This is a genomic window from Arthrobacter nitrophenolicus (assembly GCF_000332815.1).
In the GTDB taxonomy this organism is placed as follows: Bacteria; Actinomycetota; Actinomycetes; order Actinomycetales; family Micrococcaceae; genus Arthrobacter; species Arthrobacter nitrophenolicus.
This window is the reverse complement of sequence record NZ_AOFD01000037.1, coordinates 1-43,044: the sequence shown is the minus strand read 5'-3', so window position 1 is coordinate 43,044 and position 43,044 is coordinate 1. Positions and strand designations below refer to the sequence as shown.

31 protein-coding genes, 1 tRNA gene, 1 other RNA gene and 8 pseudogenes are annotated in these 43,044 nt (G+C 67.2%); 24 read left to right on the top strand and 17 right to left on the bottom strand.

Going from position 1 to position 43,044, the window contains the following annotated elements:
• Nucleotides 1-50: 50 nt before the first annotated feature.
• The gene (locus tag G205_RS13655; protein WP_009358486.1) at nt 51-782 is read right to left on the bottom strand and encodes a queuosine precursor transporter; all 732 of its coding nucleotides are present in this window, start codon (nt 780-782) and stop codon (nt 51-53) included.
• Between the two features lie 194 nt (nt 783-976).
• On the opposite strand from G205_RS13655, the gene G205_RS13650 reads away from it, so the two are divergent.
• A complete protein-coding gene (locus G205_RS13650) occupies nt 977-1,834 on the top strand; it encodes a hydroxymethylpyrimidine/phosphomethylpyrimidine kinase (protein ID WP_009358485.1) in 858 nt (285 codons plus the stop codon).
• A 31-nt stretch (nt 1,835-1,865) separates the two neighbouring features.
• Here G205_RS13650 and G205_RS13645 read toward each other — a convergent pair whose 3' ends face one another.
• The gene (locus G205_RS13645) at nt 1,866-3,137 is read right to left on the bottom strand and encodes a serpin family protein (protein WP_009358484.1); all 1,272 of its coding nucleotides are present in this window, start codon (nt 3,135-3,137) and stop codon (nt 1,866-1,868) included.
• Nucleotides 3,138-3,347: 210 nt separating this feature from the next.
• Nucleotides 3,348-4,768, bottom strand: a pseudogene (locus G205_RS13640) (MFS transporter).
• Nucleotides 4,769-4,974: 206 nt separating this feature from the next.
• Between G205_RS13640 and G205_RS13635 the strand changes: the two are divergent.
• The 4 genes from G205_RS13635 to G205_RS13620 all read left to right on the top strand — a co-directional run bounded on the left by G205_RS13635 (nt 4,975) and on the right by G205_RS13620 (nt 8,882).
• Complete coding sequence (locus G205_RS13635) at nt 4,975-5,643, top strand: response regulator transcription factor (protein WP_035753092.1); 669 nt, start codon at nt 4,975-4,977, stop codon at nt 5,641-5,643.
• Nucleotides 5,640-7,094, top strand: a complete 1,455-nt coding sequence (locus tag G205_RS13630) for a sensor histidine kinase (protein WP_009358482.1) — start codon at nt 5,640-5,642, stop codon at nt 7,092-7,094. Before G205_RS13635 ends, G205_RS13630 begins: the two co-directional genes overlap by 4 nt.
• On the top strand, nt 7,087-8,091 hold the full coding sequence (locus G205_RS13625) for a TAXI family TRAP transporter solute-binding subunit (RefSeq protein WP_009358481.1): 1,005 nt from the start codon (nt 7,087-7,089) through the stop codon (nt 8,089-8,091). Before G205_RS13630 ends, G205_RS13625 begins: the two co-directional genes overlap by 8 nt.
• A 425-nt stretch (nt 8,092-8,516) precedes the next feature.
• Nucleotides 8,517-8,882 (top strand): hypothetical protein, encoded by a 366-nt coding sequence (locus G205_RS13620; RefSeq protein ID WP_009358480.1) that lies wholly within the window; start codon nt 8,517-8,519, stop codon nt 8,880-8,882.
• Between the two features lies 1 nt (nt 8,883).
• Here the strand turns inward: G205_RS13620 and G205_RS13615 are convergent.
• Nucleotides 8,884-10,394, bottom strand: a pseudogene (locus tag G205_RS13615) (helix-turn-helix domain-containing protein).
• A 147-nt stretch (nt 10,395-10,541) separates the two neighbouring features.
• Here G205_RS13615 and aceA point away from each other — a divergent pair.
• On the top strand, nt 10,542-11,858 hold the full coding sequence (aceA, locus tag G205_RS13610; protein ID WP_009358479.1) for an isocitrate lyase: 1,317 nt from the start codon (nt 10,542-10,544) through the stop codon (nt 11,856-11,858).
• A gap of 234 nt (nt 11,859-12,092) precedes the next feature.
• A pseudogene (gene aceB, locus G205_RS13605) lies at nt 12,093-13,741 on the top strand (malate synthase A).
• Between the two features lie 93 nt (nt 13,742-13,834).
• Here aceB and G205_RS13600 read toward each other — a convergent pair.
• Nucleotides 13,835-15,027 (bottom strand): annotated as a pseudogene (locus G205_RS13600) (MFS transporter).
• Nucleotides 15,028-15,168: 141 nt separating this feature from the next.
• On the opposite strand from G205_RS13600, the gene G205_RS13595 reads away from it, so the two are divergent.
• A complete protein-coding gene (locus G205_RS13595; protein WP_009358477.1) occupies nt 15,169-16,128 on the top strand; it encodes a D-2-hydroxyacid dehydrogenase family protein in 960 nt (319 codons plus the stop codon).
• 79 nt (nt 16,129-16,207) lie between these two features.
• Here the strand turns inward: G205_RS13595 and G205_RS13590 are convergent, their stop codons facing one another.
• The 3 genes from G205_RS13590 to G205_RS22950 are packed head-to-tail and all read right to left on the bottom strand — an operon-like array spanning nt 16,208 to nt 20,013.
• A complete protein-coding gene (locus G205_RS13590) occupies nt 16,208-18,706 on the bottom strand; it encodes a beta-glucosidase (RefSeq protein WP_009358476.1) in 2,499 nt (832 codons plus the stop codon).
• Complete coding sequence (locus G205_RS13585) at nt 18,707-19,861, bottom strand: MFS transporter (RefSeq protein ID WP_235046918.1); 1,155 nt, start codon at nt 19,859-19,861, stop codon at nt 18,707-18,709.
• The gene (locus G205_RS22950; RefSeq protein WP_235046917.1) at nt 19,747-20,013 is read right to left on the bottom strand and encodes a hypothetical protein; all 267 of its coding nucleotides are present in this window, start codon (nt 20,011-20,013) and stop codon (nt 19,747-19,749) included. Before G205_RS22950 ends, G205_RS13585 begins: the two co-directional genes overlap by 115 nt.
• Before the next feature lie 109 nt (nt 20,014-20,122).
• Between G205_RS22950 and G205_RS13580 the strand changes: the two genes are divergently transcribed.
• Complete coding sequence (locus G205_RS13580) at nt 20,123-20,701, top strand: TetR/AcrR family transcriptional regulator (protein WP_035753089.1); 579 nt, start codon at nt 20,123-20,125, stop codon at nt 20,699-20,701.
• A 6-nt stretch (nt 20,702-20,707) separates the two neighbouring features.
• On the opposite strand, the gene G205_RS13575 is transcribed toward G205_RS13580, so the two are convergent.
• Nucleotides 20,708-21,928 carry an ROK family transcriptional regulator gene (locus tag G205_RS13575; RefSeq protein WP_009358474.1) on the bottom strand — a complete coding sequence of 407 codons (1,221 nt, stop codon included), beginning with the start codon at nt 21,926-21,928 and terminating at the stop codon, nt 20,708-20,710.
• A gap of 138 nt (nt 21,929-22,066) precedes the next feature.
• Here G205_RS13575 and G205_RS13570 point away from each other — a divergent pair, with 138 nt between their 5' ends.
• The 6 genes from G205_RS13570 to G205_RS13545 are packed head-to-tail and all read left to right on the top strand — an operon-like array spanning nt 22,067 to nt 27,745.
• Nucleotides 22,067-22,813, top strand: coding sequence for a sugar phosphate isomerase/epimerase family protein (locus tag G205_RS13570; protein WP_009358473.1), 747 nt, complete (start codon nt 22,067-22,069; stop codon nt 22,811-22,813).
• Nucleotides 22,810-23,946 carry a Gfo/Idh/MocA family protein gene (locus G205_RS13565; RefSeq protein WP_009358472.1) on the top strand — a complete coding sequence of 379 codons (1,137 nt, stop codon included), beginning with the start codon at nt 22,810-22,812 and terminating at the stop codon, nt 23,944-23,946. The genes G205_RS13570 and G205_RS13565 overlap by 4 nt, the downstream gene beginning before the upstream one ends.
• A 17-nt stretch (nt 23,947-23,963) precedes the next feature.
• Nucleotides 23,964-25,157, top strand: a complete 1,194-nt coding sequence (locus tag G205_RS13560) for a Gfo/Idh/MocA family protein (RefSeq protein ID WP_009358471.1) — start codon at nt 23,964-23,966, stop codon at nt 25,155-25,157.
• Between the two features lies 1 nt (nt 25,158).
• Nucleotides 25,159-26,160 carry a sugar phosphate isomerase/epimerase family protein gene (locus tag G205_RS13555; protein ID WP_009358470.1) on the top strand — a complete coding sequence of 334 codons (1,002 nt, stop codon included), beginning with the start codon at nt 25,159-25,161 and terminating at the stop codon, nt 26,158-26,160.
• A gap of 3 nt (nt 26,161-26,163) precedes the next feature.
• The gene (locus G205_RS13550; RefSeq protein WP_009358469.1) at nt 26,164-27,180 is read left to right on the top strand and encodes a Gfo/Idh/MocA family protein; all 1,017 of its coding nucleotides are present in this window, start codon (nt 26,164-26,166) and stop codon (nt 27,178-27,180) included.
• A gap of 31 nt (nt 27,181-27,211) precedes the next feature.
• Nucleotides 27,212-27,745 carry a GNAT family N-acetyltransferase gene (locus G205_RS13545; protein ID WP_035753084.1) on the top strand — a complete coding sequence of 178 codons (534 nt, stop codon included), beginning with the start codon at nt 27,212-27,214 and terminating at the stop codon, nt 27,743-27,745.
• 4 nt (nt 27,746-27,749) lie between these two features.
• Here G205_RS13545 and G205_RS13540 read toward each other — a convergent pair.
• Nucleotides 27,750-29,886: pseudogene (locus tag G205_RS13540) on the bottom strand (amylo-alpha-1,6-glucosidase).
• 57 nt (nt 29,887-29,943) lie between these two features.
• A pseudogene (locus G205_RS13535) lies at nt 29,944-31,004 on the bottom strand (glycosyltransferase family 4 protein).
• A gap of 219 nt (nt 31,005-31,223) precedes the next feature.
• Between G205_RS13535 and G205_RS13530 the strand changes: the two are divergent.
• Both G205_RS13530 and G205_RS13525 read left to right on the top strand, forming a co-directional pair.
• A complete protein-coding gene (locus tag G205_RS13530) occupies nt 31,224-31,922 on the top strand; it encodes a DsbA family oxidoreductase (protein ID WP_009358467.1) in 699 nt (232 codons plus the stop codon).
• Nucleotides 31,923-31,975: 53 nt separating this feature from the next.
• Nucleotides 31,976-32,626, top strand: a complete 651-nt coding sequence (locus G205_RS13525; protein WP_009358466.1) for a TetR/AcrR family transcriptional regulator — start codon at nt 31,976-31,978, stop codon at nt 32,624-32,626.
• Between the two features lie 33 nt (nt 32,627-32,659).
• Here G205_RS13525 and G205_RS13520 read toward each other — a convergent pair whose 3' ends face one another.
• Nucleotides 32,660-33,340: a LytR C-terminal domain-containing protein gene (locus G205_RS13520; protein ID WP_035753067.1), complete on the bottom strand. Its 681-nt coding sequence runs from the start codon at nt 33,338-33,340 to the stop codon at nt 32,660-32,662.
• Nucleotides 33,333-33,632 carry a type II toxin-antitoxin system VapB family antitoxin gene (locus G205_RS13515; protein ID WP_009358464.1) on the bottom strand — a complete coding sequence of 100 codons (300 nt, stop codon included), beginning with the start codon at nt 33,630-33,632 and terminating at the stop codon, nt 33,333-33,335. Before G205_RS13515 ends, G205_RS13520 begins: the two co-directional genes overlap by 8 nt.
• A 147-nt stretch (nt 33,633-33,779) precedes the next feature.
• Between G205_RS13515 and G205_RS13510 the strand changes: the two genes are divergently transcribed.
• Nucleotides 33,780-34,709 (top strand): Cof-type HAD-IIB family hydrolase, encoded by a 930-nt coding sequence (locus G205_RS13510; protein WP_009358463.1) that lies wholly within the window; start codon nt 33,780-33,782, stop codon nt 34,707-34,709.
• A 26-nt stretch (nt 34,710-34,735) separates the two neighbouring features.
• Entirely contained in the window at nt 34,736-36,397 is a 1,662-nt protein-coding gene (locus G205_RS13505) for a stealth family protein (RefSeq protein WP_009358462.1), read from the top strand.
• A 90-nt stretch (nt 36,398-36,487) separates the two neighbouring features.
• On the opposite strand, the gene G205_RS13500 is transcribed toward G205_RS13505, so the two are convergent.
• Both G205_RS13500 and G205_RS13495 read right to left on the bottom strand, forming a co-directional pair.
• Nucleotides 36,488-37,417, bottom strand: coding sequence for a phosphodiesterase (locus tag G205_RS13500; protein WP_009358461.1), 930 nt, complete (start codon nt 37,415-37,417; stop codon nt 36,488-36,490).
• 159 nt (nt 37,418-37,576) lie between these two features.
• Nucleotides 37,577-38,079, bottom strand: a pseudogene (locus tag G205_RS13495) (glutathione peroxidase).
• A 140-nt stretch (nt 38,080-38,219) separates the two neighbouring features.
• On the opposite strand from G205_RS13495, the gene G205_RS22110 reads away from it, so the two are divergent.
• A complete protein-coding gene (locus tag G205_RS22110; RefSeq protein ID WP_052014129.1) occupies nt 38,220-38,840 on the top strand; it encodes a hypothetical protein in 621 nt (206 codons plus the stop codon).
• A 74-nt stretch (nt 38,841-38,914) separates the two neighbouring features.
• On the opposite strand, the pseudogene G205_RS22945 reads toward G205_RS22110, so the two are convergent.
• Nucleotides 38,915-39,268 (bottom strand): annotated as a pseudogene (locus G205_RS22945) (M23 family metallopeptidase); the annotation flags it as partial.
• Nucleotides 39,269-39,857: 589 nt separating this feature from the next.
• Here G205_RS22945 and G205_RS13485 point away from each other — a divergent pair.
• Nucleotides 39,858-40,778: an oxygenase MpaB family protein gene (locus tag G205_RS13485; protein WP_009358459.1), complete on the top strand. Its 921-nt coding sequence runs from the start codon at nt 39,858-39,860 to the stop codon at nt 40,776-40,778.
• A gap of 74 nt (nt 40,779-40,852) precedes the next feature.
• Here G205_RS13485 and G205_RS13480 read toward each other — a convergent pair.
• Nucleotides 40,853-40,940, bottom strand: a tRNA-Ser gene (locus tag G205_RS13480).
• Between the two features lie 329 nt (nt 40,941-41,269).
• On the opposite strand from G205_RS13480, the gene G205_RS13475 reads away from it, so the two are divergent.
• The 3 genes from G205_RS13475 to G205_RS13470 form a co-directional block, all read left to right on the top strand.
• Nucleotides 41,270-41,620, top strand: coding sequence for a YqfO family protein (locus G205_RS13475; RefSeq protein WP_035753075.1), 351 nt, complete (start codon nt 41,270-41,272; stop codon nt 41,618-41,620).
• Nucleotides 41,621-41,635: 15 nt separating this feature from the next.
• Nucleotides 41,636-41,732, top strand: an RNA gene (gene ffs, locus G205_RS21195) — signal recognition particle sRNA small type.
• Between the two features lie 21 nt (nt 41,733-41,753).
• Nucleotides 41,754-43,044 (top strand): DNA polymerase III subunit gamma and tau (locus G205_RS13470; protein ID WP_152419588.1); only part of this gene is annotated, 1,291 nt, incomplete at its 3' end.

Genomic DNA, 43,044 nt, shown 5'->3' with positions numbered 1-43,044 from the left:
GCGAACGTCGAGTGTGCTGGGAACCGTCGAATGGGGAAGCCCCCGCCGAATCAGGCGGCCAGCGTGCCAGCCCCGTAGCTGGGTTCGCGCTTCTTGATCCAGCCGATCACCAGCGATGTGACCGGGACCAGGATGAACTCCACCAGGGTCTTGTACACGAAGCCCGCCACCACGTAGTTCACGAACATCCCGAAGTCGGTGATCCCGATGACGGACGCTGCGATGCTGCAGAAGATCAGGGTGTCCACGAACTCGCCCGCCACCGAGGAGCCCATGATCCGGGCCCACAGGGACTTCTCCCCCGTACGGGCCTTCATCCGCACCAGGATCCAGGAGTTGATGGTCTGGCCGGCAAGGAACGCCAGCAGCGAGGCCAACACGATCTGCGGCACCGGGCCCAGGGCACCCTCAAGGGCGGCCTGCTTGGAGGCGCCGAACTCGTCGTCGAATCCGGGAAGGGCGATGATCACCCAGTAGCAGAGCGAGGCGAACACCGAGAGCGCAAATGTGGTGAGGATGGCTTTCCGTGCCACCCGGAAGCCGTAGACCTCGCTGATGACATCGCCCAGGATGTACGCCAGCGGGAAGAGGAAGAAGCCGCCGTCGGTGATGATCGGCCCCAGGACCACCCCTTTGGAGGCGCCGATGTTGGAAAGGATCAGCACCACCGCCATGACGGCCAGCATGATGCCGAAGTACGGGGACCCGATGGAGGCGAAGCGTGCGGCGCCTGAAGCGGCGGAGGTTTCGGGCAGGGCATTCTGGCCGGAAGCAGATGGCATGGGGAAGTCCGTTTCATAGTGGTTCGCTCGGGTCCGGAACTGCAGGGGACACCGGCTGTATTAGCACTGTCGCCCCATTCTCCCACCTCGGCCTGCCACAGCGTGCACGCCTTGTGGCCCTGAACACCCCCTGTCAGCCTCCGCTGTACTTCCACACAAGGAAAATGCCCGACGCCGGATGGCAGGATGGGTGCATGACTTCCGTTTCCGCTGATGCAATGCCGCACGTCACCAGCCCGGCCGTGGTGCTCACCATCGCCGGCTCCGAAGCAACCGGCGGTGCCGGGGCCCAGGCCGACCTGAAGACCTTCCAGGAGCTGGGCGTCTTCGGCATCGCCAACCTGACCTGCATCGTCTCGTTCAACCCGAACGACAGCTGGAACCACCGCTTCGTGCCGGTGGAGCAGCAGGTGATCGCCGACCAGCTGGAGGCAACCACCGCAGCCTACGGACCGGCCTCGGGCGCGCCGTCCGTCCTGGACACGGTGAAGATCGGGATGCTCGGCAGCCCCGCCACCATCTCCACCGTTGCCGGTGCCCTGCAGGACAACAACTTCGGGAATGTGGTCCTGGACCCGGTCCTGATCTGCAAGGGCCAGGAGCCAGGCCACGCCCTGGACACGGACCAGGCCCTGAAGGCGCAGATCCTGCCGCTCGCCACGTTCGTGACGCCGAACCACTTCGAGGCGGAGTCGCTGTCCGGGCTGGAGATCACCGACGTCGAATCCCTCAAGGCAGCCGCCGTCCGCATCCACGAGCTCAGCGGCGCGGCAGTGCTGGCCAAGGGCGGGGTGCGGCTGGACGGTCCTGACGCCGTCGACGTCTTCTATGACGGCCACACGCTGGAGGTTTTGAGCGCACCGAAGGTAGGCGATGTGGCCGTATCCGGTGCCGGCTGCTCGCTTGCCGCCGCTGTCACCGCAGAACTGGCCAAGGGCTCAACCCCGCTGGAAGCCGCCCGCGCCGCGAAGGAATTTGTGACCGCCGGAATCCGGAACCGCGTGGCGTCCGGGGCGCCGTTTGACGCCCTCTGGCAGGGCGGCCCGCGCTAACCACCGCACACCGGGCCCGGGGCACGCCCGGTCACGAACGCGGGTCCGCCACCTTGCCCATAAAGAGCGGCAGCCCCGTCCCGCTGTGGACGATCTGGTAGTGGAACGGCCGGTCGAAGGCGATGGAGATGGCGGGCTCGGGCGGCGCACTGACCGCACGTCCGTTCAGCTGCGTGACGGCCGCCGCCACGGTCCCCTTCTCTGCCACCGTGATGTTTGCGGCCTGGGCGGCCTGCGTCAGCTTCAGCCCCGGCTGGATCGCGTCGAAGTCCGTTTCCGTGGTGAGCGTGCGGGACAGACCCATGGCTTCCATGACCTTCCGCAGGTCGAAGCTGCTCTTGTGGTCCCAGCGGGGCAGCGTGATGCGGACAGGCTGGACCGGGGCGGATTCCAGCGCCGCGCCGATCCGGGCCAGCTGATCCGCGGACAGTGCGGCAGGGGCGCCGGGCGCCGGCAGTGCAAGGCGCATCACGGCTCCTTCCGCATAGGGAAGGTCCACCGCCCGCCACCCCTCCCCCTCGGCGTACTTCGCTCCCCCTGCCTGGCTCATGGTCGGGACACTCGCCACATCGCCCTTTCCGGTGGTGAACGGCCGGTCCGTGGTGTCGGCAGGGTCGAAGGGCGTGTTCCAGGCGGCGGCGAAATAGAGGGCGTTGAGGAGGCTGAAGGTGTTCCTGATATCGAACTTGGGCGGGGCTTTCGTGATGCGCCCGCCCGTGTTCCGGTCCACCCACGCGTCGATGGCGGGTTCTGCCGCGGCCCGGTCACGGAAATCCACCAGGTGGACGCCTGTGCCGTAGTGCCGTGCCAGGCCGGCCAGGTAGCCCTCGCCCACCGGGGTGTTCCTGTCCAGGAAGAGTCCGTTGGCCAGGTGAATCACGGGCTTCCGTGGCGGGTTGTCCTCGTCGACGGCGCCGGGGTCGCCGTCGTACTTTTCGACGGCGGCGAGCAGTGCGTTCGCCGCCTCATCGCGGGCGGTTACAGGAAGGGCGAGGACGCGGTCAAGTTCCGCGGCCGCCCCGCCGCCCGCTCCGGACCGCAGCATCAGCAGCGCTGTCAGCAGGCTTCCGGGTGATGCGACGACGTTGCCGGCGGCGCCGTCCCCGCCGTCGGCGAGGAGGGCCGCACCCAGCGTGTATGCGGAGCTGCGCAGGGCATCGATTTCAGCCGGATAGGCGTCCGCATCCAGCGAGACCCGCTCCACCCCCGGCGCCGTCACCAGCTCCGGGGGCGCGGCCGCACAAGCGGGAAGCACTGCCACAAGGCCGAGCATTGCCAGCACCGCGCGCCGTGGAACGTTCATCTCTTCCCCTGTGATTCCCCGGCAGGCAAGGCCGCCGCCGTACCGCCATCCAAGGACCGGATGGTTCCAGTGAAGCAGCGGGCCGGCCGCCGGGCGATGCCGGAAGGATTACGGTTTGCGGTCGTTTCGGTCACACCGCCGACGGCGGCACGCGGCGCCGGCGTCGAACCCCACCGGCGCCGCCGCCCTGCCCGGCGCTTGGCACCTGGCCTAGCGGTTGGCACCTGCCAGGGTGCCGGCGTCGTCCGTCCTGGTGGCTCCCCAGGCGTCGCCCTGTTCCCTGTCCAGGTGCGTGGCCTTCTTGTTCTTGAGCGCGAAGATGTAGACGACCAGCGAAATGGCGATGGCGGCGGTGACATAGGTGAAGAAGAGCTCCACCTGGCCCGCCTTCTGCAACGCCGCGCCAATCAGCGGGACCGTGCCGCCAAAGAGCGAGTTGGCGATCGCGTAGCCCAGGCCCACGCCCAACGCACGGATGGAGGCCGGGAACAGCTCCGCCTTCACCAGGGCGTTGATGGAGGTGTAGCCTCCCACGATCAGCAGTCCACCCATCATCAGCAGGAACGCCGTGAAGGGCTCCTTGGTGCCGGACAGTGTGGAGAGCAGCGGCCAGGTGAACAGGACGCCGGTGACGCCGAACCAGACGAGCAGCGGCTTGCGTCCGATCTTGTCCGAGATCAGGCCGTAGACGGGCTGCAGCAGCATGAAGATGAACAGTGCCCAGAAGTTGATCACCGAGGTGTCGGTCTTGGCGATGCCGGACGTATCGTTCATGAACTTCAGGATGAAGTTGGTGTACGTGTAGAACGCCACGGTGCCGCCCAGGGTGACCCCGATGCAGACCAGCAGCGGCCGCCAGTGGCTGGTGAACAGCAGCTTCAGGGTTCCCGGCTGGGCTTCGCCGGCGGCCTGGACGTGGGCCGCACGGATCTGGTCCGCGGAGACGGTTTCCTCCATGGACCGGCGGAGCCAGAGAACCACCAGGGCCGCCACGCCGCCGAGTGCGAACGGGATGCGCCAGGCCCACTCGTTGAGCGCGTCGCCGCCCAGGGTGTTTTGCAGGATCACCAGGACCAGCAGGGCCAGCATCTGGCCGCCCACCAGGGTCACGTACTGGAAGCTGGAGAAGAAGCCACGGCGGCGCGACGTGGCGGCCTCGGACATGTAGGTGGCGCTGGTGCCGTACTCGCCGCCGACGGAGAAGCCCTGCAGCAGGCGGACCAGCACCAGCAGCACCATGGCCCAGATGCCGATCACGTCCTGGGTGGGCAGCACGGCGATGGCGAATGAGCCGCGGACATCAGTGTCACGCTGAGGGTCAGGGCTGCCTTGCGGCCGTTGCGGTCGGCGTACCGGCCGAAGAACCAGGCGCCGATGGGCCGCATGAGGAAAGACGTCGAGAAGACAGCCATTGCCTCCAGTCCGGCCTGCAGATCGTCCTTGGAGTTGAAGAAGTGGGCCTGGAAGTAGGCTGCGAAGACGGTGTAGACGTAGAGGTCGTACCACTCCACCAGGTTGCCGGCGGAGCCTTTGAGGATGTTTCCAACGGCCCGGCGGGTCTGGGCTGCTTCGGTGAGGGGTGCCCCGGGGTGGGCCGCACTGGCCGGCGGCGCTGCTTGTTCGGTGCTCATCAGTGAACCTTCCTTGCGTGAACAGTCATCCGAAAGCGCGGAGGACCCCCACCAAACTATGGGTGACGCACGGCACAACCAACGCGGCGGGCGCTTTCCTAACACTTCCTTAGGATTCAGGCCCGCCGGGGAAAAAATGTCCGCCAGAAGGTAGTCTCCAAAGGCGGGGGACGGCTCAACCCCGGCAAAGGAAAAGGAAGATGGCAATGGACGTGCTGATCGTCGAGGACGACGACGCCATGGCCGGCGCCCTCACGGCCGGTGTGGCGACGGCGGGCCTGAAGGCGACCAGGGTGTCGCGTGGCGCGGACGCCCTGCTGGCCCACCGGGACTTCCACGTGATCCTCCTGGACCTGGGCCTTCCGGACATGGACGGGCTGGAGGTGCTGCGGAAGCTCCGCCAGGTCACCGACTGCCCCATCCTGATCCTGACAGCGCGCGACGACGAACGCAGCGTGGTGCTGGGCCTTCGCTCAGGCGCTGACGACTACCTGGTCAAACCGGTCAAACTCGTGGAACTGCTGGCACGGATCGAAGCGGTGACCAGGCGCATGCGGCGCGGCAGCGGAAGCACCCCGCACACCATCGTCCTGGATGACCTGGAGATCGACCTGGACCGGCGGACCGCGGCCAGGGACGGGTCCCTGCTGCCGCTGACGGCCACCGAATTCGGCCTGCTGGCCCTCCTCGCCCGAAATGCTGGATCGGTGGTCACCCGGGAGCAGATCCTGGATGCCCTGTGGGGTGACGCGTTCCTGGCTTCCTCGCGGTCTCTCGATGTCCACCTCACCGGGCTCCGCGCCAAGCTGCAGAAACCCGGATTCATCATCAACGTCCGCGGCGTCGGTTACCGGGTGGAAGCGGAGGGCCGGTGAGGCTGCGGGTCCTCGGCGTCCTCAGCGTGCTGTGCCTGCTGGTGGTCTTCCTGGTCTCCGGCACCATCCTGGGATCCGCCGCCCGCGAACTCACGCAGGAAGTCCAGATCAACAGGGCCGCATCCCTGAACCGGCTGGCCCAGGTGGCTTTCGATGCTGCAGCCGACGGGGACACGGTGCGGCTGCAGCGCGAGATGGACACCTACTCCGGCCTTTACGGGGAGGGGGTTGTGGTGCGGCTGCAGCAGGGAATCCTGGCGTCGGGCGGCCTGGAGGGCGACCGGCCCGATGTGCGGGACGCGCTGTCCCGGGCCGGACTCAACGTCACGGACACTGCCCTTGCCCCGCTGCAGCCCTTCGGGTCCGGCTCTGAACTGATCTTCCGGCCGTTCGGCAGCGCCAGCCAGGTCCTCGGCGGGGTGGTCCTGGACGTCCACCTGGAGACGGCGCGCCAGAAGCTTCGCGAGCGCTGGCTCCTCGTGGGGGCTGCCGCCGTCGCGCTGGCTGCGGTCCTCCTGCTGGCCGCCGCCCGGGTCACCTCCTGGGTGCTGCGGCCTGTCCTCCGGTTGAACTCGGCCGTGACCGAGCTGGCACGGACGGGACGTGCGGGCCGCCTGCCGGAGGATGGTCCGCCCGAACTGCGGGAACTGAGCCGGTCCTTCGGCGCCATGGCGCGCACGGTGGGCGCCAGCATCGAGTCGCAGCGCCAGCTGATTGCGGACACTTCGCATCAGTTGCGGAATCCCATCGGGGCGCTGCGGCTGCGGCTGGATGTGCTGCAGCTCGAGCTCCAGACCACCCGCGAGCGCGAAGCCGCGGAGAATGTGATGGCGGAGCTGGAGCGGGTGGAGGACATCCTCGACGGGGTGCTGAAGCTGGCGGCCGCGGAACACCGGGCTTCCGAGGATTCGGCGCGGCCCTTCAGCGGTGGTTCCCGGTCTGCCGCGCAGCCGGCCGACCCGTTCCCGGTCCTGCAGGGGGAAGTGGAGCGTGCCGCTCCTGCGGCAGGGCGTGCCGGCTGCCGGCTGGTCCTGGCCGAGGCGCCCGTGCCGCCGGCGGAGGTTGCCTGCCACCCGGCGGAACTGGGCCAGATGGTGGGGGAACTCCTTGCCAACGCCATCAAGTACGCCGCCGGGGCCACTGTTACCGCAGCTGTCCGCCGGCATCAGGACAGGGTCCTGGTCGAAATTTCCGACGACGGGCCGGGCCTTTCGGAGCAGGAACGAACCAATGCCGCGACGAGGTTCTGGCGCGCGCCACGCCATGCCCCGGTGCCCGGGACGGGATTGGGGATGACCATTGTGGGCGAACTCGCCGCAGCCAACGGCGGCCGGCTGGTGCTGGCCGATGCTGCGCCCCACGGCCTGTCCGCCCGGCTGGAATTCCCTGCTGCCCCTTCGGCTGCTGACCGCCCGGCTTCCGGCACGGAAGGAGGGCTGGCCGATGGATGACCGCTCTCACGCGCTGGTTCCTAGCCGGCGGGCGCTTTTTAGGACCGTCCTGGCAGCGGCGGCGGCCGCCGGACTGCCGGCAGCCCTGACCGCCTGCACCGGGCAGCGTCCCGGGCTGCTGACTGTAGCCGGCGGCGAGCCGGGCGGGTTCTACCTTGAGTTCTCCACCCTCCTGGCGGCGTCCCTGGAGCGCCACGGGGTGGCGGACAGGGCCGAGGCGGTGTCCACCGGTGGCAGCCTGGACAACCTGGCCGAGCTCCGTGGCGGCAGGGCTACGTTCGCGGTCGCCCTTGCCGATGCGGCAGCCGCAGCCCCGGAACCCGGCACGGAGGCGGTACCGCTGGCGGCCCTGGGCAAGGTCTACGAGAACTACGTCCACTGCGTGGTGCGCCGGGACAGCGGAATCGTGGATCTGTCCCAGTTGGCCGGCCGGACCGTGGCTGTCGGCCAGCCGGGATCCGGAACGTCCCTGACCACCCCGCGGATCCTTGCGGCAGCAGGCCTGAATGCCCGGACCGCGGGTGGCGCAACCGCTGACGGGACGGTCGCCGTCGTAAGCCTTGGCCTGAACGACGGCCTGGCCGCCCTGAAGGCGGGCACAGTGGATGCGTTGTTCTGGTCGGGCGGTGTGCCCACCGCCGCCGTTGCCGCCGCCCAGCAGGAGGTGCCGCTGGCACTGCTGGACCTGTCGGCGCTGCTGCCGGAGCTGCGCAAGCGGCACGGAGCGCAGTATGACCGCGTCCTCATTCCAGAGGGCAGCTATCCCGGCGTGCCCGCGGTCTGGACGGTCGGCGCCGCGAACCTGCTGCTGTGCCGGGCGGACCTGGACGCCGGCACGGTGGAACGGACCGTCCAGCTGCTGGTGCACCACGCCGGTGAACTGATTCCGCAATCCAGCATGGGCGTCCAGTTCCTCAGCCCGGAAACCCTGATCAACACGGCCGGCATCCCGCTCCATCCGGCCGCGGCCGACGCCTACCGGAAGCTGCACGGCTGAACCAAACGCCCCATCACCTATGGCTGGTCTCCCTCAAACGCCCGCTCACGTATGCTCGCTCTGGCCCGAACGCCCGCTCACCTACGGCGGCTCCGGCGCGGACGCCCGCTCACTTTCTTCAGGATAGCGAGCGGGCGTTCCCGGGCTTCCCGCCAGATGTGCGCAGGAGTTCGGCTCAGAGTCAGGGGTCTTATCCACATACGTGCTTCCTGCCTCGCAGGCCGGGACGCTTTCTCCCTACTGTTTGGTTATCCCGAACAGCGAGCAAAGCGAGGAGCAAGGTGGGAAGGAACCAACGCCGACGGGCGGCACGAACGAAGTCCATGCGGAACCGGCATGGAGGCTCTTCCATAGCCGCCATCCCAAGAGTGGCTATCCCCTCATCCGCAAACGTTCGCGAGTTGGAGGCGCTAACTCCGGCCTTCATGAGCTGGTATGTCCAGCACCCATTCAGCACCGATGCGGACGAGGTGCTGGCGGGCCTGAAGCTCTTCTTCCGCTTCTACCCGGAGATTGGTGAAAACCGTTCCATTGCTGCCCTCGACCCGGCCGAGGTGGCAGCAAGACTGGCGTCCCTCATCATCCATACCGTCCACGAAGGCGTCATGGCCACCTACTCGCTTATGCAATTTATGCGCTTCCTTGAGGATTCCGGCCTGTGGTCCGGCAACCCGGAGTCGTACCGGGCAGTGACCGGCGTCCTAACCGACATCATCTGCCTGGACATGCGCGCGCGAGTCAGCGGCGGCACAGAGACGGCTGCCATGGTCACGGCTGCCCCTGCCAACTAGGTCAGTTGCCCGAGTGGGCCTGCAGGAAGCTGTACACCTCTGTCTCGTCCACGCCGGGGAAGGCTCCGGGAGGCATGGCGGCCAGGAGGTGCGAGTGGGCGCGGGCCGAGGGCCAGGCGTTCCCGGCCCATTCGGCGGTGAGGGCCTCCGGCGGACGCTTGCAGCAGGTGGGGTCGGGGCAGTTAGAGGTGGCGCGGGCGGTGGTCTCGCGCCCGCGGAACCACTTCACGTGCTGGTAGGGCACCCCAATGCTCAGCGAGAACTCACCGGAGGCTGAGCGCTCGGTGCGGGCCGTGCACCAGTAGGTCCCGGATGGAGTGTCGGTGTACTGGCTGTAGGCGCTGAACTTGTCCGGCACGTCGAACACGGCGCGTGAGGTCCAGGCCTTGCAGGACGGCTGGCCCTCGATGGCGCCCGTGTGGTCCTGCGGGAAGTTCACGCCGTCGTTCTCGTAGGCCTTGTAGATGATGCCGCTCTGGTGCGTCTTCTGGAAATGCGTGGTGATGCCCAGGTGTTTGGTGGCGAGATTGGTGAAACGGTGGGCAGCGGTCTCATAGGAAACGGCGAAGGCGTCGCGGATGTCCTCCACGGCGATTTCCTTGGCGGCTTTGGCTTTTTGCAAAATTCCACCGTTGCCTGCTCGGGCAGGAGCAGGGCGGCGGCGAAATAGTTGGTTGCCACCCGCTGGGCCAGGAAATCGCCGTAGTTGCGGGGCGTTTCATGGCCCAGAACGTAGTGGCCCAGTGCCTGGAGCAGGACCGAGCGCGGATCGTGGTCCTGCCGCTGGCTCTGCGTCAGGTAAATTTTGCGGTTCTTCAAATCGGTCACCGAGCGCGTGGAATGGGGCAGGTCGCTGACGTGGTGCAGGGTGAAACCAAGGTGCGCGGCGATGTCGGCAATGACGTGCTGGCTCAGCGGACCGGTGGTGTAGCCCACCTCCTTGAGGACCTTCTGCGCTTCGGCTTCATACTCCGGAAAGTAGTTGCCGCGCTCCCGCATCATCGCCCGCAGTTCCCCGTTCGCGCGGCGCGCTTCCTCCGGGGTTGCCACCTGCTCATTCATCTTGCGCTCGAGCTCCTGCAACAGGCCCACCTGGGCTTCCAGAACATCCAGCGGCAGCCGCGAACTGATGCGGATTTTGGGCAGGTTCAGGGATTCATAAAGGGGACCGCGCTGGTACCGTTCCAGCTCGATTTCCAACGCCGCGCGGCGGCTCGGGGGCTCCGCTCCGAGCAGCTGGTCGATGCTCACGCCAAGGGCGCCGGCAAGGTGCTGGAGCAGGCTGAGTTTGGGTTCGCGCTTGCCGTTCTCGATCAGGCTCAGCTGGCTGGGCGCGGTCCCGACGGCGGCGCTCAGGTCATCGAGCGTCAGCCCGGCCTGTTTGCGCAGATGGCGGACGCGGCGGCCCAGCGAGATGACGTCAAGGTCAGTCGTGGCGGCGGAGGATGGCTGGGAAACGTCCCTGTTCCAGCTTGAAGGCGACATTTCTGCAGAATACGCGAAGAACTGCATTTCTTTCCAGTCTTTTTCTCTAGAAAGGGGGTTGAAAGTGCTGAAAAGTAGTTCACACGGAAAGAACACCGCACCGGAAAGCCGGTGGGAACCTCAACGACGCGGTTCCCACCCACCACTTCCGGAGCTCAATCAAGGAGATCAACGATGACTGCAGCATTTGAGCCCACCTCGCAGACGCCCGAACAGCAGGCCGCCGCACTGGAGCTCGAGTGGGCCGCCAACCCGCGCTGGGAAGGTGTGACCCGTGACTACTCAGGTTCCGACGTCGTCCGCCTCCGCGGCCGTGTCTCCGAAGAGCACACCCTGGCCCGCCGCGGCGCCGAGAAGCTGTGGAAGCAGCTCACCGAAGAGCACAAGACCGGCGGCTACACCAACGCCCTGGGCGCCCTGACCGGCAACCAGGCAGTGCAGCAGGTCAAGGCCGGCCTGCGGGCCATCTACCTTTCCGGCTGGCAGGTCGCCGCGGACGCCAACAACTCGGGCCACACCTACCCGGACCAGTCCCTCTACCCGGCCAACTCGGTCCCCACCGTGGTCCGCCGCATCAACAACGCCCTGCTCCGCGCCGACCAGATCGAATTCGCCGAAGGCGTCCAGAGCGTCCAGGACTGGCTGGTCCCGATCGTCGCCGACGCCGAGGCCGGCTTCGGCGGGCCGCTGAACGCCTACGAGCTCATGAAGTCCATGATCCAGGCCGGCGCCTCCGGTGTTCACTGGGAGGACCAGCTCGCTTCGGAGAAGAAGTGCGGCCACCTCGGCGGCAAGGTCCTGATCCCCACCCAGCAGCACGTCCGCACCCTGAACGCAGCCCGACTGGCCGCTGACGTCGCCGGCACCCCCACCGTCGTCATCGCCCGCACCGACGCCGAGGCAGCCACCCTCATCACCTCCGACGTCGACGAGCGCGACCGCGAGTTCATCACCGGTGAGCGCACCGCGGAGGGCTTCTACAAGGTCCGCAACGGCATCGAACCCTGCATCGCCCGCGCCAAGGCCTACGCCCCCTACTCGGACCTGATCTGGATGGAGACCGGCACCCCGGACCTGGAACTGGCCCGCAAGTTCGCCGAAGCCGTGAAGGCAGAGTTCCCGGACCAGATGCTCTCCTACAACTGCTCACCCTCGTTCAACTGGCGCAAGCACCTGGACGACGCCACGATCGCGAAGTTCCAGCGCGAACTCGGCGCCATGGGCTTCACGTTCCAGTTCATCACCCTGGCCGGCTTCCACGCCCTGAACTACTCGATGTTCGACCTCGCCCACGGCTATGCCCGCGAAGGCATGAGCGCCTACGTCGAACTCCAGGAAAAGGAATTCGCCTCCGAATCCCGCGGCTACACCGCAACCAAGCACCAGCGCGAAGTCGGCACCGGCTACTTCGACACCATCTCCACCGCGCTCAACCCGAACGCGTCCACCCTCGCCCTCGTGGGATCCACCGAAGAGGGCCAGTTCCACTAACTTCCAACCCTCGACGGCGGCGGTGGTTGAGCTTGTCGAAACCCCGGACTTCGGACCGGCATCGCTCTGCCTGCTATTCCCCACGTCCGGCCTTGCTCGTAGAACTCGCCGAGGCCGGACGCAGGGCCCCTTTTACGCAGGCTGCCGCGACACCGGCTCCTCGGCCTCGTGCCTCAGTCGCCACCCTGCCGCCAACCGCCGTCGAACTTCCCTTTCGTCTTTAAGGAGACTGAAATGAACAGCTTTACTGACAGCTTTACGATCAACGGAATCACACTCACTGCGCAGCCGATTTGCCGGCAAAGCGAGGTTCTCACTCCCGACGCTTTGGAGTTCATCGGCAAGTGCATCGGGCTACTGCTGAGCGGCGCAAGGAACTGCTGCAGGCCCGGCGGGCCCGCCGGGCCGAGATCGCTGCCGGCGCGGATCCTCGCTTCCTGCGGGAGACCGAGCACATCCGCAACGACCCGTCCTGGCGGGTCGCTCCCCCGGCCCCCGGCCTGGAGGACCGCCGGGTGGAAATCACCGGTCCGGTGGACAAGAAGATGACCATCAACGCCCTGAACTCCGGCGCCAAGGTCTGGCTCGCGGACATGGAGGACTCCTCCACCCCCACCTGGCGCAACGTCATCAAGGGCCAGCTGAACCTCACCGACGCCTGGAACGCCGGATCGACTTCACCACCGAGGAAGGCAAGGAATACAAGCTCCGCCCCGCCGGCGACCTGCCCACCATTGTGGTCCGCCCCCGCGGCTGGCACCTGCCCGAAAAGCACATGCTCATCGACGGCGAACCCGTCGCCGGCGGCATCGTTGACTTCGGCCTGTTCTTCTTCCACAACGCCCGCCGCCTCCTGGCCCAGGGCAAGCCCGTACTTCTACCTGCCGAAAATCGAAAACCACCTCGAGGCCCGGCTCTGGAACGACATCTTCATCCTCGCCCAGGACCTGCTCGGCATCAACCAGGGCACCATCCGCGCCACGGTGCTGATCGAGACCATCACCGCCGCGTTCGAAATGGAGGAAATCCTCTACGAACTGCGTGACCACGCCGCAGGCCTGAACGCCGGCCGCTGGGACTACATCTTCTCCATCATCAAGAACTTCCGCACCCGCGGCCCCCGGTTTGTCCTCCCGGACCGCGGCCAGGTGACCATGACCGCCCCCTTCATGCGCGCCTACACCGAACAGCTCGTCCGGGCCTGCCACAAGCGCGGCGCCATGGCCATCGGCGGCATGGCCGCAGCCGTGCCCAACCGCAAGGATCCGGAAGCGAACGCCAACGCCTTCGGCAAGGTCCGCGCGGACAAGACGCGCGAAGCCAACGACGGCTTCGACGGCTCCTGGGTGGCCCACCCCGACCTTGTGCCCGTCGCCCGAGAGGTGTTCGACAGCATCCTCGGCGAGAAGCCCAACCAGCTCGGCAAGCTCCGCGAGGATGTCACCCCGGACGACCGTGCCCTGATCAACATCGCCTCACTGCACGGCACCATCACCGAACAGGGCATCCGGAACAACATCGAAGTCGGGATCCGCTACATCGAATCCTGGCTCCGCGGCAACGGCGCAGTGGCCATCCACAACCTCATGGAAGACGCCGCCACCGCCGAAATCTCCCGTTCCCAGCTCTGGCAGTGGATCTACGCCCGGGCCATCACCGACCATGGCGAGATCATCACCCACCACTGGGTCGAAGAGCTCCTGGACGAGGAGTTCGCCCGGCTGGAGCGCTTCGACGGCGACCGCTTCGAAGACGCCCGCGACATCTTCGAGGAAGTCACCCTCGCCCAGGACTTCCCGTCTTTCCTCACCCTGCCCGCCTATGCGCGGTACCTGACCGAGGCCCGCGAGAAAGCCACGGTCGAGGAACTCGCCGCCGCCTGACAAGTTTCCGTCCGCCGGGCCGGCACGCTCTATCGCAACAGGCACCTCCGAAATCCGGAGGGCCGGCCCGGCGGCGGGACATGCCTTGGCACGTCAGCGTCCCTTGGGCACCTTCCGCACTGAGAGGGTAGTACCGGCGAAGAACGTCAGCACGGAGGCCAGGATGACCAGCAGCGCGGGCGTCCAGGAACCCGAGGCATCGTGGACGAAGCCCACCAGGGGCGGCGCCACGGCGGCGAGGGCGTAGCCCAGGCCCTGGACCGTGGCGGACATCTTGCCCGCGGAAGCCTGGTCGCGTGCCAGCCGGATGATGGCGATGAAGATGACCGTGATGCCGCCGCCCTGGGCGACGCCGCCGAAGACGGACCAGAGCCACCAGAGCTGCGGCGCCAGCAGCAGCCCCACCGGAACGGTCAGCCACAGCGCACCCACGGTGACCGCAACCGCCGTCGGGCCCCAGTACTTGGCGGCAAACGGGACACCCAGCCCGCCCACGATGGCGAGGATCTGGAAGATGGAGGAAGCTGCGCCGGCCTCGGCCACGGACATGCCGAGCTCGTCGTGCAGGTAGCTGGGCAACCATGCGGTGACGCCGTAGTAGGAGAAGGCCTGGCCGCCAAACCCGGCCGTCAGTCCGGCAGTTATCCAGCCCAGACCGGTGACGGGGGGCCGCTTGGTGTCAGCGCCGTCCCCGCCGGAAACCAGGAAGGCGTTGCGGGGCCCCACCGCCAGGTCCAGACGACGATCGCCGCCACGGCCAGGACGGCCACCGAGCCCAGGGCGAACCGCCACCCGGCCAGGTCCGCGAGCGGCGCCGTCACCACGGACGTCAGGAACGAGCCGATGTTCAGCGCCGCGGTGTAGATCCCCATCGCCGTTCCCTGCCGGGCCGGGGCAAAGTCCCGCCGGATGATGAGGGGTGCCGCGATGTTGCCCATGGTGATGGCGGCGCCGATCAGCACTGTTCCCACCACCACCAGCGCCGGGCCGCCGGACGAGCGGACCAGGACGCCTGCCAGGACCCCGAGGATGGTCAGGGTCACCGCGAATTCGGCGCCGAACTTCCTCGCCGCGAGGGAGGCCAGCGGCGCGGCCAGCGAAAAGCAGAGGACGGGGATGCTGGTCAGGAGCCCAAGCATCACCGGTGAAAACGAAAGCTCCGCCTGCATCAGCCCGACCACCGGGGCGACCGCCACGAACGGGCCCCGCAGATTCAGGGCCAGCAGGCCGATACAGGCGAGCAGGATCCAGCTGGCGGGGAGGCGGGCGAGGGACCGGCCGCTCATGCGGCGGCGTGCTGGTTAACCGGGGGTTTCATCACTCCCATTGCTATCACGCCCCACCCGCGCGCCGTTTCCGCCGTTCCGGAGGGCGCCCTGCCATACGATGAACATCACGCCAGGAACTCCGGGATTAAGGACACCTCCATGCAGCACCGCCTTGCCATTCTTGACGACTACCAGGACGTGGCGCACGGCTTCGCGGACTGGGCAGCGCTCGAAGCCGAGGGAGTCAAGGTCACCACGTTCCGGGAACCCTTTGCGTCGCGGGACGCCCTGGTCTCGGCGCTGGCCGACGTCAGCATCGTGATCGCCATGCGTGAGCGGACGGCCTTCCCGCGCGAGGTGTTCGAGAAGCTCCCGGCACTGCAGCTCCTGGTGACCACGGGGATGGCCAACGCGTCCATTGACGTTGCCGCCGCCACGGACCACGGGGTAACGGTCTGCGGCACGCCCGGCTCGCCCACGGCCGCCCCCGAACTGACCTGGGCCCTGCTGCTCGCCGCCGCGCGGCACCTGCCGGCGGAGGAGAACTCGCTGCGCGCCGGAACCTGGCAGTCAACGGTGGGATTTGAGCTGGCCGGCAAGACCTTGGGCATTGTGGGCCTGGGGAAGATCGGGCGCCGGGTGGCCGGGTACGGGCGGGCGTTCGGAATGGACATCGTGGCGTGGAGCCAGAACCTCACTGCCGGGGCGGCGGAAGAGGCCGGGGCGCGGCTGGTGTCCAAGGAAGAGCTGTTCCGGGCCTCCGACGTGGTGACGCTCCACCTGCGGTTGTCCCCGCGCTCCGAGAACACGGTGGGGGAGGCGGAACTGCGGCTGCTGGGCCCGGAGGGGATCCTGGTGAACACCGCCCGGGGTCCGCTGGTGAACCAGGATGCATTGATCCGGGCGCTCAGCCAGGGGTGGATCCGCGGCGCCGCGCTGGATGTGTTCGACGAGGAACCGCTGCCCGCCGGGCATCCGCTCCTGGCCGCCCCCAATACCGTCCTCTCGCCGCACCTTGGCTACGTGACGCAGGAGAGCTACCGGGAGTTTTACGGCGGGGCGTTCGAGGACGTGACGGCGTGGCTGGCCGGTTCCCCCATCCGCACCATCAGCGGCTGACGCCGAAGTACCGCGGACGACGGCGGCCGGGCGGCTTCCCGGAAAGGGAACCGGCCCGGCCGCCGTCGTCTAGAGCGCCTTAGCGCAACTCGATCTCCAGTGCCTGGAAGTCGTCGGCCGCGTGCCGGCCCACCAGGATCCGGAACGTTCCGGGCTCAAACTGCCAGCCGCCGTCGTAATGCGCGAAGGAGCGGGCGGGGATCCGCACCTCGACGCTGTCGGTGCCGCCGGGGGCCAGGTGGGCTCCGGCGTATCCTGCCAGCCAGCGGACGGGCCGCTCGACGGCGGACTCCGCACGCTCCAGGTACACCTGGACCACTTCGCGGCCGGAGCGGCTGCCGGTGTTGCGGACGGGAACGTGGACCACCACGTCGTTGCCGGCGGTGACGGACTGCGGGGCATGCGGGGCGGACAGCTCGAACGTGGTGTAGCCCAGGCCGTAGCCGAACGGCAGGGCCGGAGCCGCGCCGCCTTCAGCCTGCTGCTTCAGCCAGGCCCGGTAGCCCACGTGGATGCCCTCGGAGTACACCACCTTGCCGTCCACGGGCGCGGTATTGAGCACCGGAACGTCCCCGAGCGCGGCCGGCCAGGTGGTGGGCAGGCGTCCGCCCGGCTCCTCCTGACCCAGCAGGATGTCCGCGATGGCCCGGCCGAACTCCTGGCCGCCGAACCAGCCGAGCAGGACCGCTCCCACCTTGTCGAGCCAGGGCATCAGCACGGGCGAACCGGAGTTCACCACCACGACGGTGCGGGGGTTGACGGCGGCCACGGCCTCCACCAGCTGGTCCTGGTAGCCGGGCAGGTCCAGGTCCTTGCGGTCGAAGCCTTCGGACTCGATGGCGGCGCTGGTGCCTACCACCACCACGGCCACGTCCGCAGCCTTCGCGGCTTCCACCGCTGCCTCGATCTCGGCCTGCGGGTCCTCAACCACGGTTTCCTCGCCCAGCAGGATGGCGGTGAAGGGGATGACCTGCTGCTTGGGCAGCTCGTAGACGGCCTCGATCCGGACCCGCTCGCCTGCTGCGGTTTCGACGGCGTGGACCGTCTTGGGCGGGTCGAAGAGGGCGGCGCCGAGGACGTCGGTGTCGTCCTCGATCTCGCCGTTGAACACTTCGTCTCCCTTGAGCGAGAGCCGGATCCGTCCCACGGTGCCGACGCCGAGGTGGTGGATGCCCGCCGTCGGGGCCGTCCAGTCCGCTTCCATTCGGATGGCCGCAGACCCTTCCGGGATCCCGACGCCGAACCAGATCAGGTGCGATGCCAGCCGGTCCTCACCCGAAATGTCCGCGCCGTCCGCGTCCAGGAAGGTCACCCGCATGCCGGGGACATTGGAGACCGGGTTGTGCAGCGAGGTGCGCGGGAAGGCCTGCAGGCCCTCGGCCACCTTGGCGCCGCGGGTGTAACTGACGCTGACGCCGGACGGCAGCGCGTCTCGGAGTCCGTCCAGCGGCGAGACGGTGTACTTGGGCATGACGGTGGCGCTGCCGCCACCCTGGGTCCGGGCCTCCTCGGCGTTGTGGCCGCTGACCGCGATGCTCGTCAATGCCGACGGGTCGAGGGGCAGCAGGCCGTCCTTGTTGCGGACCAGCACGGCGCCGCGGACTGCCACTTCACGTGCGACGGCGGCGGCATTGAGTTGTTCCGGAAGCTCGGTCACCGCCGGGGCGACGGAGTCCAGCGAACCGACGCGGGCGGCCAGGCGGAGGATGCGGATGACCTTTTCGAGGATGGCGGCCCGGCTGACCCGGCCGTCCTCAACGGCTGCCAGCAGCTTGGGGCCCCAGTGGCCTACGGGCCCGGGCATCTCCAGGTCCTGGTGGGCGTTGGCCGACTCCACCGAGCGGACACCGGTCCAGTCTGAAACAACCACGCCGTCGAAGCCCCATTCGGTGGACAGGGGGGTCTTGAGCAGCTCGTTTTCGCTGGCCGTGGTGCCGTTGATGGAGTTGTAGGAGCTCATCACCAGCCAGGCACGCGCCTCGGTGATGGCGTCCTCGAAGGCGGCCAGGTACAGCTCGCGGAGGGGGCGCTCATCCACCACGGAGTCGGACGTGAAACGCTCGGTTTCGGACTCGTTGGCGAGGTAGTGCTTGGGGGTCGCACCGACGCCCATCGACTGGACGCCGGCCACGTAGCCCGCCGCCAGCGTGGCGGTGAGGCGCGGGTCCTCGCTCATGCATTCGAAGTGCCGGCCGCCCAGCGGGGAGCGGTGCAGGTTGATGGTGGGGCCGAGGACCGCATGGACGCCCTTGCGGCGGGCCTCCTGGCCGAGGACCTGGCCGTAGCGGTGCGCCGTTTCCACGCTCCAGGTTGCGGACAGGGCGGACGACGACGGCAGCGAGACCGAGTCATGGCGTTCATCGAAGTCCTCGCCGCGGACGCCCGACGGACCATCCGAGAGGACAACCCGGGAGAGCCCGATCGAGGGCAGCGCGTGGGTGGCCCACACGTCCGCGCCCGTGAGGAGCTGGATCTGCTGTTCCAGGGAAAGGCCTTCGGCCAGCTCCCGGATACGGGCTTCTGCGTCCGGGGACCCGGCGGCGGGTGCCGTCACGGCCTGGGAAAGGGTGGGATTCATTTACTTGACTCCTTTGATGCGGGTAACGAGGACGGCGCCGATGATGCCGACGACGGCCCCGCCAATGAAGAGGGCGGGGTAGCCGCCGAGGGTGATAACCGGGAATGCCAGTGCGGGGACAAGCGACTGGGGCAGAGCCTGGGCAATGTTGAAAACACCGAACGTCTTGGCGTTTTCGGTCTGGCTGCCGGGCAGCAGGTCGGTAATGAGGGCGACGTCAACAGCGCCGAAGCAGCCCAGGCCCAGGCCGGCGATGGCCTGTCCCACCAGGACCTGGTCCGTGGTGGTGCTGGTGGCGATGACCACCAGGCCGGCCATCATGATGATGGCGGAGGCGATGACCATGCCTTTGCGCTTGCCGATCTTGTCGCTGATCCAGCCGCCGGCGAGGCTGGTGACGACCGTTCCCAGGGAGCTGACGAGGGTGGCCTGGAAGACCAGCGACGCCACTTCGGTTTCGGCAACGCGGAGGTGGTCGGCGAAGAAGTACGGCAGGTAGAGCAGCCCGGCGCAGTAGCCGATGTAGACCAGGAACTTGGTGAACCAGGCCCAGCCCAGGCCGGGATAGGTGCGCGGGTTGAAGTAGAAGGATCCCGCGATCTCCTTGAGATTCAGCGGTGCCGGCTTTTCGGTGAGGACACGGTCCTTGAAGGTAAAGGCGAAGGCAAGGGCAATGACTGTTCCCACAGCTCCCGGGACCACCGCCATCTGGAAGGCGTTGTCGAAGAGCTGGGCGAAGTACGCAGCTGCCACCAGGCCGATGGGCAGGGTCATCCCAATGAGGCCGGACAGGCGACCGCGCTCGGCCGGCGCCGCCTGGTCCGGAAGGGTGGCCACCAGCGCGGCCAGCGCAGCGTTGAAGCTCAGCTGGGCGAGGACCCAGGCCACCAGCACGCCGGCGACGTCGGTGGCGGACCCGAGCAGGACCAGCGACCCCATGCCCACGATGGAGCCGCTGACAATCCACGGCTTGCGCATGCCAAAGCGGGAGGTGGTCCGGTCGCTCAGCCGTCCGAAGAAGGGGTTGGCCAGCAGCGCGATCAGGCGCCGACGCCGGCAACGAGGCTGAGGGCCCCGGCCCGGGTTTCCGGCGTGGTGATTTCCGAAACCTTGATGGCCAGCACCACCAGGGCCGGGGCCAGGACGGCCATCCACAGGCCTGCGCTGGCGATGGGCATGCCAATGACGTAGGCGCGGGGTGTTTTGACGGGGCTTCCCGGAGCGGGAACGGATGAAGTTGTAGTGCTGGACGGGGTTGCGGGCACTGTCAGCCCTGCGGAATCCCCGGTGTTGGTCGTGACGGCCACGGTGCCTCCTGACAGAAATTGACCCTCCGTTGGGTCCTGCAGAAAATGGTACCCACAAAAACCGAGTCTGACTAGGCTTTCGCGCCGAAGCGTGAAATACACTGTCCTGGTGCCTTCATCAAAGCCGCGCGGACAGTACGCCAAGGGAGCCGAACGCCGCGAGCAGATCATCCAGACAGCAACCGACGTTTTTGCAACAGAAGGCTTCGAAGGCACGGCCCTGAAGCGCGTGGCTGAACTGGTGGGCGTGAAGGAAGCCACGCTCTTCCACTACTTCCGTGGCAAGCAGGAGCTCCTGACCGCCGTCCTGGCCGAGCGCGACAGGCGGAGCATGGCGGCCATGGATACAGACGCCGGGCTGCCGCTGATGGTGCGCTCCGCAGAGCGCAACCGGGCGGAACCGGGCCTGACAACGCTGTACGCGGTTGCCTCCGCCACCGCGAACGACCCCGGGCATGACTCCCATGGCTACTTCAAGGACCGGTTCGCGGAAGTGGTGGACGTCCTGACAGTGGACATTGAGCGGCGCCAGTCCGACGGCCAGGCCCGCACGGACCTGCCGGCAAGGGACCTTGCCCGGCTGGTCGTCGCCATCTCGGACGGCCTGCAGCTGCAGTGGCTCTACGACAAGGAAGTGGACGTGGCAGACGGCCTGTCACAGTTCATCGACGTGCTGATGGCGCCCTAGCAGCGCTCACCCTGCCGCGGCTGTTCCCGCCAGTGTTGCCTCGATGACCGCCGGCGAGAGAACGTACTGGGTGACCATGCGGCTGGCACCCAGTATTGCCGCCTGGTCCCCGGCGATGGAGACGGCGATCCGCAAATGCGAGGTGGCCAGTGGCTGCGACCGCCGGTACACCACTTCCCGGATGCCGGCCACCAGGTGTTCGCCGGACACACCGATGCTGCCGCCCACCACAATCACGGACGGATTGAGGAGGTTCACCACGGTGGCCAGCACCTCGCCGATATCCCGGCCTGCCTGGCGCAGGGCCTGGATGGCCTGGAGGTTTCCGTCCGAGGCGAGCCGAAGGACATCAGAGCCCTTTGCCGCGTCCAGCCCCTGTTCCCGCAAAGCGCGGGCGATGGCGGGACCTGACGCCAGGGCTTCGAGGCAGCCGTAATTCCCGCACGCGCACTGCACGTCCGCGCCCCTCGCCAGCTGGACATGCCCCAGGTCTCCGGCTGTGCCGTTGGCGCCGCGCTGCAGTTCGCCGCTGCTGATGATGCCGGAACCGATGCCGGTGGCCACCTTCACGAAAAAGAAGTTGCCGTGCTCCGGCCAATGGGCGGTCCGCTCCCCCAGGGCCATGATGTTCACATCATTGTCCACCAGCACGGGGACGCGGAGGGACTGCTGCACGTAGCCAACCACGTCGAAGCCGTCCCAGCCGGGCATGATGGGAGGCTTCACCGGCTTTCCGGAGTCGTGCTCCACCGGGCCGGGCAGGCCGATGCCCACGCCTGCCAGCTCGCCGGCCTTCCGCCCCGCCGTGGCGAGCAGTTTCCTGCCCTGTGCCACCACCTGGTCCAGTACCGCTTCCGGGCCGTCCGACACCTGCCGGGCCAGCCGTTGTTCGGCCAGGATCTTCCCGCCCAGGTCGGTGACGGCCACGATCACGTGGCTTGCCCCGACGTCGACGGCCAGGACCACCCGCGACGAGGGGTTGAAGGCAAAGCGCGACGGCGGCCTGCCGCCACTGGAGGTGGCCTCACCGGCGGGCCCCACCAGGCCGGACAGCATCAGCGCTTCGATCCGCGAGGCCACGGTGGAACGCGCGAGGCCGGTGCTTCCGGCCAGCTCGGCCCTAGTGCGCGCCTTCCCGTCCCGCAAAAGCTGGAAAAGGTCTCCGGCCCGCCCCTGGGACGCCGGGTACTCGAGGAGGGAAGCTCCTTCTCCGTGGCTTTTGGTCATCAACCATAGATAACACGGGGACTTCTTCCTGTCACTTCAACAACTTTTGCTTGACGTCCGTCAAAAGTCCTTCTAGCTTTGCACTAGACCGCCAGGCCACTTTTTATGCCGATGCCCGCCACCGAAGCCAGGAGCACCATGTCCTACGCACTTCAGCTGTACACCGTCCGCGACGCAATCTCGAGGGACCTGCCGGGCACCATCAGGAGGGTTGCCGAGATCGGTTTCTCCCAGGTGGAGCCCTACAACTTCGTTGCCACCGCCAAGGAACTGGGCGCCGCGCTGAGGGAAAACGGGCTCACCGCGCCTTCCGGCCACGCCCCGTTGCTCAGCCAGGACCAGGACGGGATCTTCGCCGCGGCCAGGGAACTGGGCATCCGGACGGTCATCGAACCCTACATTCCGGCGGAGCGGTGGCAGGATGCCGAAGCCATCAAGGCCACGGCCGCCGCGCTCAACGCCGCGGCCCGGAAAGGCGCGGAATATGGTGTCCGGGTGGGCTACCACAACCACGCCTGGGAGCTGGAGTCCATCATCGACGGCAGGACCGCACTGGAATACTTCACGGAACTGCTCGATCCGGAACTCGTCCTGGAGGTGGACACCTACTGGGTGGCGGTCGGCGGCCAGGACCCGGTGGACATCCTTGCCAGGCTCGGCGACCGGGTGAAGTTCATCCACATCAAGGACGGCCCCCTCACCGCCGACACCAAGGCCCAGCAGCCCGCCGGGCAGGGGAAAGTCCCGGTCATGGACGTGATCGCCGCGGCACAGTCCCTGGAGGTGGGCGTGGTGGAGTTCGACGACTACGCCGGCGATATCTTCGAGGGCATCACCGAAAGCCTGTCCTTCCTGACCGCTTCCGGCGAAGGGATCAAGGCATGAGCAGCCCCGCAGCCTCTTCCCGCCGGGGTCCGGTGGGTGTCGGCGTCATCGGCGCCGGCAACATCAGCAAGCAGTACCTGGACAACCTCACGGTTTTCCCCGACCTGAAAGTCCACGTCATCGCGGACCTGTTCGAGGAGGCCGCGGAAGCCCGGGCCGCCGAATACGGGATCCCCGAGTGGGGCGGCGTGGAGAAGGCGCTGAACCACCCCGACGTCGAAATCATCGTCAACCTCACCATCCCGGCGGCCCACGTCGAGGTGGCAACGGCAGCCGTGAACGCGGGCAAGCACGTCTGGACCGAAAAGCCCATCAGCCTGGACCGGGAATCCGGGCTGGGCCTGCTCAAGGCCGCCGACGCTGCCGGGATCCGGCTCGGCTGCGCACCGGACACATTCCTGGGCGCCGGCCTGCAGACCGCCCTCCGGCTCATCCAGCACGGCGACATCGGCACGCCGCTGACCGCGATGACCACGTTCCAGACCCCGGGCCCGGAATCATGGCACCCCAACCCGGCCTTCCTCTTCCAGTCCGGGGCAGGCCCGCTGTTCGATATGGGCCCCTACTACCTCACCACGCTGGTCCAGGCCTTCGGCTCCATCCGCAAGGTTGCCGCCGTCGGCTCCAAGGCCAAGGAGGTCCGCGTCATCGGCTCCGGCCCCAAAGCCGGCGAGGAGTTCACCGTGGAAGTGCCTACCCACGTCTCGGCCATAGCCCAGTTCGAATCCGGCGCCTCCTCGCACAGCGTCTTCTCCTTCGAGTCCCCCCGGGTCCGGATGGGCTTCGTTGAAATCACCGGCACAGAGGCCACCATCTCCCTGCCGGACCCCAACAACTTCGACGGCGACATCAGGCTCTGGCGCGCCGGAGACGAGGACTGGACCACCATCCCGGCCACCGGCCCGGCCAACGGCCGCGGCATGGGGGTCCTGGACTTGGCCCGCTCCCTCCGCGCCGGTGTCCCCCACCGCGCCACCGGCCAGCTGGCCTACCACGTGCTGGACAGCATGGTCTCCATCTCCGAGTCCATCGAATCCGGGACCTTCGTCGACGTCGAAAGCTCCGCCCCGGCCTCCGCTCCCCTGCCCGAAGACTGGGCACCGGAGACCTTGACCCTTGGCGGCACCGCATGAGCCGGGCATCAGGGACCATGAATCCGGGCGCCAAGGGAACAGGCACCAACGGTCCGGGCGCCAGGGGTCCGCTGGGCGTCGCCGCCATCGGTTATGCGTTCATGGGGAAGGCCCACTCGAACGCATGGCGGAACGTTGCCAGCTTCTTCGACGTCCCGGCGATCGAGCAGAAGGTCCTGGTAGGCCGGGATGCAGGGCAGGTTGCCGACGCCGCAGCGAAGTACGGCTGGGCAGAATCCGCCACGGACTGGCGCGAGGTGATTGCCCGGGACGACATCCACATCGTTGACATCTGCGCCCCGGGCTGGATGCACGCAGAGATCGCCATCGCCGCGCTCGAGGCGGGCAAGCACGTCCTGGTGGAAAAGCCCCTGGCCAACACCCTCGCCGAAGCCGAGGCCATGAACGCCGCCGCGGCAGCCGCCCGCACCCGGGGTGTCCAGTCGATGGTCGGCTTCAACTACCGCCGCGTGCCCGCCCTGGCCCTGGCCAGGGAACTCATCGCCGAAGGCCGGGTGGGAACGGTCCGGCACGTCCGCGCGGCCTACCTGCAGGACTGGCTTGCCGACGAGCAGGCACCCATGACCTGGCGGCTCCGCAAAGAGACCGCAGGGTCCGGGGCCCTCGGGGACATCGCCTCCCACGCGGTGGACCAGGTCCTGTTCCTCCTCGGCGGCCAGGTCACCGAGGTCACCGGCCGGCTTCAGACCTTCGTAAACCGCCGCCCCGGCCCGGACGGCCCCGAGGACGTGACGGTCGACGACGCCGCCTGGGCCACACTGACCCTCGCCTCCGGAGCCATCGCCTCGGTCGAGACCTCCCGGGTGGCCACGGGACAGAAGAACAGCCTGAGACTCGAGATCTACGGGGACAAGGGCAGCATCCACTTCGACCTGGAAAACCTGAACGAACTCGGCTTCCAGGACGCCACCGCCCCGGCCCGCGAACAAGGCCTCCGGCGGATCCTGGTCACCGAACCGGACCATCCCTACCTGGACGCGTGGTGGCCGCAGGGCCACATCATCGGCTGGGAACACACCTTCACCCACCAGATCCGCGATTTCCTCACCGCCATCCAGGCTGGAAGCCAGCCCTCGCCGTCGTTCGAGGAGGGACTGAACGTCCAGTACATCCTCAACGCCGTGGAGGAATCCGCCGCCACGAAGAGTGCACTCGTCCATGTTGCCGACAGAACCTCCAAAGGAGCCTGACATGCCCCGCCCGTTCACCCTGTTCACCGGCCAGTGGGCCGACCTGCCCTTCGAGGAAGTCGCAAAACTCGCCTCCGGCTGGGGCTATGACGGCCTCGAGATCGCCGTCTCCGGCGACCACCTGGACGCCTGGCGCTGGGACGAACCCGGCTACGTCGAATCCAAGCTCGAGGTCCTGGACAAATACAACCTCAAGGTCTGGGCCATCTCCAACCACCTCACCGGCCAGGCCGTCTGCGATGACCCCATCGACTTCCGGCACCAAGGCATCGTCCGCTCCAAAGTCTGGGGCGACGGCGACCCCGAAGGCGTCCGCACCCGCGCCGCCGAGGAAATGAAACACACCGCCCGGCTCGCCAAAGCCCTCGGCGTGGACACCGTCGTCGGCTTCACCGGCTCCGCCATCTGGCAGTACGTGGCGATGTTCCCGCCCGTCCCGCAAAAAGTCATCGACGCCGGCTACCAGGACTTCGCCGACCGCTGGAACCCCATCCTGGACGTCTTCGACGAATGCGGCGTCCGCTTCGCCCACGAAGTCCACCCGTCCGAGATCGCCTACGACTACTGGACCACCGTCCGCACCCTCGAAGCGATCAACCACCGCGAAGCGTTCGGCCTGAACTGGGACCCGTCCCACATGATGTGGCAGGGCATCGACCCCGTCTCGTTCATCTGGGACTTCAAGGACCGGATCTACCACGTGGACTGCAAGGACACCAAGGTCCGCCAGACCGGCCGGAACACCGTCATGGGCTCCCACCTCGCCTGGGGCGACCCCCGGCGCGGCTGGGACTTCGTCTCCGCCGGCCGCGGCGACGTCCCATGGGAAGCATCCTTCCGCGCCCTCGCCGCAATCGGCTACAACGGCCCCATCAGCGTCGAATGGGAAGACGCCGGAATGGACCGCCTCCACGGCGCCCCCGAAGCCCTCGCCAACCTCAAAAAATTCGACTTCCCCGCCTCCACCGCATCCTTCGACGCCGCCTTCAGCAGCAAGGACTAGGCCGTGCCGAACCACAGCGGCGGCACCTCCGACGGCCGGCTCCGCTGGGGAATCCTCGGCACCGGCTTCATCGCCGACCTGCAGGTACGGGACCTCGTGGACAACGGGTTCGCGGTCCAGGCGGTGGGCTCCCGCTCCCTGGAAACGAGCCAGGCATTCGCCGCCCGGTTCGGCATTCCCACAGCCCACGGCAGCTACGTGGACCTGGCGGCCGACCCGGATGTCGACGTCGTGTACGTTGCCACTCCCCACGTGTTCCACCACGAAAACGCCCTGCTGGCGCTGAACGCGGGAAAGCATGTGCTGGTGGAGAAGGCCTTCACCATCAACGCCCGGCAGGCGCAGGAGATCGTGGACCTTGCCGCCGGGAAGGGCCTGGTTGCGCTGGAGGCGATGTGGACCCGTTTCCTGCCGCATATGGCACGGCTACGCGAGATCGTGGCCGGCGGGGTCCTTGGCGAGGTCCGCAAGGTGGTGGCAGGCCACAACCAGGACCTTCCCAAAGACCCCGCGCACCGGCTCAATGATCCTGCACTGGGCGGCGGCGCCCTCCTGGACCTGGGCGTCTATCCGGTGTCGTTTTCCTTCGACGTCTTCGGTGCCCCGCACCGGATACTTGCGAGCGCTGCGATGACCGCAACCGGGGTGGACCGGCAGACGGCGGCCATCTTTGAGTATGCGGACGGGCAGCAGGCCCTCGTGGACTGCGCGCTGGATACTGCGGGGAACAACCGGGCAGCCATCATCGGCACCGGCGGCTGGGTGGAGATCGAATCCGTTTGGTACAACCCCACCCCGTTCACCCGGTATGACGTATCGGGAAACATCCTGGAGCAGTTCAACGAGCCCGTGCAGGGCCGGGGCATGCAGTACCAGGCCGCGGAACTCGAACGGCTGGTCCGCGAAGGGCTGACCGCGGGCACCATGCTGCCGCCCGGCGAGAGCGTGGCCATCATGGCCGCCCTGGACGAGATCCGGCGCCAGATCGGGCTCACCTACGACGCCGACAGGCAGCCTTAGGATGGAGGGCACCCTTAGGATGGAGGGCACCATGAGCCACACCATCCGCAAAGCAACACCGGACGACGCCGGGGCGCTGGCCGCGCTGGCCGCCGTCACCTTCCCGCTGGCCTGCCCGCCGTCGTCGTCACCCGAAGACATCTCCGCCCACCTGGCCAACACGCTCACCGAGCGGCATTTCCGCGGCTACCTCGCCGACCCGGACGTCACCGTCCTGGTGCTGGACTCCGGCCACCGGCTCAACGGGTACAGCCTGCTGGTCAACCGCCCGGCTGCTGACCCGGACGTGGCCTCCGCGCTCACCCTGCTGCCGTCCGTAGAGGTCAGCAAGTGCTACGTGCACCCCGAGCACCACGGCCTGGGTGCCGCGGCCGAGCTGATGCACGCCAGCCTCCAGGCAGCCGCCGACGCCGGCGGCGCCGGGGCGTGGCTTGGCGTCAACAGCCAGAACGCCCGGGCCATCCGCTTCTATGAGAAGTCAGGGTTCCGCAAGGTGGGCACCAAGTCCTTCCAGCTGGGCAGGACCGTGGAACACGACTTCGTGCTGGAGCGTGAAGTCCCGTAGTTCCTCAGTAGCCTTCGGGCGGGTAAGCCAAGGGCGGGCGCGGAACCGGCAGCAGCTTTACGCCCGGCGGCAGCCCGTCGATGCTGCCCTCAGCCCCGCGGGCTTTGATGGTGATCCGGGACGTGTCCAGCAGCACGTTCTCGGCCCGGAACTCGCCCACGGATTCCGGCAGGATCGGTGACAAGTGCACCACACCACGGGTGTAGACGGGATCGAAGCGGAGCAGCACGCGGGCCAGCTGGACCGGCGCGGCCGCCGCCCAGGCCTGCGGCGAGCAGGCAGTGGGATAGGGCACCGGCCCGGGGAACTCGCCCCGGTCGAAGCCGCAGAAGAGCTCGGGCAGCCGGCCGTCGAAATGCTCGGCGGCGTCGAAGATCCCCTTGGCCACCCGCTTGGCTTCGTCCACAAAGCCGTAGCGCATCAGGCCGGTGGCCGCCAGGGCGGTGTCGTGGGGCCAGACGGAGCCGTTGTGGTAGCTAACGGGGTTGTAGGCCCCCATGTCGGAGGCCAGCGTCCGGATCCCCCAGCCGGTGAACATTTGCGGTGACATCAGGTGTTCGGCAACGGACGCCGCCTTGTCCTCGTCCACGATCCCGGTCCAGAGGCAGTGGCCCATGTTGGAGGTGCAGGCATCCACCTGGCGCTTGTCCTTGTCCAGCGCGACGGCGAAGTACCCCTTGTCAGGCAGCCAGAACTTCTCGTTGAAGGCAGATTTCAGTTCGGCTGCACGGTCCGCCCAGTGGTTCTCCAGCGCCACGTCGCCGTCCCAGCGGGCCAGCAGTGACCTGCCGATGTAGGCGGCGTAGACGTAGGCCTGGACTTCGCACAGGGCGATGGGGGCTTCGGCCATGGTGCCGTCGGCAAAGTTGATGCCGTCCCAGGAGTCCTTCCAGCCCTGGTTGACCAGGCCGTGGGCGTTGGGCCGGCAGTACTCCACAAACCCGTCGCCGTCCCGGTCGCCGTACTGTTCAATCCAGTCCAGTGCCCGGTCCGCGTGCGGCAGCAGCGGCCGGATCACGTCGCGGGAAAGCCCCCAGCGGCTCAGTTCGCCCAAAAGGGCAACGAAGAGCGGCGTGGCATCAGCCGTTCCGTAGTAGGCGGTACCGCCCAGGGACAGTCCGGCGGTGACGCCCAGCCTGACCTCGTGCGGGATGCGGCCGGGTTCCTCCTCGGAGTCCGGGTCAACCTTCTTCCCCTGGATCCCCGCCAGGGTCTGGAGCGTACCTGCGGCCAGGTGGGGGTTGACCAGCAGGCTCATGTAGGACGAGAGCAGGGAGTCCCGGCCGAACAAGGCCATGAACCACGGGGCGCCGGCGGCAACTGCCGCGCGTTCCGGATGGTGGGCGTCAAAGATGCGCAGCGCACCCAGGTCCCGCTGGCTCCGGTTCAGCAGTTCCTGCAGCTTGACGTCCTCGATGCTGAGCCGCGGTACGCCTTCTTCCCAGTCCAGGTGCCGGCGGACGCCCTCACGGTGGTGGGGCAACTGCCCGTCACGGAACGGTTTCTCGGGCGGCTGCCCGTTCACCAGCGGCACGACGATGATGCTGACGGCCCACTTGCCCCGGGCCGGGACGGTGGCACGGAAACGGAGCCCGTCCGTGCTGACGGCCGCGCCTTTGGCACTGACCACCGTTCCGCGCTGCTGGCCGTGCCGGCTGGCTTCGATGACGAGCCTGCCGTCCACCACCTCACGGGTCGCGTCGTCAACACCGCTGGTCCGGGCGCCCTTCACGTCGAAGAGGTCGGCCTGGTCCGCATCCACGAGGAGCTCGATATCGCATTCCACCGGTTCGGCGGCAAAGTTCTCCAGCGTGATGTCGTCCTGGAGTCCCGGCCCGATATGGCGGACCTGCCGGACCACCAAGGGGCTGTCAAACCGTCCCCCAGGCCAGGTTGCCCTGCCCACGAACGTTGCCTCGAAAGGATGCGGCCGCTGAGCCACCAGGGGTTCCCGCAGCGCCGTTGATGCGCAGGACCCAGCCGGAAATAATGCGGGTGTCCTGGAAGAACACGCCGTTCGCGCTGCCGTCGGGACTGATGTCACCGCTTCCGGACGAGATGCAGAACGACGAGCCTTCAAGGATGGTCACGGAACCGGAGTCGGAGACGGATGCCTCGTTGTCTTCGTTCCAGGCGGTCATGGACGGACTCCCTATCTCCAGCGGCGGGTGCTGCCGGGACCGGTTGCCCGCCCGCCCTTAACGATTCTGGTGCAGGCCCGCCGCATCCGGAACCCCCGACGGCGATCTGCCGCCAAGGAGTTCACCGAAGAGCCGCAAATGCTGCGCCACCATCCGGCCGGCACTGAACCGCTGTTCCACCGAGGCCCTGCAGCGGCCCCTGTCCAGCCCTGCGGCAGCCTCGACGAACCCGGCCAAGGTTTCCGTGCTGCCCAGGAAACCGGTCCTGCCGTGTTCCACAATCTCGGGCGCCGATCCTATCGAAGTGCCGATGACGGGGGTTCCGGTGGCCAGGGCCTCGATCATCACCAGGCCAAACGGCTCCGACCACTGGATCGGGTTGAGGAAGGCCACGGCTTCGCCCATCAGCCGGTACTTGGTTGCGTCGTCCACTTCCCCCACGAACTCTTCGTTGGTCCCAGGAGCGGTTCGATTTCCTGGCGGAAGTAGCGGATTTCGTCAGGCTCATGCATCTTGAGGGCAATCCGCAGGGGCAGCCCTGCCTGCCGGGCGATCATGATGGCTTCCAGCAGGCCCTTGTCCGGGCATGCCCTGCCCACGAAGCACAGGTAGCCGCCGCTGCCGCTTCCGACCGGAACGGCGGAGACGTCCATGCCGTGGTGGATGACCTGGGTGACCGGGACGTCCGGGGCATGGGATGACTGGTCGCGCGAGATGGCGATGATGGCGGTGTCCCTGGCCATGGCGCGGTAAAGGTCGACAGCCAGGGCATTGAGCGGGCCGTGGATGGTGGTCACCACGGGAATGTCCTTGGCCCGGCGGGCGTAGAGCGGCCCCGCCAGCGTGTGGTCGTGGATGATGTCCACGCCGCCCAGCCCCTCGTAGGCCCGGATCACATGGCTGAGTTCTGACATGGTGGAACCGAGCGCGTCGCGGAGCGCCGGCCTCATTCCCGGGACCAGCGGGACGGGGCAGGTGCTTTCCGCGGGTGCCGCCAGCAGCACCTCATGCCCGGCTGCCGTGAAGCCCCGGGCAAGGCTGTCCACAACCCTTTCAATTCCGCCGTAGGTGACCGGTGGAATGGGAATCCACGGTCCTGCAATAAGTCCAATCCGCATTCCTGGCCTCCAGGTGATGTGGCCGGGCTCCCCAGCTAACCAGACACGTGGCACCGCAGGGGGCATTGCAATCCATCCGGCGGTGTTTGGAAGAACAATGGCCTCTGCTTGACCTATATCAGACTATTGCCCAGGATCGGCCCGGCCACAAGACCCAGTGTGGGGTATCTAACACGCACCTTCCGGAATGGCTGCTCCAGCCGGGCGGTTGTTCACACCATGAAGATTGAGATCTGGTCAGATGTGGCCTGCCCGTGGTGTTTCATTGGCAAGCGCCGTTTCGAGGCCGCGCTGGCCGAGTTCCCCCATCGCGACGCGGTGGAGGTCACGTGGCGGAGCTACCAGCTGGACCCCACCCTTCCGGAGCACTATGACGGCACGGAGCTGGAGTACTTGAGCACGCGCAAGGGGATGCCGCCGCAGCAGGTTTCGCAGATGTTCGACCATGTCGCGCAGCAGGCCAGCGGCGAGGGCCTGGACTACCACTTCGACAAGGTGGTGGTGGCGAACAGTTTCATGGCGCACCGCCTGATCCACCTAGCCGCCGCCCACGGCCGGCAGGACGCTGCCAAGGAGCGCCTGCTCAGCGACCATTTCGAGCACGGCAAGGACATCGGCAGCCGGGAGTACCTGGCCTCGCTGGGCAAGGACCTGGGCATTCCCTCCGGCGAGCTCGAGGAACTGTTCACCACGGACAAATACGCCGACGATGTCCGCTCCGATGTTGAAGAGGCGCGGTCCCTGGGCATCAGCGGCGTCCCGTTCTTCGTCATCGACCGGAAGTTCGGACTTTCCGGGGCCCAGCCCGCAGCGACGTTCACTGCTGCGCTGGACCAGGCCTGGCAGGATGCCAATCCGCTGGTACTGGTGAACTCGGGCGAGGGCGACGCCTGCGGCCCCGACGGCTGCACGGTCTGAATTCGGGCACGTCCCGCAACTGGTTTACTGACACACAGCGGTAAAGTGTCTGTATGCCAAGGATTTCAGCGGCCAGCAACGCCGAGCAGCGGGCGGACACCCAGCGGCGCATCCTCACGGCCTTCGGTGAACTCCTCTTCTCGCACGGCCTTCCCGGCCTGACCATGACGGACGTGGCCCGGCACGCCGGTGTGGGCCGGACCGCCGTCTACAACTACTACGCGGACATCGAGGAACTGCTGATCTCGTACGCCCTGGACGAGACGGAGAAGTTCCTCACGGAGCTGCGCGAGGCCCTGGACCGGCTGGACAACCCGGTGGAGCGGCTCGCGCTGTACGTGCGCGCCCAGGTGGTGGACCTCAGCCGCCGCCACCTGCCTCCGGGACCCGCCATGGGCGCCGTGCTGTCGCCGTCGTCCTTTGCAAAACTTGCCGACCATGTGGGCGAGCTGAGCGTGCTGCTGCAGGGCATCCTGCGCGACGGAATGGACCAGGGCTACCTCCCGGTGGCGGACATCGGGCAGCAGGCGCAGCTGATCCTGGGGACGCTCTCCTCCAGTGCCGCCAGGGGCAGCGACGAGCCGGCTGAGCTGGAAGCGCGCGTGGCCAGGACTGTGCGGTTCATCCAGCTGGGCGCCGGGGCAAGGTTCGACGACGAGGGCCACCCCGTGCGGATCGCCCAGCTTCCCGCCGTGGCGGGCTAACTTTCAGGAGCGGTGCTTCAGGACGCCGGCACTTCAGGACACCGGCGCCGCGGACGGCATGACCGGCCACCTGTCGTCATCCGCAACACGGCGGCTTTCCCGCGGACAGCTGAGCGTGCCGGGTGTCTGGTCCACGAGGTCGGGCGGTGCCAGGGCCCGGTAATCCTGGGAAAGGATCACATCCACGCTGCCGTCTGTCCTGCCGTCCTGGAAGTAGTCCGAACCCGGCAGGTTCCGCTGCACGCTGAAGGCGGCCGATTGTCCGGCTGCACCCGAGATCACGGCCGCCACGCCCCGGTAGCCTGCATCGATGTTGCCCACGTCCGCCACCACGAACTTGCGCGCCAGGAACTCGTCCGCCACGGACCGGGCAAGGCCCGGCCTGCTGGTGGAGTTGTAGACATTGAGGTTGATCTGCTCAGGCGGCGTGTAGTCAAACGTGGCCGCGGGGCAGGTGGAGACTTTTTCGTCGGCCGGTTCGGCTGTTGGAATGGAGAACCGGCCGTTGATGATCGCCAGGGCCGTGATGATGCCCGCGGCGATCACGCCGATGAGGAGCACCAGCACAATGCCGTGGAGCACCCTGCGGCGCACCCTGGCGGTATCGTCGGCGTCCAGGGCCGCCGCGTCGAATGTGGCCCGCAGTTCCGGACCGCTCACCACGTGATGGCCGTGCAGGATGCTGGCATCCTGCACCTTCCTCTTCCTAGCCATCGAGCACCAGGACCCGGGCGTGGATCGCGGTGCGCTGGTGCAGTGCCGTCCGGACGGCCCGGTGCAGGCCGTCCTCCAGGTACAGGGTCCCCTGGTACTGAACCACATGCGGAAAGAGGTCGCCGAAGAAGGTGGAGTCCTCTGCCAGCAGGGCCTCCAGGTCAAGGGTGCGCTTGGTGGTCACCAGCTCGTCCAGCCGCACCGGCCGCGGCGGCAGCGACGCCCACTCCTTGGGCGTGCTGTAACCATGGTCGGGGTAAGGGCGGCCCTCGCCCACAGCTTTGAATATCACCCTGCAACCCTAGGCATCCCGCCAACCGGAGCGAAAGTGCCCGGCCGCGCCCCCGGCAGGTTGTGGCCAAACAGTGACCATGTCACAACCGGTGATCTTCGGTCGCCCGTTCAGGAACTGCCGGGCGCTGCTGAAAGAATAGGCCCCATGACAGCATCCGAGTCCCCTGCCATGCCCGTGCCCGGCGTCCGCACGCCGTCCACCCCGCCGCTGGCGCTCCTGCTGGACGTTGACGGTCCGGTGGCGAGCCCGGTCACGCGGGACGTCAAACCGGAGATCATCAGCGACCTGGTGGCCCTTGCCACGGCCGGGATCCCCGTCGTCTTCAACACGGGCCGCTCGGACGCCTTCATCCGGGAACAGGTCATGGCGCCGATGATCGAGGCCGGAATTCCCGGTGGCACCATCATCCACGCCGTCTGCGAAAAGGGCGCGGTCTGGTTCAGCTACACCTCCGCCGGCCCCGGCCCCATCCATGTGGACCGTGAGCTCGCCGTACCCGCGGCCTACGGGGACGACGTCCGCCGGCTGGTCGCCGAGGACTACGCCGCGCACATGTTCTTCGACGAGACCAAGCGGGCCATGGTGTCCGTGGAGCAGCACATCGAGGTCCCCAGCGCCGAGTACCTCGCGGAGCAGAAGCTGTTCGACGCCGATGCCATGGACCTGATGGCACGGCACGGGCTGGGCGTGGTCCGGCTTGACCACCATGCACCGAATTCCGACGACGAGGTGGACTACCGCGTGGACCCCACCATCATCTCCACCGACATCGAGTCCGTCCGCCTCGGCAAGGACCTCGGTGCCAGCCGGGCCGTGGAACTGCTGGCAGCGCAGGGCATCACGCCCGAGGCCTGGCGGACAGTGGGCGATTCCCGCACGGACTACGCCATGGCGGACTGGCTGCACCACAACGACCATGCCGTGAAGCACGTGGATGTCCGTCCCGCGGACGGTGTTCCGGCGAAACCGTACGACGTCCTCACCGCGGCCGATCTGGGGCTTGAAGCCACGGTCATCCACGACGACGCCGGCGGCGCTTTCCTGCGCAGCTGGCGGGAGGCGCTGGGCGTCTAGGGCCGCGGCCGCCGGCCGGCCGAAACATGCCGTTTCCCGGGCGGGGCTATCATGCAGGTAGGAACGCATACTTCACCAGCACGGAGATAACCATTACAGAAGCACCGGTTCAGGACGAAATCTACTTCGGTGGCCAGGCGTCCGTAGAGGAACAATTCCACGAGGAGGCGACGTCCGCTGCTGCGGAACGGCGCCTGAAGCACCGCCCCGACGTCATCAGGCACAAGGGCCGCTATGCCCTGCTCAATTACAACAGGACCCACTACCAGGCCATGGTGGAGGACCTGCTGTTTCTGCGGAACGTCCTCGCGGAGTCCGGCCTGGCCTACCTGCTGGTCCGCGGCAACAATGACCGCCCGGTCATCGCCCTGGACTGGAAGGACAGGAAGAAGCTGCGCGCTGCCCTGGTTGAGGCCTGCCGGGACGAGCCCTTCTACTCCATGACGGTGGATGCCAAGAAGAAGACCGCCGTCCTTGTAGCCGACGGCGAGCTTTCCACCAGCCGCCAGGCACGCATCTTCCGGTTGTACCGGCCGCGGGTTGAGCCCGGGGGCGGCTTCGAGTTCGGCGCTTCTGCAGGCGTGCAGATCGAGCTCTGGTCCTTCGAGGGCGAGGAGATCATCCTTCCCATCGAGAACTCCCTGACGCGCCGGACCCTGCTGCGGCAGGACGCGGTCCGCGGGACGGTGGAGCGCTACGGCCACACCTGGCCCACCATCGAGAACATGTTCGCGGACCACGCCAGCGACATCAGCTTCGACATCGACCTGGTGTTCTCCTGGGTGGACGGCAGTTCCCCGGAGTACATTGCTGCCCGCCGCGCCCAGCAAAAAGGCCATGTCCTCGGCGAGGGCGACGACCACGAGGCACGCTTCCGGCAGATCAACGAACTGAAGTACGCGCTGCGGTCCGTCTACATGTTTGCGCCCTGGATCCGCCGCATCTTCATCGCCACGGACTCCCCTGCCCCTGCATGGCTGGCGGACCACCCCTCCGTGACGATCGTCCGGAGCGAAGAGTTCTTCAGCGACCCGACAGTGTTGCCCACGCACAACTCGCAGGCTGTGGAATGCCAGCTGCACCACATCGAGGGGCTCTCGGAGCACTTCCTCTACTCCAATGACGACATGTTCTTTGGCCGGCCCGTCAGCCCGGATTTGTTCTTCACCCCCGGCGGGATCACCAAGTTCATTGAGGCGGAAACCCGGATCGGCCTGGGCGAGAACGCGGCAGAGCGCAGCGGCTTCGAGAACGCCGCCCGGGTAAACCGCAAGCTGTTGTGGAACCGGTTCGGCCGGATCACCACGCGGCACCTCGAGCACTGCGCCGCACCGCTCCGCCGGAGCGTCGTGGCCACCATGGAGCACGAGTTCCCCGAGGAGTTCCGGAAGACTGCGGCCAGCCGGTTCCGCGCCGCGGACAACATCTCCGTCACGAACTCGTTCTACCACTACTACGCGCTGCTGACCGGCCGCGCGGTCACCCAGACGGCCGCGAAGGTCCGCTACGTGGATACCACCATGCGCGCCGGCCTGAACTACCTTCCCAAGCTGCTGGCCAAGCGGAACATGGACTTCTTCTGCCTCAACGACGGCAGCTTCCCCGAGGTGGACGCTGACGAGCGGGCCGAAGTAGTGACCGACTTCCTGGAGAAGTACTTCCCCGTCAAGGCGCCCTGGGAGAAGTAGCACGCGCACTCCCTGCACGGCACAAACAGATGGCCGGCCCCGACGTCAACGGGACCGGCCATCTTTTTGCTTCTTCTACCTGCCCGAGTTTTACCTGCTGGAGGACGCGCCCAGCCGGGCTCCGCTGCGTTGCTTGGTGGTCTCGGGAATCCGGACCCCTGCGGCCTCCAGCCGCCGCGCGGTCTCTTCGGGGGTCACGTACTCGCCCACCGTCGTCGAACTGCCCAGCGGCACCACCGAATGGACAATGGTGTGCTCATAGACGTGCACCAGGTTGAAGGCCTGCCCGCCGTCCTGCCCGCGGGTGCCACCCACCGGGACATTGAGGTCCTGGGTGTAGCAGCTCGCCGAAGCCACGGAGACGGGGATGCCGGCGAAGGTGCCGGTGGTGGAGTAATGCAGGTGGCCGGCCAGGATGGTCCTGACATCCGAGTTGCGCACCACCGCGGCCAGCGAGGCCTGGTCCCGCAGTTCCACCAGCACCGACAGGTCCAGGACCGACGGGACAGGTGGATGGTGCAGTGCCAGGATGGTGCCGTCGGGAGCCGGGGTCTCCAGTTCGCGGGCCAGCCATTCCAGCTGCGACTGGCTCAGCTCGCCGTGGTGAAACCCGGGAACCGAGGTGTCCAGGGTGATGACGCGCAGGCCGTTGATGAAGTAGCTCTGGTCCACGGGCGCGTCATTCCCTGGCTGGTCCAGCAGGCCCTTCCGGAAGTTCGCCCGGTTGTCGTGGTTGCCCATGGCCCAGATAACCTGCGAGCCCATCTCGTCGCACGCGGGCTCCACGATGGCGCGCAGCTTCCGGTACGCCTCGGGATGGCCTTTGTCTGCGAGATCGCCGGTGAAGATGACAGCCTCAGGGCGCGCCCCGGATGCTTTGACCTCGTCAAAGAGCTGGATGAGGCGGGCTTCGCTGTCAACAACGCCGTACAGGGGGTCCGGACCCCCCAACAGGTGGGGATCACTCAAGTGGAGTAGGAAGTGGCGTGGCCGGGGATGTTCGGCCTCGATGTGCTCCATTGCTACCTCTGTGGTCGGTGGGAAGCCGCTCTTCCCTGGTACCCTTCAGTAATATTTATCCAATCAGACATTTGGCAAACTTTGGGCAAATCGCCGTAGCCGATGTGGAAAAAGATAAAAGAACTGCGCTTCTGCGCATTTTATTCGCCCCAGGGCCGGTCAATCGCCAAGGGCCTTCTCGATGGCGTCGATAATTTCAGCCGAGTCCGGCTCCGTAGTGGGGGCAAAGCGGTCCACCACCTCGCCGTCGCGGTTCACCAGGAACTTCTCGAAGTTCCACTTCACCAGCCCGGGCAGCAGCCCGGACTTGAACTTGGTGAGCTCCGCGTACAGCGGGTGCTGCCTCTTGCCGCGCACCCTGGCCTTCTCCGTCAGGGGAAAGGTCACGCCAAAGTTCCGCTGGCAAAATTCGGCGATCTCGGTGTCGCTGCCCGGCTCCTGGCCGGCAAACTGGTTGCACGGGACGCCGAGGATCTCGAAGCCGCGGTCGCGGAACTTCCCATAAAGGGCTTCCAGCCGGCGTACTGGGGAGTGAAACCGCAGTTGGAGGCGACGTTGACCACCAACACCACCTTCCCCTTGAACCGTCCGAACTCCGTCTCGGTTCCGTCATTCAGGGTCAGCGGGATGGGGTACAGGGACACCGGGGATGTGGTCCGCACAAAGTTGTTCACACCTGTAATTCGGAGCAGGTCAGCCCCTGTACGGGTTGGCCTGCCGACTTTTCCGCGGACCTGCCCTCTTCTAGGGGACTGGTGCCGCGGTTTGTTCCGGCGTCGCTGGTTCCAGCGTTACGGGCTCGGTGGGTGCCGGTTCGGTGGGTGCCGGTTCGACGGGGGCCGGCGCGGGTTCGGTGGGCACCGGCTCAGTCGGCACTGGCTCAACCGGAGCCGGCGCAGGCTCGGTCGGTGCCGGCTCAACCGGAGCCGGCACAGGTTCGGTGGGCACCGGCTCAGTCGGCACTGGCTCAACCGGAGCCGGCACAGGCTCGGTCGGTGCCGGCTCAACCGGAGCCGGCACAGGCTCCGTCGGCACAGGCTCCGTCGGCACTGGCTCCGTCGGTGCTGCCTCGATCGGCGAGGCAGACGGCTCCGGGGGCGCCGTCGTCGGCTCGGTGGGAGACGCTGACGGCTCGGTCGGCGAGGCAGACGGCTCCGGGGGCGCCGGCGTCGGCTCGGTGGGAGACGCTGTCGGGTCGGTCGGCGAAGGTGACGGCTCGGTCGGCGAGGCAGACGGCTCGGTGGGGGCCGGCGTCGGCTCAGTAGGTGACGGCGCAGGCTCGGTGGGCGAAGTTGAAGGGGTTTCCGCCTCGGAGTGCGTCGGCAGCTCCGGCTCGGCTGGCTGCACCGTCGGCTCCGTGTCCTTGATTCCAGGCAGGGTCCAGTCAAGCCAGTCAGCCGGTGAACCAGAGCCCGGGACATAGGACAATGCCTCTTCCAGGCCACCACCAGCGAGCGCCGTGAGGCCCACGAACTGCCACTTCAAGGGGCTTACATGCCAGCCGTTCAAGATGGTTTCGAAGTGCAGATGGCAGCCGGTTGACCAGCCTGTGCTGCCCACCCGCCCAACGACTTGGCCTGCCTGCACGCTATCGCCCCTGCGGACCGCCAGCGATTCGAGGTGGTTGTACGTGGTCACCAGGCCGTTGCCGTGGTCGATCTCCACCCGGTTGCCACCGCCCCAAGGATGCCAGCCCGCGGCCCGGACCACACCGGAGTCTGCAGCGTAAACTCCGGTTCCGCAGGGGGCAGCATAGTCCTGTCCCAGATGGAAGTCGCCGGCCGTTCCGGTCAGTGGGCTAATTCGGAACCCGAAGGGTGAGCTGGGATTCAAGACTTCCAAGGGTGCCATAAGGAATCCGGCAGCGGGCCTTCCAACCCCGTTGTAACCAACTTCCACTGGCAAAGGCCGCTCGGGACCTGAACCGGTGACCACCGGCCGCGGGAACGACACCACGGCTTGCGGGTTGGCGGGTATGGAATGCGGGAGGGAGTCCAGGTCCGGGCCTTCCGCTCCCCGGAGCACCACTCCCGCCGGCTCGGCGGCCTGGCCTCCAGGACCGGGAGGGACAGCTTTCCCTGCCGGATCCGCAGGGCTTTCCGCAGGCGTCCCGGAGACCGCCGGCAACAGCTGCGCCTCGCGACCATCCGACAGGTTCAAGGTGGAGAAGGACACGGCCAAAGCACCGGCAGCCGTCAGGACGCGGACAGTGGGTCGGCGTGTACCCGGGGGTTTTGTGCCCGCACCGGATCCCCGATTCTTGCCCATGGATTGACTCCCGGAGATGTCCCACCCGCACGCTGTCTTGACGGTAGACCCATGGGACCATACGGCTGATGCCCTGTGAACCCCTGAATCACGAAATAGGGGGTTTTGGCCGATATCTTCGGAGTCTCATCCAGGTCGGCGCGCGGCGGCCCGCAGTGGGCAACAATGGGATATGCGGAATTTCCTCCGGAAATGGCAGGACGAACTCAAGAAGACGTTCACGGGAAAGTCGGACGCGCCGCCGGACTGGGCACTGCGGCTGTCGGAGGGAGACGACCCCGGCTACCACCTGCCGGGTTCTGCGGTGTGGGCGGTGCACGGTTCCATGTCCCCCATCGTGGCTGGAATACGCACATTGCTGATGCAATCCCTGCACCCCGGCGCGCTGGCCGGGGTCCACGAGCACTCGAACTTCCGGGAAGATCCGCTGGGCCGGCTGGCGCACACCATCCGCTGGATCTTCACAGTGACGTACGGTTCCAGGGCCGCTGCCGAGGAGGCCTCACGCATGGTCCGCCGTCTGCATGAACCTGTGCAGGGCAGCTACAGCGACAACCAGGGAACCCTGCGCAGCTACAGTGCCAACGATCCCGAGTTGGCCGCATGGATCCATATCGCATTCACCGACGCCTTCCTGACTGCCCACAAAATCTGGGGCGGCAGCATCCCCGGCGGACCTGACGCCTATGTCAGGGAGTGGGCGCAGGCCGGCAGGTTGATGGGCGTGGACAATCCGCCGCTGACCGAAGCGGAGATGCGGCAGCAGCTGGACCGCTGGTACTCGGGCAACGAACTGCGCGTCGACGCCCGGGTGGCTGAGACTGTGGACTTCATCCGCAATGCGCCGCTGCATCCGATGCTCCGCCCCGGCTACCGCATCCTGTTTGCGGGGGCGGTCTACAGCCTGGAGCCACGGTACCGGGCGATGCTCGGGCTCGAGGTACCCCGGCTGGGCCCGTTTCCGCTTCCGGTGAAGCTTGCCACCAAGGCCGTGCTCGGCGTCGTCCGCCTTGCCTTGGGGCCGCGCGGTCCCAGCGAAATGGCCGCACGTGCCAGGCTGCGGCGGCTGGGGTGTCCCGAAGCCGATCTCTAACAGCGTGGTCAGGCCCGGCAAAATGTATTAAATGCAAGAACCCGGCCCCGCAGCTGCGGGACCGGGTTCTCGACTGGCGGAGAATGGGGGATTTGAACCCCCGAGGGCGTTAACCCAACACGCGTTCCAGGCGTGCGCCATAGGCCGCTAGGCGAATTCTCCAACTGCTTCTGAATCAAAAGCAGGTACTAGACTACCTGACGTTTCGCGCATCACCCAAATTGGGGTTCGTAAGGCTTCGGCGACCGGCATACACCCGGGACTGCCCGCACCGTTTCCCGCAATCCGCCTTAACCGGAAATGGACGCCCCCAACGCGCCCATTCCACTGGTACGCCGTTGAGCTGCCGGGTCCGGCCCCGTTCTGCCAGGCCACACAGCTCACAATCTGGAGATTGCCCCAATCGGTGTACATACCCATGATCGTGGGTGCCGGAGGGATAAGCAATGGAAATGCGGGCAATCAGCGGAACTTCGGCGCACAGTGGAATCATGACCGAGCTGCATGCCCTCGTGATCTACTCACCCCGAACCCACACGGAACAGGTCCTGGCTGCCATCGGTGACGCCGGTGCAGGAAGGATCGGGAACTACTCCCACTGTTCCTTCACGACTCCCGGAACCGGCCGGTTCACGCCGGAAGCTGGCGCCCGCCCTTTCCTCGGCTCAACGGGGACGCCGGAAGAGGTGGCGGAGGACCGGATTGAGTGCGTGGTCGACGAGCCGCTCCTGCCACGGGTCGTGGCCGCTTTGCGCGCCGCGCATCCCTACGAAGAGCCGGCTTTCATGAGCTGGCGTGTGGAGGGCTGGCGGCCGGGGCCCGATTCGAACCGTACCGGATGATCGGGTAAAGTATCTGACGGCCCCTCATGTGGCGTCATCCTGTTGAACTCCCCCAGGACCGGAAGGTAGCAAGGGTAGGCGGGCTCTGGCGGGTGCATGGGGGGTCTTTACTATTCCCCCACAGGGCGGCAGGATGTCGGCCCGGATTGGTAGGGTTTTCTCTGTGACAGTTACTACCGCCCTCTACCGCAGATACCGTCCCGACTCGTTCGCCGACGTCATCGGTCAGGAGCATGTCACCGAGCCGCTCATGACGGCTTTGCGGAAAAACCGCGTCAACCACGCCTACCTTTTTTCGGGCCCCAGGGGCTGCGGCAAGACCACCTCCGCCCGCATCCTTGCCCGTTGCCTTAACTGCGCGCAGGGCCCCACGGACACCCCTTGCGGCCAGTGCCCCAGCTGCATCGAACTGGCCCGCGGCGGCTCCGGCTCGCTGGACGTCATCGAGATCGACGCCGCCAGCCACGGCGGTGTTGACGATGCCCGTGACCTCCGCGAGCGGGCCACCTTTGCCCCCGTCCGGGACCGCTACAAGATCTTCATCATTGACGAGGCCCACATGGTCACGTCCGCGGGGTTCAACGCGCTGCTGAAAATCGTTGAAGAACCGCCGGAACACATCAAGTTCATCTTTGCCACCACCGAGCCGGACAAGGTCATCGGGACCATCCGCTCCCGGACGCACCACTATCCCTTCCGCCTAGTACCGCCCGAACCCCTGATGGCGTACCTGGAACTACTGTGCAACCAGGAGAACGTCCCCGTGGCCCCGGGCGTCCTGTCGCTGGTGATCCGCGCCGGAGGCGGGTCGGTCCGTGACTCGCTGTCCGTCCTAGACCAGCTGATGGCTGGGGCCGGTCCCAACGGGCTGGATTACGAACTCGCGGTCGCGTTGCTTGGCTACACCCACGCATCACTCCTGGATGACGTGGTGGAGGCGGTAGCCGCCTCCGATGCCGCCACCGTTTTCCGCGCGGTGGACCGGGTCATCCAGACCGGCCACGATCCCCGCCGCTTTGTTGAGGACCTGCTGGAGCGCTTCCGCGACCTGATCATCGTCAAGGCCATGCCGGAGAGCGCCCACACCATCCTGCGGGGGATGCCGGCGGACCAGATTGCGAGGCTGCAGAACCAGGCGCACAACCTTGGTTCGGCCGAGCTGTCGCGGGCCGCGGACGTCACCAACACGGCACTCACGGAGATGACCGGGGCCACGTCCCCGCGGCTGCACCTTGAGCTGCTCTGCGCCCGGATCCTGCTGCCCACGTCCGACCAGAACGAGCGCGGCCTGGCGGCCCGGATAGACCGGGTGGAGCGCCGCTTCAGCTATGCCGGGAACGACGTCGATGCTCCCGCCGCCGCTGCCGCAACTGGCGCCCCCGCAGCCGCGCCGGCGGCCACGGCCGCATCCACCGCCGCACCTG

Coding starts and splice junctions, on each gene's coding strand:
- G205_RS13655 (WP_009358486.1), bottom strand. CDS start 782: ATGCCATCTGCTTCCGGCCAGAATGCCCTGCCCGAAACCTCCGCCGCT.
- G205_RS13650 (WP_009358485.1), top strand. CDS start 977: ATGACTTCCGTTTCCGCTGATGCAATGCCGCACGTCACCAGCCCGGCC.
- G205_RS13645 (WP_009358484.1), bottom strand. CDS start 3,137: ATGAACGTTCCACGGCGCGCGGTGCTGGCAATGCTCGGCCTTGTGGCA.
- G205_RS13635 (WP_035753092.1), top strand. CDS start 4,975: ATGGACGTGCTGATCGTCGAGGACGACGACGCCATGGCCGGCGCCCTC.
- G205_RS13625 (WP_009358481.1), top strand. CDS start 7,087: ATGGATGACCGCTCTCACGCGCTGGTTCCTAGCCGGCGGGCGCTTTTT.
- G205_RS13620 (WP_009358480.1), top strand. CDS start 8,517: ATGAGCTGGTATGTCCAGCACCCATTCAGCACCGATGCGGACGAGGTG.
- aceA (WP_009358479.1), top strand. CDS start 10,542: ATGACTGCAGCATTTGAGCCCACCTCGCAGACGCCCGAACAGCAGGCC.
- G205_RS13595 (WP_009358477.1), top strand. CDS start 15,169: ATGCAGCACCGCCTTGCCATTCTTGACGACTACCAGGACGTGGCGCAC.
- G205_RS13590 (WP_009358476.1), bottom strand. CDS start 18,706: ATGAATCCCACCCTTTCCCAGGCCGTGACGGCACCCGCCGCCGGGTCC.
- G205_RS13575 (WP_009358474.1), bottom strand. CDS start 21,928: ATGACCAAAAGCCACGGAGAAGGAGCTTCCCTCCTCGAGTACCCGGCG.
- G205_RS13570 (WP_009358473.1), top strand. CDS start 22,067: ATGTCCTACGCACTTCAGCTGTACACCGTCCGCGACGCAATCTCGAGG.
- G205_RS13565 (WP_009358472.1), top strand. CDS start 22,810: ATGAGCAGCCCCGCAGCCTCTTCCCGCCGGGGTCCGGTGGGTGTCGGC.
- G205_RS13560 (WP_009358471.1), top strand. CDS start 23,964: ATGAATCCGGGCGCCAAGGGAACAGGCACCAACGGTCCGGGCGCCAGG.
- G205_RS13555 (WP_009358470.1), top strand. CDS start 25,159: ATGCCCCGCCCGTTCACCCTGTTCACCGGCCAGTGGGCCGACCTGCCC.
- G205_RS13545 (WP_035753084.1), top strand. CDS start 27,212: ATGAGCCACACCATCCGCAAAGCAACACCGGACGACGCCGGGGCGCTG.
- G205_RS13530 (WP_009358467.1), top strand. CDS start 31,224: ATGAAGATTGAGATCTGGTCAGATGTGGCCTGCCCGTGGTGTTTCATT.
- G205_RS13525 (WP_009358466.1), top strand. CDS start 31,976: ATGCCAAGGATTTCAGCGGCCAGCAACGCCGAGCAGCGGGCGGACACC.
- G205_RS13520 (WP_035753067.1), bottom strand. CDS start 33,340: ATGGCTAGGAAGAGGAAGGTGCAGGATGCCAGCATCCTGCACGGCCAT.
- G205_RS13510 (WP_009358463.1), top strand. CDS start 33,780: ATGACAGCATCCGAGTCCCCTGCCATGCCCGTGCCCGGCGTCCGCACG.
- G205_RS13505 (WP_009358462.1), top strand. CDS start 34,736: ATGCCGTTTCCCGGGCGGGGCTATCATGCAGGTAGGAACGCATACTTC.
- G205_RS13500 (WP_009358461.1), bottom strand. CDS start 37,417: ATGGAGCACATCGAGGCCGAACATCCCCGGCCACGCCACTTCCTACTC.
- G205_RS13485 (WP_009358459.1), top strand. CDS start 39,858: ATGCGGAATTTCCTCCGGAAATGGCAGGACGAACTCAAGAAGACGTTC.
- G205_RS13475 (WP_035753075.1), top strand. CDS start 41,270: ATGACCGAGCTGCATGCCCTCGTGATCTACTCACCCCGAACCCACACG.